Origin of the sequence: Paraeggerthella sp. LCP19S3_G8 (assembly GCF_052119225.1) — a bacterium.
Classification (GTDB): domain Bacteria; phylum Actinomycetota; class Coriobacteriia; order Coriobacteriales; family Eggerthellaceae; genus Paraeggerthella; species Paraeggerthella hominis.
Genome location: NZ_JBQKFQ010000009.1, coordinates 56,414 through 113,503, shown reverse-complemented (window position 1 = coordinate 113,503; position 57,090 = coordinate 56,414). Strand labels below are relative to the sequence as shown.

46 protein-coding genes (2 of these 46 only partly in view) are annotated in these 57,090 nt (G+C 64.0%); 33 read left to right on the top strand and 13 right to left on the bottom strand.

The genetic code is table 11. From position 1 onward, the window contains the following. Window positions 1-597, top strand: partial view of a bifunctional phosphoserine phosphatase/homoserine phosphotransferase ThrH gene (thrH, locus tag ACTQZK_RS10565; RefSeq protein ID WP_231088210.1) — the 3' portion only. 69 nt of this gene lie to the left of the window's left edge; the window shows 597 of its 666 coding nt (coding positions 70-666); its start codon lies off the left edge, out of view; the stop codon is at window positions 595-597. On the opposite strand, the gene ACTQZK_RS10560 is transcribed toward thrH, so the two are convergent. The 5 genes from ACTQZK_RS10560 to ACTQZK_RS10540 all read right to left on the bottom strand — a co-directional run bounded on the left by ACTQZK_RS10560 (window position 578) and on the right by ACTQZK_RS10540 (window position 6,107). Next, entirely contained in the window at window positions 578-2,527 is a 1,950-nt protein-coding gene (locus ACTQZK_RS10560) for a heavy metal translocating P-type ATPase (protein ID WP_441899627.1), read from the bottom strand. The two genes, thrH and ACTQZK_RS10560, sit on opposite strands and share 20 nt — an antisense overlap. 620 nt (window positions 2,528-3,147) lie before the next feature. After that, entirely contained in the window at window positions 3,148-3,423 is a 276-nt protein-coding gene (locus ACTQZK_RS10555; RefSeq protein ID WP_114566838.1) for a metal-sensing transcriptional repressor, read from the bottom strand. Further along, window positions 3,420-4,667, bottom strand: a complete 1,248-nt coding sequence (locus ACTQZK_RS10550) for an MFS transporter (RefSeq protein ID WP_441899623.1) — start codon at window positions 4,665-4,667, stop codon at window positions 3,420-3,422. Before ACTQZK_RS10550 ends, ACTQZK_RS10555 begins: the two co-directional genes overlap by 4 nt. 209 nt (window positions 4,668-4,876) lie before the next feature. Beyond that, complete coding sequence (locus tag ACTQZK_RS10545; protein WP_114566840.1) at window positions 4,877-5,299, bottom strand: flavodoxin; 423 nt, start codon at window positions 5,297-5,299, stop codon at window positions 4,877-4,879. 115 nt (window positions 5,300-5,414) lie between these two features. Beyond that, entirely contained in the window at window positions 5,415-6,107 is a 693-nt protein-coding gene (locus tag ACTQZK_RS10540; protein ID WP_114566841.1) for a DUF3793 family protein, read from the bottom strand. A 368-nt stretch (window positions 6,108-6,475) separates the two neighbouring features. Between ACTQZK_RS10540 and ACTQZK_RS10535 the strand changes: the two genes are divergently transcribed. Continuing rightward, entirely contained in the window at window positions 6,476-7,126 is a 651-nt protein-coding gene (locus tag ACTQZK_RS10535) for a hypothetical protein (protein ID WP_114566842.1), read from the top strand. Between the two features lie 28 nt (window positions 7,127-7,154). Beyond that, on the top strand, window positions 7,155-9,149 hold the full coding sequence (gene acs, locus ACTQZK_RS10530; RefSeq protein ID WP_114566843.1) for an acetate--CoA ligase: 1,995 nt from the start codon (window positions 7,155-7,157) through the stop codon (window positions 9,147-9,149). Between the two features lie 166 nt (window positions 9,150-9,315). Here the strand turns inward: acs and ACTQZK_RS10525 are convergent, their stop codons facing one another. After that, window positions 9,316-10,134, bottom strand: a complete 819-nt coding sequence (locus tag ACTQZK_RS10525; RefSeq protein ID WP_216529983.1) for a MerR family transcriptional regulator — start codon at window positions 10,132-10,134, stop codon at window positions 9,316-9,318. A 290-nt stretch (window positions 10,135-10,424) separates the two neighbouring features. On the opposite strand from ACTQZK_RS10525, the gene ACTQZK_RS10520 reads away from it, so the two are divergent. Both ACTQZK_RS10520 and ACTQZK_RS10515 read left to right on the top strand, forming a co-directional pair. Next, the gene (locus ACTQZK_RS10520) at window positions 10,425-11,168 is read left to right on the top strand and encodes a MarR family transcriptional regulator (protein WP_114566845.1); all 744 of its coding nucleotides are present in this window, start codon (window positions 10,425-10,427) and stop codon (window positions 11,166-11,168) included. Then, on the top strand, window positions 11,155-11,910 hold the full coding sequence (locus tag ACTQZK_RS10515) for a GNAT family N-acetyltransferase (protein WP_147269863.1): 756 nt from the start codon (window positions 11,155-11,157) through the stop codon (window positions 11,908-11,910). Before ACTQZK_RS10520 ends, ACTQZK_RS10515 begins: the two co-directional genes overlap by 14 nt. 21 nt (window positions 11,911-11,931) lie before the next feature. Here ACTQZK_RS10515 and ACTQZK_RS10510 read toward each other — a convergent pair whose 3' ends face one another. Beyond that, window positions 11,932-12,957 (bottom strand): LCP family protein, encoded by a 1,026-nt coding sequence (locus tag ACTQZK_RS10510; protein WP_225748840.1) that lies wholly within the window; start codon window positions 12,955-12,957, stop codon window positions 11,932-11,934. 382 nt (window positions 12,958-13,339) lie between these two features. Between ACTQZK_RS10510 and ACTQZK_RS10505 the strand changes: the two genes are divergently transcribed. The 5 genes from ACTQZK_RS10505 to ACTQZK_RS10485 all read left to right on the top strand — a co-directional run bounded on the left by ACTQZK_RS10505 (window position 13,340) and on the right by ACTQZK_RS10485 (window position 20,090). Next, window positions 13,340-14,722, top strand: a complete 1,383-nt coding sequence (locus tag ACTQZK_RS10505; protein ID WP_114566848.1) for a sodium-dependent transporter — start codon at window positions 13,340-13,342, stop codon at window positions 14,720-14,722. Between the two features lie 406 nt (window positions 14,723-15,128). Next, a complete protein-coding gene (gene ychF / locus ACTQZK_RS10500; RefSeq protein ID WP_441899622.1) occupies window positions 15,129-16,193 on the top strand; it encodes a redox-regulated ATPase YchF in 1,065 nt (354 codons plus the stop codon). An 87-nt stretch (window positions 16,194-16,280) separates the two neighbouring features. Continuing rightward, window positions 16,281-17,408: an aldo/keto reductase gene (locus ACTQZK_RS10495; RefSeq protein WP_441899621.1), complete on the top strand. Its 1,128-nt coding sequence runs from the start codon at window positions 16,281-16,283 to the stop codon at window positions 17,406-17,408. Window positions 17,409-17,417: 9 nt separating this feature from the next. Then, window positions 17,418-18,677 carry a GNAT family N-acetyltransferase gene (locus ACTQZK_RS10490; RefSeq protein WP_441899620.1) on the top strand — a complete coding sequence of 420 codons (1,260 nt, stop codon included), beginning with the start codon at window positions 17,418-17,420 and terminating at the stop codon, window positions 18,675-18,677. Window positions 18,678-18,776: 99 nt separating this feature from the next. After that, window positions 18,777-20,090, top strand: coding sequence for an amidohydrolase family protein (locus ACTQZK_RS10485; protein WP_441899619.1), 1,314 nt, complete (start codon window positions 18,777-18,779; stop codon window positions 20,088-20,090). Between the two features lie 48 nt (window positions 20,091-20,138). Here ACTQZK_RS10485 and ACTQZK_RS10480 read toward each other — a convergent pair whose 3' ends face one another. Next, entirely contained in the window at window positions 20,139-20,900 is a 762-nt protein-coding gene (locus ACTQZK_RS10480; RefSeq protein ID WP_441899618.1) for a hypothetical protein, read from the bottom strand. Then, complete coding sequence (locus ACTQZK_RS10475) at window positions 20,890-21,345, bottom strand: RNA polymerase sigma factor (protein WP_231088212.1); 456 nt, start codon at window positions 21,343-21,345, stop codon at window positions 20,890-20,892. Before ACTQZK_RS10475 ends, ACTQZK_RS10480 begins: the two co-directional genes overlap by 11 nt. A 290-nt stretch (window positions 21,346-21,635) precedes the next feature. Here ACTQZK_RS10475 and ACTQZK_RS10470 point away from each other — a divergent pair, with 290 nt between their 5' ends. The 3 genes from ACTQZK_RS10470 (at window position 21,636) to ACTQZK_RS10460 (ending at window position 28,005) form a co-directional block, all read left to right on the top strand. Beyond that, window positions 21,636-23,657, top strand: coding sequence for a RecQ family ATP-dependent DNA helicase (locus ACTQZK_RS10470; RefSeq protein WP_441899617.1), 2,022 nt, complete (start codon window positions 21,636-21,638; stop codon window positions 23,655-23,657). 198 nt (window positions 23,658-23,855) lie between these two features. Further along, a complete protein-coding gene (locus ACTQZK_RS10465; protein ID WP_441899616.1) occupies window positions 23,856-27,161 on the top strand; it encodes a hypothetical protein in 3,306 nt (1,101 codons plus the stop codon). 145 nt (window positions 27,162-27,306) lie between these two features. Further along, window positions 27,307-28,005 (top strand): pirin family protein, encoded by a 699-nt coding sequence (locus tag ACTQZK_RS10460; protein WP_216529772.1) that lies wholly within the window; start codon window positions 27,307-27,309, stop codon window positions 28,003-28,005. Between the two features lie 74 nt (window positions 28,006-28,079). Here ACTQZK_RS10460 and ACTQZK_RS10455 read toward each other — a convergent pair whose 3' ends face one another. From ACTQZK_RS10455 to ACTQZK_RS10445, 3 genes are read right to left on the bottom strand one after another with little or no spacing between them, the layout of a single operon-like run. After that, on the bottom strand, window positions 28,080-29,120 hold the full coding sequence (locus ACTQZK_RS10455) for a DUF4097 domain-containing protein (RefSeq protein ID WP_441899615.1): 1,041 nt from the start codon (window positions 29,118-29,120) through the stop codon (window positions 28,080-28,082). After that, a complete protein-coding gene (locus ACTQZK_RS10450; RefSeq protein WP_216529774.1) occupies window positions 29,107-29,745 on the bottom strand; it encodes a DUF1700 domain-containing protein in 639 nt (212 codons plus the stop codon). Before ACTQZK_RS10450 ends, ACTQZK_RS10455 begins: the two co-directional genes overlap by 14 nt. Continuing rightward, window positions 29,742-30,056: a PadR family transcriptional regulator gene (locus ACTQZK_RS10445; RefSeq protein WP_114566865.1), complete on the bottom strand. Its 315-nt coding sequence runs from the start codon at window positions 30,054-30,056 to the stop codon at window positions 29,742-29,744. The genes ACTQZK_RS10450 and ACTQZK_RS10445 overlap by 4 nt, the downstream gene beginning before the upstream one ends. Before the next feature lie 659 nt (window positions 30,057-30,715). Between ACTQZK_RS10445 and gatC the strand changes: the two genes are divergently transcribed. The 5 genes from gatC to ACTQZK_RS10420 all read left to right on the top strand — a co-directional run bounded on the left by gatC (window position 30,716) and on the right by ACTQZK_RS10420 (window position 36,138). Next, the gene (gene gatC, locus ACTQZK_RS10440) at window positions 30,716-31,027 is read left to right on the top strand and encodes an Asp-tRNA(Asn)/Glu-tRNA(Gln) amidotransferase subunit GatC (protein ID WP_114568032.1); all 312 of its coding nucleotides are present in this window, start codon (window positions 30,716-30,718) and stop codon (window positions 31,025-31,027) included. Then, window positions 31,027-32,652, top strand: coding sequence for an Asp-tRNA(Asn)/Glu-tRNA(Gln) amidotransferase subunit GatA (gene gatA, locus ACTQZK_RS10435; protein ID WP_216529775.1), 1,626 nt, complete (start codon window positions 31,027-31,029; stop codon window positions 32,650-32,652). The genes gatC and gatA overlap by 1 nt, the downstream gene beginning before the upstream one ends. 2 nt (window positions 32,653-32,654) lie before the next feature. Further along, window positions 32,655-34,229, top strand: a complete 1,575-nt coding sequence (gene gatB, locus ACTQZK_RS10430; RefSeq protein WP_216529776.1) for an Asp-tRNA(Asn)/Glu-tRNA(Gln) amidotransferase subunit GatB — start codon at window positions 32,655-32,657, stop codon at window positions 34,227-34,229. A 63-nt stretch (window positions 34,230-34,292) separates the two neighbouring features. Continuing rightward, window positions 34,293-35,807: an alanine/glycine:cation symporter family protein gene (locus ACTQZK_RS10425; protein WP_114568029.1), complete on the top strand. Its 1,515-nt coding sequence runs from the start codon at window positions 34,293-34,295 to the stop codon at window positions 35,805-35,807. A 55-nt stretch (window positions 35,808-35,862) separates the two neighbouring features. Continuing rightward, a complete protein-coding gene (locus ACTQZK_RS10420) occupies window positions 35,863-36,138 on the top strand; it encodes a holotricin-3 (RefSeq protein WP_114568028.1) in 276 nt (91 codons plus the stop codon). 100 nt (window positions 36,139-36,238) lie between these two features. Here ACTQZK_RS10420 and ACTQZK_RS10415 read toward each other — a convergent pair whose 3' ends face one another. Next, complete coding sequence (locus tag ACTQZK_RS10415; RefSeq protein WP_441899614.1) at window positions 36,239-39,685, bottom strand: hypothetical protein; 3,447 nt, start codon at window positions 39,683-39,685, stop codon at window positions 36,239-36,241. Between the two features lie 314 nt (window positions 39,686-39,999). Here ACTQZK_RS10415 and ACTQZK_RS10410 point away from each other — a divergent pair, with 314 nt between their 5' ends. From ACTQZK_RS10410 to ACTQZK_RS10340, 15 genes are all read left to right on the top strand, one after another. Beyond that, window positions 40,000-40,893 (top strand): DUF2797 domain-containing protein, encoded by an 894-nt coding sequence (locus tag ACTQZK_RS10410; protein WP_441899613.1) that lies wholly within the window; start codon window positions 40,000-40,002, stop codon window positions 40,891-40,893. 941 nt (window positions 40,894-41,834) lie between these two features. Continuing rightward, window positions 41,835-43,550, top strand: a complete 1,716-nt coding sequence (hisZ, locus tag ACTQZK_RS10405; protein ID WP_441899612.1) for an ATP phosphoribosyltransferase regulatory subunit — start codon at window positions 41,835-41,837, stop codon at window positions 43,548-43,550. Between the two features lie 4 nt (window positions 43,551-43,554). After that, a complete protein-coding gene (gene hisD / locus ACTQZK_RS10400) occupies window positions 43,555-44,883 on the top strand; it encodes a histidinol dehydrogenase (RefSeq protein ID WP_428422150.1) in 1,329 nt (442 codons plus the stop codon). After that, a complete protein-coding gene (gene hisC / locus ACTQZK_RS10395; protein WP_114567863.1) occupies window positions 44,876-45,946 on the top strand; it encodes a histidinol-phosphate transaminase in 1,071 nt (356 codons plus the stop codon). The genes hisD and hisC overlap by 8 nt, the downstream gene beginning before the upstream one ends. Before the next feature lie 2 nt (window positions 45,947-45,948). Continuing rightward, window positions 45,949-46,551 (top strand): imidazoleglycerol-phosphate dehydratase HisB, encoded by a 603-nt coding sequence (gene hisB, locus ACTQZK_RS10390; protein ID WP_441899611.1) that lies wholly within the window; start codon window positions 45,949-45,951, stop codon window positions 46,549-46,551. An 83-nt stretch (window positions 46,552-46,634) separates the two neighbouring features. Continuing rightward, on the top strand, window positions 46,635-47,294 hold the full coding sequence (hisH, locus tag ACTQZK_RS10385; RefSeq protein WP_441899610.1) for an imidazole glycerol phosphate synthase subunit HisH: 660 nt from the start codon (window positions 46,635-46,637) through the stop codon (window positions 47,292-47,294). Window position 47,295: 1 nt separating this feature from the next. Then, entirely contained in the window at window positions 47,296-48,132 is an 837-nt protein-coding gene (gene hisA, locus ACTQZK_RS10380; protein ID WP_441899609.1) for a 1-(5-phosphoribosyl)-5-[(5-phosphoribosylamino)methylideneamino]imidazole-4-carboxamide isomerase, read from the top strand. A 149-nt stretch (window positions 48,133-48,281) separates the two neighbouring features. After that, window positions 48,282-49,046 (top strand): imidazole glycerol phosphate synthase subunit HisF, encoded by a 765-nt coding sequence (gene hisF / locus ACTQZK_RS10375; RefSeq protein ID WP_114567866.1) that lies wholly within the window; start codon window positions 48,282-48,284, stop codon window positions 49,044-49,046. A 2-nt stretch (window positions 49,047-49,048) separates the two neighbouring features. Then, entirely contained in the window at window positions 49,049-49,366 is a 318-nt protein-coding gene (gene hisI / locus ACTQZK_RS10370) for a phosphoribosyl-AMP cyclohydrolase (RefSeq protein ID WP_114567891.1), read from the top strand. A gap of 247 nt (window positions 49,367-49,613) precedes the next feature. Beyond that, a complete protein-coding gene (fsa, locus tag ACTQZK_RS10365) occupies window positions 49,614-50,294 on the top strand; it encodes a fructose-6-phosphate aldolase (RefSeq protein ID WP_114567867.1) in 681 nt (226 codons plus the stop codon). After that, complete coding sequence (rho, locus tag ACTQZK_RS10360; RefSeq protein WP_216529784.1) at window positions 50,291-52,051, top strand: transcription termination factor Rho; 1,761 nt, start codon at window positions 50,291-50,293, stop codon at window positions 52,049-52,051. The genes fsa and rho overlap by 4 nt, the downstream gene beginning before the upstream one ends. A 137-nt stretch (window positions 52,052-52,188) precedes the next feature. After that, entirely contained in the window at window positions 52,189-53,271 is a 1,083-nt protein-coding gene (gene sppA, locus ACTQZK_RS10355; RefSeq protein ID WP_216529785.1) for a signal peptide peptidase SppA, read from the top strand. Then, window positions 53,252-55,279: a methionine--tRNA ligase gene (locus ACTQZK_RS10350; protein ID WP_216529786.1), complete on the top strand. Its 2,028-nt coding sequence runs from the start codon at window positions 53,252-53,254 to the stop codon at window positions 55,277-55,279. The genes sppA and ACTQZK_RS10350 overlap by 20 nt, the downstream gene beginning before the upstream one ends. A 77-nt stretch (window positions 55,280-55,356) precedes the next feature. Next, entirely contained in the window at window positions 55,357-55,833 is a 477-nt protein-coding gene (gene rnhA, locus ACTQZK_RS10345) for a ribonuclease HI (RefSeq protein ID WP_114567892.1), read from the top strand. A 144-nt stretch (window positions 55,834-55,977) separates the two neighbouring features. Beyond that, window positions 55,978-57,090, top strand: the 5' portion of a protein-coding gene (locus ACTQZK_RS10340; RefSeq protein ID WP_114567871.1) for a coiled-coil domain-containing protein. The gene runs 12 nt beyond the window's last position; the window shows 1,113 of its 1,125 coding nt (coding positions 1-1,113); the start codon lies at window positions 55,978-55,980; its stop codon lies off the right edge, out of view.

Genomic DNA, 57,090 nt, shown 5'->3' with positions numbered 1-57,090 from the left:
CTGGTTTGCTTGGATTTGGAAGGCGTGCTGGTCCCGGAAATTTGGATCGCGTTCGCAAAGGAGACCGGCATCCCGGAACTCGAGCGCACCACGCGCGATGAGCCCGATTACGACAAGCTGATGGCGTACCGCCTGAACATCCTGCGCGAGCACGGCTTGGGCCTCAAGGAGATCCAGGAGACCATCGCGCGCATCGATCCGCTTCCGGGCGCCAAGGAATTCCTGGACGAGCTGCGCGCCACAACGCAGGCTATCATCATCAGCGACACGTTTACGCAGTTCGCGATGCCTCTCATGGCGAAGCTGGGCTGGCCTACGCTGTTCTGCAACGAGCTCGAGGTTGCCGAAAGCGGCGAGATCACCGGCTTTCGCATGCGCTGCGAGCAGTCGAAGCTGACCACGGTGCGCGCGTTGCAATCGTGCGGGTTCGACACCATCGCCGCAGGCGACAGCTTCAACGACTTGGGCATGATCAAGGCCGGCAAAGCGGGCTTCCTGTTCAAGAGCCCCGATTCCATCAAGGCCGACAATCCCGAGCTGCCGGCCTTCGACGAATACGACGACCTGTTGGCGGCCATCAAGGCAGCGCTGGTTTAGCGTCGCCGTCTTCAAGCGGGCGGCGCGCTGTTCTCGGCGTACCGCCCGCCTTCCATGAGAGCAGCGTGGCCGAGTTCGCAATGACCACGATCGATCCTGCGTTGTGCACGAGCGCCCCCACAACGGGATCGAGCACGCCCGTCATGGCCAGGGCGATTGCGATGAAGTTGAGGGTCATCGAGAACGTCATGTTCAGCTTGATGGCGGTTATCATACGGCGAGAAATCGCAAGCAAGTGGGGAAGGGCTGCGATGTCGTCGTGCACGAGCGCTATGTCGGCGGCGTCCACGGCGATGTCGCTGCCCGTTCCCCCCATGGCAATGCCCACGGTTGCGCGCTTGAGCGCGGGCGCGTCGTTGATGCCGTCGCCCACCATGCATACGGGCTCGCCCGCTGCTTCAAGGCGCTCGATGGCGGCGGTTTTGCTTTCGGGCAGGCAGTTGGCGCTCACGTTCTCGATGCCGACCTGCGCTGCTATGCGCCGTGCCGCTCGGTCGTGGTCTCCCGTCAGAAGGATGGGCTCGATGCCGAGCGCCTTGATGCCCTCAATGGTTTTGCGCGCCGTGTCCCGCACGGTGTCGGACAGGGCGACGAATCCCGCTGCGCGCCCGTTCACGGCGGCGAGCACCAAGGTGCATCCTTGGTCGGCGTGCGGCAGCGAGGACGCTTCGATCCCTTCGACGCCGAGAACTCCCTGTTCCAGCAAAAGCCCCCGGTTGCCGGCAAGCACATCGTTTTCTTGAACGGAAGCTCGAACGCCGCGCCCGGGGATCATCTGGAAGGTTGCGGGGGGCAGGGGGTCGGCTGCGCTCGCTTTGGTTGTCGCGTGCTCGCGCCACCCGCGTACCACCGCCTTGCCCAGGGGATGCTCGCTCATGCTTTCCGCTGAGGCAACCAAGGAGTACAGGCGATCGCCCCCGCTTACGGCGGTTACCTGCGGCTGTCCGTGAGTGAGCGTTCCCGTTTTGTCGAACGCCACTTTGCGCACCGTTGCCAGGCGTTCGAGCGCATCGCCTTCGCGCACAAGAATCCCGTGCTTGGTCACGTTGCCGATGGCCGCCATAATGGCGGTCGGCGTAGCCAGAACCAGAGCGCAAGGGCAGAATACGACCAGGATAGTGACCGCTCGGATGATCTCGCCCGTGACCATCCAGGTGCCGCCAGCGGCCGCCAACGCCACGACGACGATCCACGTAGCCCAGCGGTCGGCCAGCCGAACGATCTTGGCTTTGCCCGCGTCGGCAGATTCCACCAGGCTGATCATGCGGGCGAGCGAGCTGTCCTCGCCAACGCGCTCGGCGCGCATCTCGAACGCTCCGAATTGGTTCACCGTACCGCTTTTCACCTGGTCGCCCGGTGCTTTGTCCACGGGAAGCGGCTCGCCGGTCATCACCGATTCGTCAATGGAAGTGCAGCCGCTGATCACGGTGCCGTCGACCGCTACCGTTTCTCCTGGAAGCACGCGCACAACGTCTCCAGCCTGCACGTCTTGGGCGGGGACGGTGCGCACGTCGTCTCCGTGCACGATACGCGCCGTTCGCGGGGACAGTTTGACCAGGCCCTCGATGCCTGCCCGTGCTTTCGCTACCGTCAGCTCCTCCAAAAGCGCGCCAAGCTGCATGATGAGGGCGACTTCGCCCGCGGCGAAATTCTCGCCGATGGCCACCGCGGCGATGAGCGCCATGGAAACAAGGACGTCGGCTTTGACATCGAACTCGGTGACCAGGCCTATGACCGCGCCGATCACGATGGGCGCGCCGCATAAGACGATGGCGATCCATGCCGGATCGAAGGGGAGCAGTCCGGGCGCGAAGAAGCTGACGGCAAGCGCCAAGGCCGAAACCGCCAGCAAGACGATGTCTTTGCGGGTGCCGCCCGCATCCATGAGCTCTTCTACCTTTTCCAACGTCGGTATGCGCACCGCGACCATCTCCTTATACATATACCTATAGGGGTATATGTATAATAGCGCGCCGATAAAAATTATCCAAGGAAAACTTTTATGGTATGAAGCATGTTTCGCTGTCATATAGGGGAGCAGCGGGGACCTTGCGCGCGAAAAACCGCCTTCGCTGGCAGGTTTTTGCGTTTAGGGGTCGTCGCATCCGTCCGGGTAGGCACCTATGAACGCGCACCGTAGAAGCCCAAAGCTATGACCAGGCAAAACGGAAAGCACGCTGTGCTTCAGCGAAGGGAAGGCTCGACCCGACGACCTCAAACCGTCAAAACCTGCCAGCGAAGGCGGTTTTTCGCGCGCAAGGTCCCCGCTGCGAGGTATGCGGCGGCCGAACCCTGGTCGGCGACCCTGTCGTGCGGCCGCTGAACCCGGATCGGCGACTCTGTCGTGCGGCCGCTCTCGGGTCGGCAACTCTGTCGTGCAGCCGAGCCCCGGCTTCAGCCGCGCGGCAAGGCGAAGCGCGGCGGTCGGAAGCAACGGGGCGGGGCGTCGAAGCGACTCGCGCGGTTTTTCGCGCGCGTAAAACGCCGAACGCTGCGAGCAGGTTGTGATCGCAGCGTTCGGCGTTGAGGCGCGGTGGCTCTTGCGCGCCGTCACTTCATGTTCGAAAAGCGCTCCACCGCTTTCGTGAAGCTTTCTATGGTCTTGTCGGCGTCGCCGTGCTCGATGCCGTCGCGTACGCAATGCTGGATGTGCCCCTCAAGAACCACCTGCCCGCACTTGTGAAGCGCCGATTTTGCGGCGTTGATCTGCGAAAGCACGTCTTCGCAAGGCACGTCTTGGTCCACCATGCGGTCGATGGCCTGCACCTGCCCGATGATTTTCTTCAGCCTGCGATGCAGGTTGTCGGCGTCCATGCACTGCTTCATGACGTTCCTTTCGACGGCGCCGCATGTCCCGTCGTTTGCGGCGCATGCTCGTATTGTACTGGAAAAGCGCAGCCGGCACGTTCGGGCGCGACGCGGTAGCGCTTCTCGAACCGCAGGAAGAACGCCACCAGCAAACCGGCCGCCATAAGCGAGAACGGCACTCCCGCAAGGCTCGGCCACGCGTATCCGGCTCCTGCGTTGAGCACGGCCTGCCCGATCATCGCCCCGAACGCGTTGCCCAGGTTGTACGCCACCTGCACGCACGCCGACCCGATCATCTCGCCGCCGCCGCGCCCGACGTTCACCATGAGCAGCTGTTGGGGGCTGGATACGAAGAACATGCCGAACGCGCACGCGAACATGAGCGCGGCGGACGATGCCTGCGTTCCCGAGAACAGGAAGATAAGCGCGAGTGTCGCGCACCCCACGGTCTGCCCGATTGCCGACGTCTTTCCCGGCGTGGTTCGGTCCGATACGCGCCCGCCCGCCAGCGACCCGATCACCATGCCCAGGCCCGCCAGCACCAAAAGCGCGGGAACCTGGGATGCGGAAAACCCTCCTACGTCGGTCAGCCAGGGCGAGACGTAGCTCCACCAGCAGAACACGCCCGTGTTTCCCAGCAGCACCGCGCCGATGACCAGCCAGGGGCCGGGTTTTTTCAGGAAACGGAACTGGCCGGCAAGGCCCGCGTCGGGAATGGGATCGATGCGCGGGACGAAGCGCAGCACGAGCAGCAGCGACCCGACGGCCCAAACCGCGACGAAAAGAAACGCCGCGCGCCATGACAGCATGCCCGCCAAAAGCGTGCCGCCGGGCACGCCGAGCATGTTCGCCATCGTCTGGCCGAGCACCATGATGGAGACGGCCTGGCCTTCGTGCCCCGGGTCGGCCAGCTTTTTGGCCGCGATGGTGGCGGTGCCGAAGAACGCGCCGTGGGGAAGTCCCGAAACGAAACGGGCCGTCGTGAGCGCTTCTGCACTGGGAGCTGCCGCGGCGGCGGCGTTGCCGACGATCATCAGCGCCACGAACAGGAGCAAGAGCCTTTTCGGGGGCACGCGCCTTCCGAACACCAGAAACAGCGTTCCTGCGCATACGCCCAGCGCGTACGAGGATATGAAGGTTCCGGCGTCCGGGACGCTGACGCCCAGGCCGGCCGCGGCGATGGGGAGGATGCCCATCATGACGAACTCGGAAAATCCCAAGGCGAACGATCCGGTGGCAAGGGCTATGAGGCTTCGTTTCATGGGTCGGTGCGGTCCTTTCGAGATCGAGCCGACCCAGTATGCCACCGCTGCTGCGGGCAGCGCGGCGATTTTACCAGGATTGAACGCGGGTTCACAAAATGTGCGGACGTCGGGCGGGCGGCAGCCTCGGCCGCGCACGCGGCAGCCGCAACCGTGCACGCGGGCTAGGGCTGCAACCGCCTCAGCCGCCCGCCCGACGACTCAAATCCCTATTCGCCCAACACGTTGCCCACGCGCACGCATTCGGCGCTGGCTTCGTCGTCGGGGTAGTCCTTGGCGATGACGGAGTCCGCTACGATCAAGCCGGCTTCCTCGGCGCGATGCTCCCAAAGCTCCATCCATTCGCCGTCGTTCCAATCGTACGAGCCGAACAGCACCACCGTGCGACCGGCCAGCTTAGGCTCCACTTCCTCGTACATGGGAAGAAACTCGCCGTCCTCCAGCTCCTCGTCGCCCATAGCGGGGCATCCCAGGGCGAAGGCGTCGTAATCGGCCACATGGGATGCGTGAAAGTCGGACGCTTGGAAGATGTCCGCCGTGCTTCCCTTCGCGCGCACGCCCTGCGCTATAAGGTCGGCCATGGCCTCGGTGTTTCCCGTTCCGCTCCAGAAAACGATTGCGATCTTGCTCATGTCATGCTCCTATCGGGTTGGTGTTCCTTCGCTGGTCGAGCGACGCGGACGCGTTGCCGAAACAAGCTGCGCGCCCGTGTCGCCCGACGCCTGCGTCGGGGTTCGGCACGTGGTTCTAGCCGGCGGCGCGAAACGCCTCTGCGGCGGGGAAGTCCTCGTCAAGCGAGGCGAGGCATTCCAGGGGAACCCCCTCGTCGAACAAGCACTCGTACACGGTGGTGCAGTTTTTGTAGCAGCAGAAGCATGCTTGGGCGTCGCGCTCCTGCGCGTACACCTTCCAGCAGCCGCTGCACAGGAAGTTCTCGCCGCGGTTCTCGATGAATCCCACCACGTCTTCGTAGGGGTAGCCCAAAAAGAACCCGATCTCGTGGGGAAACGAGCAGCAGCCGGTCAGCTGGCTTTTCACGTCCGTTCCGCAGATGCGGCGGTGCAGGCGCTCTATGCATGTGGAAAGGCAGGAGGGGTCGTAGCCTTCCTTGCGCAGGTATGCCGCTACGTTTTCCTGCTGGATGCTCAGCTTGAGAAGATGGGGCCGGTACACGTATACAAGGGGGCCGGCCGGTCGTCGCGCCAGCACCTCGATGCGCACGCCGCACGGTGCCAGCTTGACGCGCGCGGTGCGAAGCGCCTTCGAGAAGCTGTCCTGGTACTCGTGCGGGTCCACCGGGTTCGGTCCGTTTCCGCGAATTCCCGGCACCGATTCGTCGCGGCAGGTGAACAGGTTGGCCGGCTTGAGCGCTGCCAGCACGGGGGTGCAATGGTGGATGAGCTTTCGCTCGAAGTCCAACCGGTAGTGCATGTCGTCCATAATATCCGTTCTACTCGGAAAAGTTAGGTTAGGGTAACTTATAACGAACGAAGCGGTACGCGTCAAGGGATGCGTGCGAAAAAAGCTGCAAGATGCACTCGATTGCGCTGCGGCGGAGGGGGCCGCGCGCCAGCGACGCGGCGCGAAGGGGGCTTTTCGGCGTCGGCATCGTTTCGCATGCCCGTTCGCGGCAGGGAAGGAACCGGTCGCAGGCGGGTATCGGGGATGCCGGTTGACCTTGTAATTGTTGCAACCCCCAGGATGGACCCACGCCCGAAAGCGATGAACGCCCGTTTTGGTTTTCATCCGCTTCGTTTCCGTTACGAACCTGTCCAAGCAAGAGCAGCGAAGAAGAAGGAGGCAGAACCATGAAGGCAACCAATAAGAAGACAGCAGCGAAGAATGCTTCGGTCCGCTCGGCGGCGTCGGCATCGTATCCTGGCGCAGACGAGCTTGTGGCTCGGATCGGCCAGCTCCATGGGCAAGAGCTCCGCTGCGCCGTGCGAGGGCTTGACGAAGCCGAGCTTCTGGCGTTCGCGGCATCCGATCGGGTCAGCCGCGCCGCGCGCATCGCCGCCACGGCCGCGCTCGACGACGTCGACCTTTTGATCTCGCTTGCATGCGCCGACGTGGCGACGTTCGTCCGGCGCGACGCCTTGCGCCGCATCGAGGAAGTGCTCGACGGGGGTCCTGTCGCAGCTGAGAAGATCGAGCGCCTGCTGCCGTGCCTTGGCGATCCCGACCTGATCGCGTTCGCCGTGGCCCTGATGGACGAGAGCGGCTTCGACTGGTGCGCGCGCTGCGATCGCGGCGTTGGGCACGTGCTGTGCGCAGCCATGAGCGGATGCCGCTCCATCAACGAGTCCGTTCTGCTGGAAGACGCGTTCGCCCAGCTGGCGCACTGCCGACCCGACTTGCGCGCCGATCTGCAGGCATGCACCCCGGAAAGCTTCATTCCCCGCACCGTGTACACCCCCATGATCGCGAGCGGACCGCTGCTCGTCGACAACGTGGCGTAATCGACGAAAGAAAAGATAGGAGCCCGCTATGAGAAAGACGAACACGCGCAACGCCTTCATCAGGCAGATGCTCGAAAACGAGCGCCTTATCGAGGCATCCCCCGAGTTCAGTTACAAGGCCCTTGTCAAGAGCCGCCAGGATTACGACGAGCTGTACCGCCGATCCATCGAAGAGCCGGAGGCGTTCTGGGGCCAGATGGCGTCCGAGAACCTTGATTGGTACCGCGGCTGGGACGCGGTGGAGGAGTACGACTTCAGCTCGGACGAGCCTTTCGTCCGCTACTTCCGCGGCGGACAGATCAACGTGTCGTACAACTGCCTGGACCGCCACCTGGACGGCCCGCGCCGCAACAAGGCCGCGCTCATCTGGCAGGGGGAACCTTCGGAGGAAGTGGACGTCTACACCTACCAGCGCCTCCACCGCGAGGTTTGCAAGGCGGCCAACATGCTGTCCAGTTTGGGCGTGAAGCGCGGCGACCGCGTGGTGCTGTACCTGCCCATGGTGCCGCAGCTGGTCATCTCCATGCTGGCGTGCGCGCGCATCGGCGCCGTGCACTGCGTGGTGTTCAGCGGGCTTTCCGCCGAAGCGCTCAAAGACCGCATCGAAGACTCGGGCGCTACCGTGGTGATCACCGCGAACTACGGGTACCGTTCCGGCAAGATCCTGCACCTCAAGGACATCTGCGACAAGGCTGTGGAAGCATGCCCGCAGGTCAAGCACTGCGTGGTGGTGCGGCGCATCGAGAAGCGCACGGAAATGGCGGCCGATCGCGACGTGTGGTGGGACGACATCATGGCCGGCGAGGCTCCGTCGTTCGAGCCCGAGCGCATGGAGTCGAACGATCCGCTGTTCATCCTGTACACAAGCGGCAGCACGGCGAAGCCCAAGGGCATCGTCCACGGCAGCGGCGGGTACCTTCTGTACGCGACGCTCACCACGAAGTACTCGTTCGACCTGAAGGAGAACGACATCTTCTGGTGCACTGCCGACGCGGGCTGGATCACGGGCCATTCCTACCTGGTGTACGGGCCTTTGGCCAACGGCGCCACGGCGCTCATGTTCGAGGGCGTTCCCAACTATCCCAAGCCCGACCGGTACTGGGAAGTGGTCGAGAAGTTCGGCGTGAACGTTTTGTACACGGCTCCGACCGCCATTCGCTCCATGATGAAGGACGGCGAGCGCTGGGTGAACGAGCACGACATCAGCAGCTTGCGCTTGCTGGGGTCGGTGGGCGAGCCTATCACGTCGAAAGCGTGGCTGTGGTACTACTCGGCCATCGGCCAGGGCCGATGCCCCATCGCCGACACCTGGTGGCAGACCGAGACCGGCGGCGTCATGATCACCACGCTGCCCGGCGCCGTGGACATGAAGCCCGGATCCGCTGCGCTGCCGTTCTTCGGCATCGTGCCCAAGGTGGTGGGTGCCGACGGCGAGGAAACCGCGGCGGGAGAGTCGGGAAGCCTTATGATCGCGCGCCCGTGGCCTGGCATGATGCTGGGAGTGCACGGGAATCGCGATACGTTCAAGAACGTGTACTTCCCGGTGCCGGGCGCGTACTTGACCGGCGACGGAGCCTATCGCGACGAGGATGGGTACTTCTGGATCACGGGCCGCATCGACGACGTCATCAACGTGTCGGGCCATCGCATCGGCTCGGCCGAGATCGAAAGCGCGCTCGTGTCCTGCCTGCAGGTTGCCGAAGCCGCGGTGGTGGGATACCCCCATCCGGTCAAGGGCGAGGGCATCTACGCGTACGTGACGGTCAAGGAGGGCGCGGTCATCAACGACGACTTGCGTGACGAACTGCGCAATCAGGTGCGCGAGGTCATCGGGCCTATCGCCACGCCCGACGTGATCCACTTCGCGAAGGCGCTGCCCAAGACCCGAAGCGGCAAGATCATGCGTCGTATCCTGCGCAAGATCGCCGCCAAGGAAACCGACAACCTGGGCGAGATATCGACGCTTTCCGAGCCGTCCGTCGTGGCGCAGCTCATCAAGGAAACCGGCCGCATGAGCGCCTAACCGGTCGATGGAATGGAAGAAGGGCCGCATCGAGGAAAGATGCGGCCCTTCTTTTGCGTTGCACCCGAATTTCAAGCTGCCCTTTGGTTCAAGGCTGCCGTGCGGGCGGGAGCCTCGCCGACCGGGGGCGCCGTTCGTTTCGCCCGCACGGCGCGCATGCGCGCCGTTACTCTTCTATCAAGGTGGATATGTGCAGAAGGTAGTCCTCGGGGGAATCCGAGGTCAGATACGAGTTCACGTCCATCTCGAAAATGGGCCCCGCCTGGGTGAACCCCTCTTCTTCGATGTAGGTCAGCAGGTCGGCGTAGGATTGCGCGACCGTACGAGGGCCTCCCTGATGCAGGATGACCGCATACGTCCCCTTGGGCTTGCGCAAGATGCGCCCGTCGAGCTTCTCGGGGTTTTTCGGCGGATCGATCCAGGTGATCAGCTTGGTGTAGCGAAACGCTTCAGCGTGCTCGGCGTCCGGGACGTCCACGATCCTTCCCAGGGGAAACGTGGCAACGCTCGCGGCGGTCCTGCAGAACCGCGCGTGCTCGCTGATGGCCTGGGCGTAGGTGTGCTCCGTGTGCGAGCACGCGATGTCGGTGGTGATGAAGCAAAGCTCGTCCCAGTTGGCAAGCGAGGGCTTGCTTTTGGGGAAGCGAAGCGCGCGCTGGGTGATGTAGCGCATCTTCTCCATCATGCCGATGCGCGCGTTCAGCACGTCGCGCTGGCGCTGCAGGCAATCGATGCGTTCTTGAATGCTTCCCAAGAACAGCTCGGTGGTGCGATGGTCCAGGTAATCGCGGATCTCCTTCGTCGACATGCCGGCGTCCATGAAGAAGCGGATGGCGTCGTAGAGGTACAGCTGCTCAAGCGAGTAGTACCGATAGCCGTTGTCGGCTATGATCTTGGGTTTTAGCAGGTCGATGCGGTCGTAGTGGATCAACAGCTCCCTGCTGATGTTGCACATGCGAGAGAATTCTCCCGACGAGAGCAGCATGGGCTGCCTCCTTTCGCGGGCGCGGCGCGGCGCCGGACGATCCTTGGTGCGGCACGGCGCGAGCGACCCGGCTCGAATCCGACCGTTGGTAAAAGGAAATATTAGCACGCGCGCGTACGCAATCGGTCGCGGAAACGGGCAGCGAGGGGAACGCGCCCGCAAGCGACCGTCAATCTTGCGTAAAAAGAGCCGGTACCTGTCAGAAAGTTCTTGATTTCCGACAGGTACCGGATTATTATGTGCTCCTGCATTATGAAAGGTACCTGTCAAACCTTCTGGGGGAGCGCGATATGGACGAGAATTCGAAGTGCTCCAATCACGGGGGCGAAGGCATCGAGGCGGCGGCGAATCGGATCGTCGACGAGCCTGCGCTCGACGCTAACGTGCTGCTCTACGAAAAGCTCGTCGCGCTTCAGCACCTGCTTATACGAAGACGGTTCTCGGTCGAAGGCGGAAGTCCTTTGGCCGATCCGACGCGCGGGCAGGGCAGGATCTTGGCGCTCCTGAAGGTGAAAGACGGCGTGAGTACGAAAGACATGTCCAACGTGCTCGACATCAGGACCTCGTCGCTCAACGAGCTTCTGGGAAAGCTCGAAGGCAAGGGCTACGTTTCCCGCGAGCAGTCGGAAGAAGACGGGCGCGTGATGGTGGTCAAGCTTACGGACAAGGGCCGGGCCGTCAAGCAGCCTTCCGCCAAGGAAGGCCCTGCGGATATGTTCGACTGCCTCGAGGAGTTCGAGAAGGAGCTGTTCGGCTCATACCTCGATCGCGTCGTGGCTGTGCTTGAAGACGAGATAGACGAATGCGAAGAAGGCGGCTTGGAAGCGGTTCGCCGTCAACGCGAAGAGGCGTTTCGAAGGTTGTTCGGCGAGGATGACCGATTCGATGCGGAAGAGGGGCTTCCCCACTTTGCGGCGTTCGGGGCGTTGGCTCATTTTGAAGGATTCGATTCGTTCGGCGGCAAACGGCGCGATGGTCGCGACGGCACCCGGCGCGGCGGTAGGCGAGGAGGCAGCATACATGAGGGAGCATAATAAAACGAACGTCCCGGACTCGAGGAGGAGCGTCGTGGTGGGCGCGTCCTCCGTTGCTCCGGCGAACGTGATCGATCCGTTTGCCGAAGGCGCCTTCTCCGGCGGCTTTTCCGAGGAGATGCGGGCCATGGCGTTCGGGCTGGTCTTGCAGCTTGGCGAGGACGACTCGGATCTGCGCGCCGCGAACGAAGACGGCGAGATCGTTGGGTCTGCGGCTACGTTTCGCCTCGCGCACCAAGAAGATATAGCCACCATCTGCGATTTCCGCTGCGCGCAGTCGGTCGAGTACTGGGGGCTCGCCCCGTCGGGCGATGCGTGCAGGCTGTTCCATGCCGAGACCGAGGCGTTCCTGCGCCGCACGCTCAACACCAGCGTGTTCTTCGCGCTGGTGGAGCAGGGCGGCGAGGTTGTCTCGATGTCCGGCCTGGAAGCTGCCGACCGCATTCCCACCATCAGCGCCCACGGCGGCGCCCAGCGCAGCGCTACCGTGGTTGCGTGCTACACGCCGCCGCAGCATCGCGGCAGGGGGTTCATGCGCCGCATGCTGTCGGCATGGACGTCCATGGCCCCTATGCTGGGCATCGACACCATCTACATGGAAACGCACAACGATTCGATGCGGCACCTGGCGCAATCGGCCGGCTACGAGCATGTGTCCGACAAGTACCGTCTGACCCTGCCCGTGGGCGAGCCGCTTGGCACCGACGCCGATTCTCAGGTGCGGTTGGTCGCCGCCTGCTAGCTTGGCGGGGCTTGCGCTCCGTTAGTTCAGCGCTATCGTGGCGGACGTGCTGACGGGGGCTCGGGGCGACTCCGATGCTGAGGCGTACGCCGCCGTTGCCTGCGCGGGGCCCTGCCCTGCATCGACGGCGGTCATGAGCGCTTTCCAGTTCTCGGGATCGGGTGTGACCAGCCACAACTGCGTTTCCTCGTCGATGCCTCCGGTGTACGGACCGCTGGTGGCGTGCACGGTGATCTGCGACCCGTCGACAAGCTCGTCGGCCCACAGCGACTGCGTTTCAAGCGTCACGTTCGTGGTGACGAACCCCTGCAGGGCTCCAAGCAGGGTCTTGGTTTGCGAAGGGTCGGCGAACGCCAGTTGGATGAGGTTCACCATCATCTGCCGATCCACCACCTGGCGCATCATGTCCTGCTCCAGGTTGTAGTCGCCGTAGCTTGTGCGGGTGCGCGAAAGCGCCATCGCGCGCCATGGCGTCAGAGTCTGCTCACCCTCGGCGAACTGCTCGTTGGGGTAGTCCTTCGTGTAGAAGCTGTAGTCCAGGGCGTACGGCAGGTTCACGTTCAGGCCGCCGAAGTGCTCCACGATGCCTTGGAGCCCCTCGAACCCGATCACAACGTACTGCGTCACGTCCACGCCCGCGACGCTCGAAACCGCAGCGCACTGGGCTTCGGGGCCTTGGTTGCAGTACACCTGGTTGAGCTTCGACACGCCGCCGTCCGGCGCTACGTACTTGGTGTCGCGCGGAACGGTGACCAGCGATATCTGGTTGCGCTCGAAATCCAGGCGCATGAGCATCATGAGGTCCGCGCGCCCCGGGGTGTAGGCGCCCCAGGAGTCGTCGCCTATGACGAGCACGTACTGGGCGTCGGGGTGCTCCGGCTGGGCAAGCGGCGCATCGCGCACCGTTTGCGCGTCGAGCGCGTCGGTTGCGGTCTTGCTGTCGGGTTGCTGCGCGGCGGAGCACGAGCAGAGCAGCGCCGCCAAAAGCGCTCCCGCCAGCACGAGGACCGCCTTCCCGACAAGGTTCGCCTTTCCCGTTTTCGTCATGTCCACCCTCCCTTTGATGGTGCTGCTGCATTGTCGCGTCTGCGCGCTCTATGGTAGCGCACGGCGGGTCTTGCGGGAAAGCGCTCTCTGGCCGAGCGGAAAAAACCGCCCTGATCGAGCCGCGTCGCCATCTGCGGAAAGCCGTTGGGGCGCTTAAACCGCTCGCTCGCGGGGCATAGCCGTGCAATTTCGCAAAAAATCCTTTTCCCAGGTGGTTCTTGCGGCAAAACATGACCAGACGAAGGTCGTTTGCCGCTATAATTATGCACCTGGATCGCCGTGCTGGTAGGGAGAGACCGCAGGTGACGGCGTCCGAGTTCCCGCGAGCGAGATCGGTTGGCGGGAACCCCTGTCAATATTTGATCGACAATGGAGGAATCGAATGGCATCTACCGACGCGCCCGCGCGCTCTGCGTGGTCGGGCAAATGGGCGTTCATCCTGGCTGCGGCCGCTTCGGCCGTGGGCTTGGGAAACATGTGGCGCTTCCCGTACTTGGCCGCCCAATACGGAGGCGGCACCTTTTTGATCACGTACCTGGTGCTGGTGTTCACGTTCGGCGTATCGCTGCTGCTGCTTGAGACGGCGCTTGGCCGCAAGACCGGCCAATCCGCCATCGGCGCGTTCAAGAGCTTCGGCAAGAAGTACGCGTTCATCGGCATTTTGGCATCGGTGGTGCCGTTCATCATCACGCCGTACTACTGCATCATCGGCGGCTGGGTGACGAAGTACACTGCTGCGTACCTGATCAACGGCCCCGAGGCGCTTGCCGACGGCGGCGACTTCTTCACCGGGTTCATCACCAGCAACACCGAGAGCTTCCTGTGGATGCTGCTGTTCATGGCCGTCGTGTTCATCGTGGTGTCCCTGGGCGTGAAGGGCGGCATCGAGAAGGCCAACCTGGTCATGATGCCGGCGCTCATCATCATGGCCGTGGGCATTTCCATCTACACGCTCACCATGCCCGGCGCTCTTGAAGGCGCTCTGTACTACCTGGTGCCCGACTTCAGCAAGTTCTCTCCCGAACTGGTGATCGGCGCGCTCGGCCAGATGTTCTACAGTTTGTCGCTCGCCATGGGCATTATGATCACCTACGGCTCTTACCTGGACAAGAAGTCCAGCCTGACCTCGAGCGTCACGCGTATCGGCGGCTTCGATATCGGCGTGTCGTTCCTGGCCGGCCTCATGATCGTGCCCGCCGCGTTCGTGGCCATGGGCTCGGGCGAGGCCGTTGCGGAGAACTCCGGCCCGTCGCTTATGTTCGTCATCTTGCCCACCGTGTTCGCGGACATGGGCGGTGCTGCTACCATCATGGGCTTTCTGTTCTTCCTGCTGGTGCTGTTCGCGGCGCTGACCAGCGCTATTTCCCTTACCGAAACCTGCGTCTCCATCGTGCAGGACGGTGCCGGCTGGTCGCGCAAGAAGGCACTCATCACCGTTATCGGCGTGGTGGTCGCAGCGGGAATCTTCGTCAACTTGGGGTACAACGGCCTGTCGTTCATCGAGCCGTTGGGTCCGGGATCGAGCCTGCTCGACTTCTTCGACTTCATCTCCAACTCGGTGATCATGCCTATCGTGGCGCTTCTTACCTGCGTCTTCGTTGGCTGGATCATCAAGCCGAAGACCATCATCGACGAAGTGGAGCTGACCGGTCCGTTCAAGATCAAGAACGCCTGGGCGTTCATGATCAAGTACGTCGCGCCGGTGCTGGTGGTCGTCATCCTGGTGGCGTTCGTCGCTCAAACGTTCGGGCTGATCAAGTTCTAGCGTCGCTTTGCGTTCGCCTGTCGCATGTTTTCGAAGCGCCCCGCATCGTCGGGGCGCTTCGTGCGTTGAGGTGCGGCCTACCCGATCCGGCGGAGCGCCGGATCGGGTAGGCCGCACGAGGCGGCGGGCTGCCAGCCCGCACGGGCGCGCGCCGGAAAACATTGTCGCCCCAAACGGACGTTTTGGCGCCGAAAACCGTACGTTTGGGGCGACAATGCGGTCTGGCGGTGGCGTCCGGCGCGATCCGGCGCGGTCCGGCGCGGTCCGGCGCGGTCCGGTGCGCGAAGTTGCATGCGCTGATGGGTTTGCTGATAGGTTGCGTGGGGTCTGTACGCGCAGGCGCACGGACCCTTTTCATTTGCTATCATGGTTCGATACGTTTCAAACGCTTGAGAAGGATTACTCCATGTCATTGTCCATCGGTATCGTCGGCCTGCCGAACGTCGGCAAGTCCACGTTGTTCACCGCTCTTACCAACAAGGGCGGCCTTGCTGCTAACTATCCCTTCGCCACCATCGAGCCCAACGTGGGCGTGGTGCCCGTGCCCGACGCGCGCCTGGACGCGCTGGCCAATATCGACCATCCTACGCGCATCGTGCCCGCCACCATCGAGTTCGTGGACATCGCGGGCCTGGTGGCCGGCGCCAGCCAAGGCGAGGGCCTTGGCAACCAGTTCCTTGCGAACATCCGCGAAACGGACGCCATCTGCGAGGTCGTGCGCTTCTTCGGCGACCCCGACGTGGTGCACGTTGCGGGCAAGGTGGATCCGCACAGCGACGTGGATACCATCAAGACCGAGCTCATGCTGGCCGACATGGCCACCATCGAGAAAGTGCTGCCGCGCCTGGAGAAGGAAGCGAAGCGCGACAAGGACGGCGCCAAGAAGGTCGAAGTGGCCAAGAAGGTGCTCGCGGGCCTGGACGAGGGGCATCGCGCGCGCACGCTGGGGCTTGACGAGGACGAGCAGGCCGCCATTTACGATCTGCACCTACTGACCATGAAGCCCATGCTCTACATCGCCAACGTGGACGAGGATCAGCTGGACGCCGAACTGCCCGAGATCGACGGGTGCCGCCCCGTGCCGATCAGCGCGAAGGTGGAGGCGGACCTGGCCGAGCTGGATCCGGAGGAGGCGAAGGAGTACCTGGAGGCCATGGGCCTTGAGGAAAGCGGCCTGGCCCGTTTGGTGCGCGAAGCGTACAAGCTGCTGGGTTTGCAGTCGTACTTCACCACGGGCGTGCAGGAAACGCGCGCTTGGACTATCCCCATCGGCGCGAAGGCTCCGCAGGCCGCGGGCGTCATCCATACCGATTTCGAGCGCGGCTTCATCAAGGCCGAAACGGCCTCGTACGAGGACTACGTGGGCCTGGGCGGCGAAAAGGGCTGTCGCGACGCCGGCAAGCTGCGCCAAGAAGGCAAGGAGTACGTCGTCCAGGACGGCGACGTCATGCACTTCAAGTTCAACGTGTAAGCAGCGCGATGATGCGATAAGCTGCATAACAGCCTTTCGTCAGGCGTTATGCAGCTTTTTTATTGGGGGAACGTGCGGAGGACGAACATGCAGACGAGCGAAAAGTTGGCACCGCTGGGCTTCGGGTTCATGCGGCTGCCGGAAACGGAACTTTCGGACGGGTCGAAGGAGATCGACATCGAGCAGGTCAAGGAGATGGTCGACCTGTTCATGGATGCGGGCTTCACGTACTTCGATACGGCGCGCGGCTACCATGGCGGCAGATCCGAGGCTGCGTTGCGCGCGGCGCTCGTCGAGCGCTATCCGCGCGAATCGTTCCAGATCGCCACGAAGCTGCCGGCGTGGCTGGCGAAGGATGCCGATCATGCGCGCGCCATGTTCGACAAGTCCTTGCGCGAAACCGGCGCGGGCTACTTCGATTACTTTCTGCTGCACAACCTGGGGGAGGATCGCACCGCCCAGTTCGACGAGTACGGTCTGTGGGACTTTCTTGCGCGGAAGAAGGAAGAGGGCCTGATTCGCAATCTGGGCTTCTCCATTCATGACAAAGCCGACGTGCTCGAAGAGGTTCTGGCCGCTCATCCGAACATGGATTTCGTGCAGGTGCAGATCAACTACGCCGATTGGGAAAGCCCGACCATCGAATCGCGCAAGTGCTACGAGGTTGCGCGCGCCCATGGCCTGCCCGTGGTGGTGATGGAGCCCATCAAGGGCGGATCGCTCGTGAAGCTTCCCGATGCGGCGGCAAACCTGCTGAGCGCGGCGCAGCCCGACGCGTCCCTGGCCTCGTGGGCATTGCGCTTCGCCGCGTCGCTGCCGGGCGTGGTTTCCGTTCTGTCCGGCATGTCCACTCCCGATCAGGTGCGGGAGAACGTGCGGATCATGCGCGACGCCCGGCCGATGGCCAGCGAGGAGCGCGCGCTGCTCGATCAGGTGCGGGCTATTCTGGACGGCATCTCCACGGTGCCCTGCACGGATTGCCGGTACTGCCTGAAGAACTGCCCGCAGGACGTGCGCATTCCGGCGGCGCTCGCGTCGCTCAACATCCTGGCGCTTTACCATGACGAGTTCCGCGCCCAGGAAAACTACGATTGGAACGTGTCGGACGGCCTCGCGTCGTCGTGCATTGCGTGCGGCGCGTGCGAAGACGTGTGCCCGCAGCATATCCCCATCGTCGAGGAACTGGCGCGCGCGGCAGAGCTGTTCGAGCGCTAAAGGAGGAGCATGGCAGCGTACGACAACGAAAGCGCGTACGATAACGAGAGCGCTCGCCGCGACGGACCCGTTGTCGTCGGGCCCGGGCAGCAGGCGGGCGTCGAGCCTTTGGAGGATTTTTTCGCGCGCACGCCGCGCGTAGCGGTGGCGTTTTCGGGCGGGTGCGATTCCTCGTATTTGCTTGCCGCCGCATTGCGGGCCGGGTGCCAGGTGAAAGCGTACGGCGTGCGCACGGCGTTTCAGCCTGCGTTCGAGGTCGAGGACGCGCTTCGCTTGGCAGGCCAGCTCGGAGCCGATTTCGAGCTGATAGACGCCGACGTCCTGTCGCACGCCGACATCTGCGAAAACGCGCCTGATCGCTGCTATCGATGCAAGACGTTCATCTTCTCGACCATTCTCGAGCGCATGGCGCGCGACGGGTACGAGGTGCTGGTCGACGGCACGAACACCACCGATGATCCGGCGAACCGCCCCGGCTTCCGGGCGCTTGCGGAGCTGGGCGTGATCTCGCCCCTGCGTCGCGGCGGGTTGTCGAAAGACGACGTGCGCGCCGCCTCGCGGGAGCTTGGCCTGTTCACCGCCGACAAGCCGAGCTTTTCGTGCCTGGCCGTGCACGTGCCGAAAGGCGAGGCGTTGACGGCGGATTCCCTGCTGCGGGCTGCCGAGACGTCGGGTGCCGCCCGAATCATGGCCGACCGCCGCTCCGGGGCGAGCATGGAACGCATTTTGGAGACCGAGCGCTTGACCTTGCGAAAAATGGGCGAAGGCGATTTGGACGCGCTTCGGATCATCTTGCAGGACCCCGATGTCATGTATGCCTACGAAGGCCCCTTCGATGAGACTGGCGTGCGGGAGTGGCTCGATCGGCAGACGGCGCGCTATCGTACCGATGGTTTCGGGCTTTGGGCCGTGGTGCTCAAGGAGACGGATCGCATGATCGGACAGTGCGGGGTCACGTTGCAGGAATATCGAGACGCCCAGTTCATGGAGGTGGGCTACCTGTTCATGAAAGCGTTCTGGCATCGGGGGTACGCGACCGAGGCAGCCATTGCTTGTCGCGACTACGCCTTCGACGCCTTGGGTGCTCGCGAGGTGTATTCTTTGATTCGCGACACGAATGAACCGTCGCAGGCGGTTGCTCGCCGAAACGGCATGACCCCGCGTGCAACGGTGGTGAAGCACTACCGCGGGGTGCGCATGCCCCATGTGGCGTTTTCCATCACGAGGGAAGAGCGCGATGCTTTGGCCGACCGCCGTGCCTCGCAGTAGCTGCGGCGCTTTCTCCGGCGTTGCTCCAGGCGTATACTGAGCGGATCGATTCAAACAGACGAGGATGCGGCGCATGCGCGCCGTGGGAGGCGGCGCGCTATGGCATACGTGTTCACGCACGCAACGGTGCTCGACGGCACGGAGGGTATGGCTCCCTTGCCGAACATGACAGTGGTCGTGGACGACGCCGGGTGCATCGACAAGGTGGGACCCGCAGCCAGCACGGTGCCGCCTGCGGGCGCGGAGGAAATCGACCTGGCCGGCGCGTACCTCATGCCCGGCCTGATCAACGCGCATGTGCATCTGTGCGGGTCGGGCAAGCCGCTGAGCGCGGGCGGCGCGGGTCGCCTCATAGACGGCGTGGTGGGAAACCCGGTGGGCAGGTGGGCGCTTCGCCACGTCCTGCGAAGCCACGCGCAGCAGCAGCTGGCAAGCGGCGTGACCACGGTGCGCTCGGTGGGCGATCCGGGGTTCGCCGACGTGGAGGTGCGCGACGCCATCAACGCAGGCGCGTTCCCGGGGCCGCGGCTGCTTGCGTCCGGCGTGGGCGTTACCGTGCCGGGCGGTCACGGCGCGGGCTTGTTCGCCCACGTGGCGAGCACGCCCGAGCAGGCGCGCGAGATCGTTCGCACGTGCTTCGCGCACGCGTGCGACCACGTGAAGCTGTTCATCACGGGCGGCGTGTTCGACGCGGAGGTCGAAGGGGAGCCGGGCGTGCTGCGCATGCCGCCCGACATCGCCCGCGCGGCTGTGGACGAGGCTCACAAGCTGGGCATGCGCACCGCCGCGCACATCGAGAGCGCCGAAGGCGTGCGCGTGGGCCTGGAGGCGGGGGTGGACACCATCGAGCATGGCGCCGAGCTGGATGACGAGCTGATCGCCCTGTTCAAGCGCAACGGCGCTGGACGCGCATCTTCGCTTACCTGCACCGTATCTCCGGCGCTGCCGTTCGTGAAACTCTCGCCCGAAAAGACGAAATCGACCGAGGTCCAAAAGGTGAACGGCCGCATCGTTTACGAGGGTATCGTGCGCGCCGCCCAGCAGGCATTGGAGGCCGGCATCCCCGTGGGTTTGGGGACCGATTCGTCGTGCCCGTACATCACGCACTACGACATGTGGCGCGAGGTGGTGTACTTCGAGCGCATCGTAGGCGCTTCGCGGCAGACGGCGTTGCACGTTGCCACGCTGGGAAACGCGCGCATTCTGGGCCTGGGCGACGAGACCGGCTCGATCGAGCTCGGCAAGTCGGCCGACCTTATCGTGCTCGACCGCAATCCTCTTGAAAACCTGGAGGCGCTGCGGGATGTGCGCATGGTCATGGTTCGCGGCGCGCTCGACCGCCATCCGCGCGTGAAGCGCCTTTCGCAGCTGGATGCGGAACTGGACGGCTTTCTGCCGAAGGCGCAGGCGTAGCTTCCCGCACGTCGCCCTGCATGTGCGGGACGGCGTGCAGGGCTTCGCTCAGACGGCGCTGGCTACATAGAAGGATTCGTCTCCGTCGTAGCGCACGGCGTAGGGGTGGACGCCGTCGTCGTAGGCGAACACCGTGCAGCCCACGCGTTCCTGCGAATCGGTCCAGGCGCTGGCAACCTCGATCTGATCGCCGACCAGCGCAGGGTCTGCGGCCAGGGGAAGGCCGTCTTCGCCGGAGGCTATGCGCAGCTGCAATCCGTCGGACAGGACGACGTTCAGGTGGGGAGCGGCGTTCGCTGCAGGTCCGGCGCCGGTTTCGGGGGTCGGGACCGCATCGGCGCTGCGGGCGGCTTCGGCGCTCGACATGCTCGTTGCGCCGCCCTCGTTCGGCGCGGCGGCCTGCATGCCTTGCTGAGCCGTGCCGCTTACGCCCAGGGCGATTCCGCCGATTCCCACGGCAAGCACCAGGCAGGCCGCCGCAGGAACCGACACGTTCCAGACGCGCCTTGCCTTGCGGTACGATTCGGTGTTCGCTCCGTTTTTGCCGAGCACCACCGTTGCGGGGACGAATGCTCTGCCTGACGCGTCGCAGTCTTCCAGGTCGGAATGGGGCTCGCCGTCCACGTATTCGTGTTCGCGTTCGCTCTCGTCTTCGTCTTCGGGTGCTTCGCGGGCTGAGACGATGACTTCCAGCATGCGCTCTTCGACTTCGGCGCTCGGGGCCATCCGATCGAATGCGCGGAACAGGGCATCGTCCAACGCGGCATCGGGCTTGTCGGTTGACTCGTCAAGGCGCTCGTCATCGTTCATTCCGCTCACCTCCCAACAGGGTCTTGAGCAGCGCGCGGGCTTCGCTCAAGTGGCTGCGCACCGTGGAAGCCGGCGTGCCGGTGATCTCGGCGATCTCGGCAGTGCGGTATCCTTCGTAATAATGTAAGTACACGCAGGTCTTGTACTTTTCCGGCAGATCGAGCACCACGCGAAGCGTTTCGTCGCTTTCGGCATGGGCGCGGTCGTCCGGCATGTCTTCGGGAAGCTCTGCCAAGCGCTTTCGCGCCGCGCTTTTCAATATGTCGCGGCAGTGGTTCTGGGCGCACACGATGAGCCAAGCTTTCTCGTGCTCGTCGTCGTTGAACGTGCGGGGCTTGTCGAGCAGCTTGAGGAACACGGTTTGCGTCGCGTCTTCGGCGTCGGCGGAGCTGCCCAGGTACGAATAGCACAGGCGGTAGACCGTCTTCGCATGGCGGTGAAACACCGCGGCTATGTCGAGCTCGTTCGTCAGAGCTGTTTCCTTTCTGAATCTAACACGACGGGAACAAGGATTATGTCGGGATGGGATGCGATGTATCCAGTATAGCGGCAACCATGCGGTTTTCGACGATCGCCGTGCACCTGTTCTGCGGTCGGCGGAACCTGTAGAAACGATTCCGAGAACCGTCCGAAGGGGAGCGCCTTGCGGTAAGATTCTCCAAGGGCCGCATTCTTCGATGCTCTTGTTGCAGCTGCGCGCCCGTCCGCTTGCCGTCCAAGGAGGATGTTTCGAACATGATGCACGCAGCCGCCGCGCAAACGGCGCTCAAAAGCCATTTTGGGTACGAGTCGTTTCGGCCGGGGCAGCAGGGCGTCGTGGACGCCGTCCTATCCGGGCGCGACGCGCTTGCGGTCATGCCGACGGGCGCGGGAAAATCGGTGTGCTACCAGGTGCCGGGCATCGTGCTGGGCGGATTGACCCTGGTGGTAAGCCCGCTCGTGTCGCTCATGGGCGATCAGGTGCGCGCCCTTGTCGAGGCGGGAGTTCGGGGCGCGTACCTCAACTCCACGCTTACGCCGGGCCAGCAGGCAACCGTGCTGCGCCGCGCGCTCGAGGGCGCGTACCAAATCATGTACGTCGCGCCCGAGCGCTTGTCCGATCCCCGTTTCGTCGAGTTCGCGCGCGAGGCCCACATCCCGCTCGTTGCGGTGGACGAGGCTCACTGCGTGTCGCAATGGGGGCAGGACTTCCGCCCGTCGTATCTGACCGTGGGCGATTTCATCGCCCAGCTGCCGCAGCGGCCCGTTGTGGCGGCGTTCACCGCTACGGCTACGGCGCGCGTTCGCGCCGACATCGCGCGGCTGCTCGATCTACGCGATCCGTACGAGGAGGTAACCGGGTTCGATCGACCGAACCTTTCGTTTGGCGTGGAACGTTTGGAGCCGAAGCGCAAGCTTGCGCGCATCGCGGCGTACGTGCTCGATCACCCCTTGGACAGCGGCATCGTGTACTGCTCCACGCGCAAGGACGTGGACAAGGTGCATGCGGCCCTTCTTGAAGCCGGCGTGCGCGCCGTTCGCTATCACGCGGGGATGCCCGCGGCGGCCCGTGCCGAAAGCCAGCGCGCGTTCATCGTCGACGACGCGCCCGTGATGGTGGCCACCAACGCCTTCGGCATGGGCATCGACAAGTCGAACGTGCGCTACGTTATTCACCACAACATGCCCGGCAGCATCGAAGCGTACTATCAGGAAGCCGGCCGCGCCGGTCGCGACGGGGAGCCTTCCGAATGCCTGTTGTTCTGGAGCGACGGCGACGTGTCCACGTGCCGCTTTTTCATCGAGCAGGAATCGGGAAACAAGGAGCTTGCCCCGGAGGAGGCGGAAGCCGTGCGCGCCAGTCGACGCCGCTTGCTCGAGGCCATGTGCGGGTACTGCCATACCACCGACTGCCTGCGCGCGTACATCCTGCGCTATTTCGGGGAGCAATCGTCGCAGGTTGTTCGTAACGTCAGCGAGGAGGGTCCTGGTGCTGAAGATTGCGGGGAAAGCCCGACGAAGCGGCCTTCGGGCCGTGAGGAGGGCTTGGAGCCGCAAGATTCGGCGCCAGAGCCCTCCGTAGCGTCGAGTTCTTCCGACTGCCGGCAGGCAGTCGGAGCCTGCTGCTCGAATTGCGCCGGCGCTTTCGAAGCCGTGGACGTGACCGCCACCGCGCGGGCCGTCATGCGTTGCGTGCAAGAGCTGCGCGGGCGTTTCGGCAAGGGTATGGTCGTTGACGTTCTGCGCGGATCGAAGGTGGCGAAAGTGCTCGAGATGCACCTGGACGAGGCTGCCAGCTACGGCACCGTGGATGCATCGGTTGCCCAGGTCAAAGAGATCATCGAGCTGTTGGCGGCGGGAGGGTACCTGTCCATCACCGAAGGTTCCTATCCCACGGTCGGCTTGGGGCCGCGAGCGCGCGAGGCGGCGGAGGACGGCTTCTCGCTGACCATGAAGCGCGTATCCTGCAAGTCCGAGCGAAGCCAAGGTCGAAGCGCGGCCGGCCGTGCGTTCGGATCGTCGGGCTCGTCGGCGCTCGGCGAGGTCGATTCGAGCTTGTTCGAACGTTTGCGCGCGTTGCGCAAGCGCTTGGCCGACGAAGCTGGCAAGCCTCCGTACATCGTGTTCTCCGATGCCGCGCTGCGCGACATGTGCGTCAAGAAGCCTGCGAACGACGAGGAGTTCCTTGAGGTCAGCGGCGTGGGCGCCACGAAGCTTGCCCGCTATGGCCAGGCGTTTCTGGCCGAGATCGCCGCTTGGGAGCGCGGAGAAGAGTAGGCTCTTTTCGGGCGGGGAGGAAAGCGGCTTGACGTTGCTCGGTCGGGCTCGCTTGCCAAGATGCGCGCGCCGCCGATCGGGCGCGTTCTCAGCGAAACAGGGTCATATTTCTGCGAATTAGGAAGCAAGCTCGACAAGCCTGCGCTTTTATAATAAAAGCGAGGTCCGCCCTGTCCGATTCGTTGAAACGAGACCGCCATGCGATACGCGCCCGCCCCGTTTTTGGATGCCGTGCACGACCCGCTTTCTTCAGGGGAGGTGAAGCGGCTTGCAAGACAGCGCTCGTTCGCGGCGCTTGCAGCGTTTTTCGCGGCATGGTGCTTGATGCTCGCCCTTGCCCTGCTTCCGTCGCCTGCGTATGCGGAAAACGTCGGTGCTGATCAAGATTCGGGAGCATCCCCGCGCGTCGAAGGGTCGTTCGATGCTCAGTCCTACGCTTCGGGGGAGCGCGCTCGGGTTACGTTCAAGGCGGAAAACTCCACGCATGCTACATGGTCTGACGTTCGTTTGGAGGCCAGCCTGCCCAGCAACGTGCGCTTGGCGGATGCGACTGCTTCCCTTGCGGCCTCGAAGCAGAGCGTGGCTCCAGGAGAATCGATCGACATGTCGTTTGACGTGGTATTTCGCTCGATGACGGGTACGCGCCTGGTCTCGACGGGCGATAGCGGAGCCGCCTCGCTTGCACTGGCGGCGTGCGTGGTTGCATTCGCGGTGCTGGCGTGCGCGACGTTTTCTCGCAAGGGCGGACGACGCTCCCGAGCTCGTGGCGGCATGTCGATTCTGGTCGTCGTCGCCTTGACGGCGGGGCTCGCGCCGCAGGTGCCCGGCATCGCGCACGCTGACGAAGCGTCTTCGCTTCAGGTAAGCGGATCCGCGGTATGCGCATCTTTGCAAACGACGATTCCCGCCACGCTGACCGTCGGGTCGGCTGCGGTTCCCGCCAGCGCGAAGATAGCGACGGTGCAGGTTGCCGACAGCCAGGCCGTTTCCGCCAACGCGCGTTTCACGCAGGTGGACGTGGTTTCCGACACGCCGTTTTCCGAAGCGCTTTCCGCCAGCGCGCTTTCCTTGTCCGACGCGTTCGAGGGATCGTCGGTTTCTGCCGTGACCCTGACCGGTCCTAACGCGGCTACCGTGCGCATCGACGGCGATCCCGGCTCCCCTGGGACCGATGGCGTCATCGCCTTCTCCCGCGAAGCGTTTGCGGACGCATCCTCGGTGTCTGCGGCGTACGTGTCGATTGAAAGCCCGCGCGTTGCCTTGGACATGGCATCCGCTTCGTACGAACGCGAGGTGTTCGGAATTTCCCTGTTCGTGGAAAACGGGAAGCTTGATTCCGGTGCAACGAAGGACATGATCCGGTTCGACGACGACCGCATACGGGTCGAAGGCTTCTCGGTCGATGCGGCTGACGCGCATAAGGGCTTGCTCGAGATCTCCGTGCAGGCTGGCTCGCCGGAAGAGCAGTTCGAGGTTCTGACGGCGGCGCTCGACGCTTTCGAACCGGCTGCGTTTCGTATGGACCCCCGCCTGTTGGTGGGCGAGCCCGACCTGGCTCGCGCGTATGCGCCGGCCGACGATCGACTGGTTGGTGCGGCCGATGCCGTCGACGCCGTGCCGTACGGCACCGTGGACGTGACGGGCGTGGCTATTGGCGACGTCGGTCCGGCTGAAGTGGCTGCAACCGTGCAGCTGGGTGCCGTCGGCGGCTCGCTGGCCCTGTCGGATGCAAGCCAGATTCTGCTCCCCGAAGGCCTGGGGCTGTCCGTGGAAAGCAAGCTGGGAAGCGACTGGTTCTCGCTGAAGATGTCCATCGACGCGGAAACGGCCCAAGGGTGGCTGAACGGCTATCGCGAGCTTCTGTCCCCGCAGGTCGAAGGGCAGCCGGCCGAAGCTGATCTCGCTGCGCCGGTCGATCCTGCGGTCGAAGACGAGGCTCGCCAGCTGTTCATGGACGACGTGGAATCCGTTTTGGCCTCCCTGCAATTCGAGCTTGCCGAGGGCGTCGTGCTCAACAAACTCGGCATAGCGCAGGGGCCCCATACGGTGTCGTGCGTCCCCGTCGCGGCGGAAGGCGAGGTCGGGTCTGCCGCGGGCGATGCCAAAACGGCGTTCGAAACGCTCGAGGCCATCGCGAACGCCATCGGAAGCTTCTGCCAGCAGGACAAGGCGTCCATCGGCAACGGCATAGCGTCTTTGCTGGGCATGATCGCCAACTTGATCGACGGCAACCCCGGCCCCAGCTTGCAGGACATCTACGACGAGTTGCAGCTGATGAAGGGACAGCTTACGCGCTTGGAGACAAGCGTGGATACTCTTGCCGTGAAACTGAACGCCGTGGACAAGCGCGCGGGCTACTTGTCGAAATGGCACGTGGTGAAGGGTCATCTGGACTCCTTGAAAAGCTACGAAGATCTCTATTCCAGGCTGATGGACAAGCTTGAGAAGTCTGATGCCGGCGCGACCTACGACGACCTGAGCGCAGCGAACAAGAAAATGCTCAAGTCGTTTGCGAATGCGGTCGACAAGAAGGATCGCCTGATGAGCACGACGGTCGTGGCCGAAACGCTGGCTTTGGGCAGCATGCTCGAGGGCTTGGGCTCCGATGCGGTGGGCGAGTACAACTCGTGGATCGAGACGTACTACAACTGGGACCCCGAGACGTTCGTTTCGAAATCGGAGTACATGGAAAGCCTGTTCACGGCCTACGTGTACGGCTACGGCGTGTCCATGGCCTACTTGAACACCATGGATGCCATCGACGACGACGACTTTTTCGGTCCCGGTGAAGGAAGCATATACCAGGACTCCATCAAGCAGCTGAAGAGCCAGGCGGACACGGTGGTCAAGAAGCTGTATGGCACCGTGGCTTACGACACCTTCAACGAAAAGACGTACCTGAGGGAGAAATCAGCGTATCGTCTGGCTACGGAGCCGCGGTCTGACGGACGCATTCGCTGCTTGCTCAACGATACCGCCTACGGAACCGATCTGTTGATGAAGACCATCTACCAGGGTGCGCCTTCCAACTTCTCCGACAGCGTCGAGAAGGACGACATCCACCTGTACAAGCATTCGGGCAGCATCACGCTCGCCCAGTGGCAGCAGATGTGGAAGAACCTGCCGCAGGTGCGCGGTGCTCGGAACTTCGAGAAGGTCCAGAGCGTTTACGACGAGCTGCGTGCTCTTGGGTTCGACGACGGCACTCGATTGATTCGCGGGGACTACCAGTACGGGGAATTCGGAGAATGGCATAGTGCGGAAACCACCTGGTACTGGTCGCAGTACAAACCTTATCTGGTTGCCGTAAACGACGCTGCCTATAACAAGATTTACGACCAAGCCGGCGCGGAGCATAATCGTACGACCACGCTCGATGCCTTCAACCTGATGACGGGCAGGGTGGAGACCCATCAGGCAAGCTGGCATCATGAGGTGTACCTGGTGTTCCCGGTTTGGTGGGGCTACCGTCATCATCTGTACCCCATCGTCGCCGTTCCGTAAGCGCAGCGGCAACGCGGTTCGCTTTCGGCGCTCGATCGGCTGTGTCGGTCGAGCGCCGACTGTTGCCGCCCCGTCATGCATCCGCCATGCTGCGGCGATGTTCGCGCGCTATGATGAGCGAAACCCTCGACTGAAGGAGTTCGCCATGGTCAACGTCGTCAAGAGCGCGAGCATGGGCTCGGGCGAGCACGGATGGTTGCACAGCAGGTTCCACTTCTCGTTTGCCGAGTACTACAATCCCGACAACATGCGGTTCGGGGCGCTGCGCGTGCTCAACGACGACGTGTTCGACGCGTACGGCGGCTTCGACACCCACCCTCACGACAACATGGAGATACTCAGCTACGTGGTGCGGGGCGAGCTCACGCACCGGGACAGCCTGGGCAACGGGAACCGCTTGGGTCGTGGCGACGTGCAGTACATGAGCGCCGGCACGGGAATCCTGCACAGCGAATTCAACAAGACCGAGCACCCTTTGCGGTTCTTGCAGATATGGATTACGCCCGATGAGCAGAACCTCGATCCCGATTACGGGGATCGTCGCTTCGCCTGGGAGGATCGCGTGGGCACGTGGCTTCTTGTGGCGTCGGGGTCGCAGGACGGTCCCATTCGAGTGCACCAGGACGTGCGCATTTCGGTTTCCGCAATAGGCGAGGGCGAGGAGCTGCGCTACGACCTCGAGCCCGGTCGCCAGGCGTACCTCGTGCAGATCGAAGGCGAGGGCACGGTGAACGGATTCTCGCTTGAAGAGGGCGATGCCGCCGAGATCACCGCGGAGCGCGAGGTGGTCGTGCGGGCCATCGAGCCGTCGCATTACATCCTGCTCGATCTTGCAGCCGAGTAGGGGCGCCTGCTTGCTGTGCGGAGGAGGCCCGCAGCGGTTGCCGCGGGCCTCCTCCATGCTTTCGCGCAGGGGTTTTAGAGGGTCGGAGCCGCAGGCGCTTCGGGAGCCTTCGGTGCTTCGGGCGCTTCCGGGAAGGATGGCGGGTTCGAGGCGCTGCTTTCGCTGCCGCTCGCGCCGCCGCCGGAGAACGTGAGCGTCACGTCGCCGCTCGTCGTGTGGGCGCTCACGTGGCGCGAAGCCGTGGCGCTGCCCGCCGGAGCGTGCACGCTGCCGCTCGCCGACGAGGCTTCGATGGCGTACTCGCGATCCGATCCGACGAACGAGGCGCTTACGCTGCCGCTCACGGCATCGAACTTCGCGTCGACGGCGGACACGTTCGTTGCCAGGATGTCGCCGCTGCCTATATGCGCGTCGAGGGCGAGGGTGCTCACGCCCCGCAGCAGTTGGCTGCCGCTCGTGGTGTCGAGCTTCACGATTTCGGACGCCTCGATGTCGGAGAGATCCACGTTGCCGCTCATCGTGGTGGCGTTCAGCTGCGAGCACCGAGCGTTCGATATCAGCACGTTGCCGCTGGCCGTGCTCGTCGTGATGTCGTTGGCGACGAGGCGGGCGAGCTTGACGTCGCCGCTCGCGGTCTTCGCTGTGACGGAATCCAAGCCGTCCAGGCTCGTCATGTCCATGCTGCCGCTCATAAGGTCGACGTCGAGCGTGCCGACGTAGCTGCGCGGAACCTTTACGACGGTGGTATGGTCCTCGAACGATCCGATCATCATGATGCCGATGTACGATTCTCGCGACCCCTTGACGGTGATGGTGACGCCGTCGTCCGTCACGTCGAAGCGCTTCTGTTCGTTCGTCCAGCACGTCACCTCGATGGCGTCGCCGTCGGTCGGCTCGATGCGCACGTTTTCACCCGCGTCGCGCAGGACGATGGCGGTATGGGGGTTTTCCGTTTCGGGGTCGAACGTCTTCGTGGCGGGGGTCCAGTCGCGGGACTCGGTCGAGAGGTTTACCGGGTCGAACCCGGCTGCCGCGAACGCGCCGAAGGAGATGGCGCAGCCGCTGACGACGAGGGTCGTTGCCACGATGAGCAACGTCTTCTTACCTTTGGACATGGGTTGCTCCTTCCGGTGCGGTCGGGTTGGCGTCGTTGTGCTGCAGCTTGATGAACAGGCTCTTTACCCAGCGGGCGAACGTGTGGGTGAGCCTGATGAGGCCCTTGCTGGCAGCGAGGACGCCGAACCAGGAGAACAGCCCTATGCCGGTGCCGGCAAGCCCGCAGCCGAAGATCCAGGCGCCCGAGATCGGGTATCCGGTGGTCGCGCACCAGGCGAGGCCGAACGCACCGATGGGCGCGCACAGCAGCAGTGCGATCACGGCGGCCCATAGCGCCACGACGACGCTCCAAATGGCCAGGTAGATGGAGAGCACCGTGATAGCGAACGCCAGCGCCAGCGTCACCCAGATGGGGGAGAACACGGCCAGCAGCACGATGTTGAGCGTGCGGCTGCCGGTGTTCGCCTTGGCGATGGCCTTCGGAATGGGCGGCGTTTCGGCGATGATCTGCGCTGCGATCGCGTCGACGGAGCCAAGCGCGGCTACGGCTTCGTGTTCGGTCATGCCGTCTTCGATCCTATCCTCGATGGCCTCCGTGTAAAAGTTGATCGACTGCTCCACTTCGTATGACGGCAGTTTGCCCAATGCTCGCCGCAGCTCGCGTGCGAATTCTGATTTGTTCATCGGTTTGCACCTCGTTTTACGTAGTCGTAGACGTTCATGACGTCATCCCATTCGTCCAGGAAGGTGTTCAGGTAGGCGGTGCCCTCCGGCGTGATCCGGTAGTACTTGCGCAAGCGCCCGTTGTGCTCGACTGCGTACACGGTCAGATATCCCGCTGCTTCCAATCGTTTGAGCAGGGGATACAGCGTCGATTCCGTGAGGTGTAGGCTTTCGGGAACGTCTTTGACTATCTGGTACCCGTAGGAATCCTGCCGATTGATCGACGCGAGCACGCAAACGTCGAGGAAGCCTCGCTTCAGTTGTGCATCCATTCGTATACCTCCTTTCGCCTTATACTATATGATACATAGTATAAGGCGTCAAGTGGTATGGAGGGCGTGTCGGAGCCGCTTTGTCCGGTGTCGGGGAGCGCGCTCGCCGGTATCGAGTCCCGTCCTTCGCCTTATCGGCGTCTTTTTCGCTGTCAATCGCCGCGGGAGCCGCGTCTCGGCGTGGGCGGGCGGGGCTTCCGCGGCGATTGGGTCTACGGATTTCATCCTCAAGCGAAGATGGTTCTTGAGAGCCTGGGCGCGAATCAAGCTTGCGATGCGCACTTTTGCCCTCAATGTTGCGCTCGGCTTGGTACGCCCCGATCCCGCCCCTGTGCGACCAGGTAAAATGTCCGCGGGGGTGCACGCTTCCAAGGGAGGGCGCGTCCAATGCGCGAACCATGCGCAACATTGAGGGCAAAACCGTGCAGAAAGCGTGACCATGGGCAGCGTCTGCACCCGCGCCCTTCACGCACGTCCCTTGCGCCCGCGCGTCTCCGCATGCCCCGCGCAGCCAAGAAATATCCAAGCGCATAGGGCGTATTTCGCCGCAGGGGCTGCGGGTTTGCTATTATGGTTCGGTTATGGTTTCACCTCTTCCACCCCCGTTGCCGCAAAGCGCGCGACGCGGGTGAAAACGAGAGAAGGAAAGAGCAAGCCCTATGACCCAGCATTTGACCGAACGCGACGTCCGCGACATCGCGGAGTACGCGCGCATCGGGCTTTCCGGCGACGAGGTGGCGCAGATGACCGTCGACCTCAACGCCATCGTGGACAGCCTGAAGCCCATCACCGAATACGACCTTTCCGGGGTCGAGCCCACCTTCCATCCCATCGGCGGCTTGTCCAACGTCATGCGCGAGGATGCCGAAGAGCCCGGCTTCTCGCAAGAGGTCGCGCTTGAGAACGCGCCCAAGCAGCAGGACGGCAGCTTCCTCATCCCGTCCATTTTGGGCGAAGGAGGCGATCGCTGATGACGCAAGCAAGCAACGTGTTCACCTGCATGAGCGTGCGCGCCATTCGGGAAGGTCTTGCCGCGAAGGAGTTCTCGGCGCGCGAGATCGCCGAGGCGTCGCTCGCTCGCGTGCGCGCGCTCGACGGCGCCACGCATGCGTACCTTGAAACCACGCAGCAGCTGGCCTTCGAGCAAGCCTCGAAAGTGGACGCCGCCGTGGCGGCCGGCAATCTGGCTGCGGCCGGCCCCCTCGCGGGCGTGCCGGTGGCGTTCAAGGACAACATGAACCTGGCGGGCACGCACACCACGTGCTCCTCGCGCATGCTGGCCAACTACGTGTCCCCGTACACCGCCACGTGCGCCGCGCGCACCATCGAAGCCGGCGGCATCCCGCTTGGCAAGCTCAACATGGACGAGTTCGCGTTCGGCTCCTCCACGGAGACCAGCGCATTCGGCGCCACCAAGAACCCCTGGGACCTCTCCCGCGTGCCGGGCGGCTCTTCGGGCGGAAGCGCGTCGGCCGTGGCTGCGGGCCTGGCCACCATCTCGCTCGGCAGCGACACGGGCGGCTCCATCCGCCAGCCCGGCAGCTTCTGCGGCATCGTGGCCGTCAAGCCCACGTACGGCGTGGTCTCGCGCTACGGCGTGGTGGCGTTCGGCAGCTCGCTCGACCAGGTAGGGCCGTTCGCGCGCTCGGTCGAGGACGCGGCGTACGCGCTGAACGCCATTTCCGGCCGCGACGCGCTCGACTGCACCAGCCAGGACGTGCGCACGGACTTCACCGCGAATCTGGCGGAGGGCGTGCGCGGCATGAAGATCGGCATCGTGCCGGCGTTCATGGACGCGCAGGGCTTGACGTCGGAAGTGAAGGCGAAGGTCGAGGAAGCGGCCGATCATCTGCGCGCGCTGGGCGCCGAGCTGATCGAGGTGGACCTGCCCAACGCGCAGGCCGCCATGAGCGCGTACTACGTGCTGGGCCCGTGCGAGGCGTTCAGCAACCTGGCGCGTTTCGATTCGGTGCGCTATGGCTACTGCGACCCGGACCATAAAGACCTGGGTGGCCAGTACGAGGCCAGCCGCGCGAAGGGCTTCGGTCCGGAAGCGCGCCGCCGCATCATGCTGGGCAGCTACTTGCTGTCCGCGGGCGTGTACGAGCAGTACTACTACCCGGCGCAGCAGGTCCGCACGCTCATCACGCAGGATTACGCACGCGCCTACGAGCAGGTCGATTGCATTCTCTCGCCTGTTGCCCCGCGCACGGCGTTCACGTTCGGCGAGGTGTCGGACCCCACGGAGATGTACCTGTCCGACATGTTCACCATCTCCATCAACATCGCCGGCAACGGCGGCATGAGCCTGCCGGTGGGGCTGGGCGCCGAAACGGGCCTGCCCGTCGGCGTGCAGTTGATCGCGCCGCCGTTCAAGGACGAGAACATGCTGCGCGTGGCCGCCGCGCTCGAAACGGTGTACGGGCCGGCTCCCGTGGCGCCGGACTTTACGGGCGAGGCTCCGGCTATCAAGACCGCTCCCGCGACCATCCCCGACGCCGCCGATGCGGTTCCGGGCGTCGATCTGCCGGGTTTGCTAACGGAGAAGGGCGCTGCCGACGGCGCTCCCTCGCAGGTGGAAAGGGCAGGTGAGTAGCCATGCGCAAGCTTGAAGAGGTCCTGCAGGATTGGGAGGCCGTCATCGGCCTTGAGATCCATGCCGAGCTCACCACGCTCGACACCAAGATGTTCTGCGGCTGCAAGCTGGAGTTCGGCGCCGAGCCGAACACCCACACGTGTCCCGTGTGCCTGGGGCTTCCCGGGGCGTTGCCGGTTCCCAACCGCTCCGCCATCGAGTCCATCGTGCTGGCGGGCCTGGCTACGAACTGCGACATCGAGAAGCACTCGATGTTCTACCGCAAGACGTACATGTACCCCGACATGTCCAAGAACTTCCAGACCACGCAGGGCCCCGTGGCCTTCTGCATGCGCGGGCATTTGGATTTGGACGTGGACGGCCCGGCTGCGAAGGAGCGCATCGACCTGGACGGGCTCGAGGTGGGCGAGAGCCGCGGCAACGTGACGCGCACGGCCGACGGTTACACCGCGCACGTGGGCATCACGCGCATCCACATGGAAGAGGACGCGGGCAAGATGGTGCACGTGGGCGGCGGCGAGGGCCGCATCGCCGGCGCTACGCATTCGCTGGTGGACTACAACCGCGCCGGCACGCCGCTGACCGAGCTGGTGACCGAGCCCGACCTGCGCACGCCCGAAGAGGCGCGCCTGTTCATGCAGAAGCTGCGCCAGATCTACCTGGCGCTCGGCATCTCGGACTGCTCGATGGAAGAGGGCAGCATGCGCTGTGACGGCAACGTGTCGCTGCGCCGTCGGGGCGCGAAGGAGTTCGGCGTGAAGACCGAGCTCAAGAACATGAACAGCTTCAAGAACCTCCACGACGGCTTGGCCTACGAAATCTGCCGCCAGGCCGAGGTGCTTGAAGAAGGCGGCCAGATCTACCAGGAGACGCGTCACTGGGATCCGTCCCAGAAGCGCACTATCGTCATGCGCGTGAAGGAGACGGCCGACGACTATCGTCTGTTCCCCGATCCCGATCTGGCTCCCTACGATCTGTCCGACGAGTGGATCGAGTCGGTGCGGGCGAAGCTGCCCGAGCTGCCCGCTCAGAAGGCAGCCCGTTTCGAGGACGCGTTCGGGCTCTCGGCCTACGATGCGCGCCATTTGGTGGATCACCGCGTCACAGCGAACTTCTTCGAGGAGTGCATGGAGGCGGCGGGCGCGGACGCAGGTAAGCTGGCGAAGCCCGTGGCGAACCTGGTCATCAACGATGTGACGGCGTATCTGAACGCGCACGAAGACGTTGATTTGGCATCCTCGCCGCTCACGCCCGCGCGCGCGATCGAGCTTGTGGGCTTGCAGGCTCAGGACGTCATCTCGTCCAAGCAGGCCAAGGAAGTGTTCGCAGCCGTGCTCGACGAGGACAAGGATCCGTTGGCCATCGTGGACGAGCGCGGCATGAAGCAGGTGTCGGACACGGGCGCCATCGAGGCTGTGGTGGACGCGGTTCTGGCTGCGAACCCCGACAAGGTGGAGCAGTATCGCGGCGGCAAGACCGGCCTCATCGGATTTTTCGTGGGCCAGTGCATGAAGGAGATGCGCGGCCAGGGCAATCCCAAGGTTATCAACGAACTGCTTGCAAGCAAGCTGGGCTAACGTGACGGGCCGTCGTTCTTCGGGGAGGAGCGACGGCCCGCGGACTTTTGAGAAAGGGGATGCATGGACATCAACGAAATGCTGGTGAATTTCACCGGCGAGGTAAGCGGGTACCTGTACACGTACATCCTGCTGATACTGCTCGTGTTCGTGGGCGTGTACTTCACCATTCGCACGAAGGGCGTGCAGATCCGTTACATCAAGGATATGTTCACGCAGTTGACGGAGAAGAAGCACGTTCAAGGGGAACGCTCCATCTCGTCGTTCCAGGCGCTGATGGTTTCCACTGCCAGCCGCGTGGGCACGGGCAACATCGCAGGCGTGGCCACGGCCATTGCCACGGGAGGCCCGGGCGCGGTGTTCTGGATGGGCTTGATGGCGATCATCGGCGCGGCTTCGGCGTTCGTCGAGTCGACGCTCGCGCAGATCTGGAAGGTGCGCGGCAAGGACGGCGAGTTCCGCGGCGGTCCGGCGTACTACATTGAAAAGGCGCTCGGCGCGCGCTGGTTGGGCATCGTGTTCGCCATTCTGCTCATCCTGTGCTTCGCCTTCGGGTTCAACGGGCTGCAGGCGTTCAACGCGACGTCGGCGCTCGAGTACTACATTCCCGATTACGCCACGAACGGTGCGGCGGTGGCCTGCGGCATCGTGCTGGCCGTCATGACCGCGTTCGTGATCTTCGGCGGTGCGAAGCGCATCAGCATCATCACTTCCATCATCGTGCCCATCATGGCGCTCGGCTATATCGCCATCGCGCTGTGGACCACTATCGTCAACATCGGCGAGCTGCCGGCCGTGTTCTCGCTCGTGTTCGCCTCGGCGTTCGATTTCCAGTCCATCTTCGGCGGATTCGCCGGATCGGTGGTCATGCTGGGCATCAAGCGCGGCCTGTACTCCAACGAGGCCGGCATGGGCTCCGCTCCGAACGCCGCCGCTACGGCCAGTGTGTCGCATCCGGTCAAGCAGGGCCTCGTGCAAAGCCTCTCGGTGTACATCGACACGCTGCTCATCTGCACGTGCTCGGCTATGATGGTGCTCGTGTTCTACGTGCAGGACCCCGAGGCTGCCGCGTCGCTCAACGGCATGCCGCTTGTGCAGATGGCCGTGAACAACTCGGTGGGCGAGATCGGCATTCATTTCATCACGTTCGCCATCTTCGCGTTCGCGTTCTCCAGCTTGATCGGCAACTATTTCTACGCCGAAAGCAACCTGCGCTTCATCAAGGGCAACAGCAAAGTGCTGTTGACGGTGTTTCGCCTGGTGTGCCTGGGCGTGGTGTTCTACGGTGCCGTCAACAGCTTCGACTTGGCGTGGAACCTGGCCGACATCTTCATGGGCTTCATGGCGCTGGTGAACCTGATCGCCATCTTGCTTTTGGGCAAATGGGCGCTGGCTGCGCTCGACGACTACACGCGCCAGCGCAAGCAGGGCGTCGACCCGGTGTTCGTGGCCGACAGCATTCCCGGTTTGCCGAAGACCGATTGCTGGCACGTGTCGGAGGTCGAAGATTACGGTAAGCCTCCGGTGCAGGAGTATTTGGACGAGGCGCTTGATGCGGAGTACGCAGGATTGAAATAGCGAAGAGTCGGGCGGCTCGGTCGCCCGAGAACATGCACGGGAAGGGAAGCGACTCATGGCAGGCAACGAAAGGCGTCCGGGAGACTGGCAGCGCAAGGATCTGCGACAGAACGCGAACGACCTGGTAGAAGACGATAATCCTAAGAAGTGGTACGACCAGACGTTTTGGATCATCTTCTTCTTGGTGATATTCTGGCCGGTGGGTATCGTGCTGGTGTGGCGCAGCGATTGGCATATCGTGGTGAAGCTGCTCTGCACGGTGTTCGTAGCCGTAACCGTGTACTTCGCGTGGACCATGTCGCAAGCCGTGCAGGCGATGCAGGTTGGCTAAGCGATTCGCGTGCCGCCATCGTTGAAACGGGCTTTGCGCAAAAAAGGGGCGGGATCCTGATTCGGGTCCCGCCCCTTTTCGTTGTTCGTTCCAATGCGTCCTATACCATTCCTCTATTTTCGTATTTCGTCTCCGAGGTGCACCAGGGCCATACGTCGTGGAGGTAGCCCCAGCCGTAGCCCACCCAGTACACGCTTTCGTGCCGCGCGGCCGTAACGCCGCGCATTACCCGGGATGTCTTGATGTCGTACACGTCTACCGAAACGGTGCGCACGTGGCGAACAGCTAGCTGGTCGCTCACCTTGTTGTAGCTCGCATCGCTTACCACCACATGGGCGGGCGGCGCTTCCTTGCTCTTCCACTGCACGAGCGGTTTCGGACGCCCCTTGGGGTAGTCGCCGGTATGGGTGTTGCTGGTGCGGGTCGCGAGCATAGTGAAGCCTAGCGCGCGCAGTTCGCTGAAGATGTTGCTTGCGTCGCTCATGTTCAGCCCGTAGTCGTGAAGGGGCTTTTGGCTGTACTTGATCTTTCGGATCTGGGGCAGGTTTGCTTCCATCTGCTGCCATTGAGCCAGATTGAGATCGCCGGTGAACGAGTACATCAGGACGTCTTCGCGATCTACGCTCTTCCCGAACGAAGCGTTTCCGAAGTATGCATCGTCGTACATGCGCCCGGAAAGCGGGCCTGTGTGGTTGTCGAGCGAATACACATGCTCGTTGATCAAGCAGCGTATTTTTTTGTTCGCAAGCGGCTCGGTTGCTTGGCGCAGCGGGGACTTCTGGAACTTTTCCTTATAGGTCATAGATTCTTGGTCCCACACGCGCTCTCGTTGCCCAACAAGCTTCTTCAACACCTGATCGGCCTGTTCTTTGAGGCGTTCTTTGGAGTCAGCGGCGGCGTCTTTCTCGGGCTCGGTGCCGGTGCCTTCCATCGTTGATAGGTAGGCCATGGACGACATGTAGCCGTACAGGTACGAGGTGATCATGCAGCCCAGGTACACGTCTTTGATCTCGAAGGTTTCCGGATCCCAGTTGTAATACGTTTCGATCCAGTTGTAGTAGTCGCTCACCACGTCTTTGGTACCGGTTCCTGTGATCATGCTGCCCAGGTTCACCGTGTCGGCGTACACGGTGGTGTTGAGCAGCCCGTTTTTGGCGTCGATGGCTTGCTTGAAGTTCGTCAGCGTCTCCTGGTTCTCTTTCGTCAATTCTTCGAAGACCTTCGCGTCCGTGCCTCCGTTCGCCAGCTCTTCCGGCGACATGGCGCCGATGGTTGCCGTGTACAGGGTTCCGTAGCTGTTCAGATGGTCCATGAGCCACTTCACCTGGTACCAGTCCGACTCGAAGCCGCCGCGCTTGTCGATGGCGCGCAGCTGGATAGCCAGGTTGTCAACGCTGGTTTCCATACGCGTGAGCTGGCCCTTCATCTGATTCAGTTCGTCAAGCACGTCCTTGATGTCGTATTGGGGGCCGGTTTCCAGCAGCGCGGCGATGATGCCCAGGATCTGCGAGATGCCCTGGCCGATGTTGGATGGGTCGGACGAGCAGAAGTAGCTGATAGCCGAAACCAGCTTCTCCAGCACCTCGAACACCATTTTCGCGGTGCGCATGTCGTCCTCTTGGCTGTAAAGCGCCGTTCCACCCACGATGTTGGCCAGCGATTCGTCGGAGAGGTTGATGGCGCAGGGTCCCTGGGCGATGCCCAGCTTGTTGAGGACCACGCCGTCGGCCAGGTCGACCTCGTGGCCGCACATGAGCTGCGTCATCTCGTTGAGGAACTGCTCGTTGGCCTGCTCTTCGGTAAGGCCGCTTTCGGCGTACGCACCGTACCAGCTTTTCACCGTGTCGGCGTCGATGCTGAAATCGAAATCGAAGCCGTTCTTGCGCATCTCGGTGAACTTCACGGCTCCTGGGTTCTTTTCCAGGATTCCCTCGTCTCCCGATTCGCTGGTGTCGTAGCCGGGGGGGAGGGTGGGGGCTTGACCCGGTAGGGTGATCTGGGAGTTGTTGGTCAGGCTGGAATCGGTGATATTCACGCTGCCGTCCAGTGCGCTGAACTCAACCGTGCTGTGCACGGTCAGGGAGCCGCCCTCGTTTTCCGTGACGTCTTCCGCTTTTACCGTGCCGTACGGAACGGCTGCTGCGGCATCGGCGGTGGAGACGGCGTCTTCGGTAGCATCGTCTCCATCATAGTAATAGGGGTGCGCGATGGCGACGGGGGCTTCTCCGTCAAGGGCGGCTGGATCGACGGTAAGCTGGTCGTCGGCATCGAGGGCGGCGGCCAACGCCTTGAACTGGTTGAGCGGCGTGTCGGCGGTTGCCGTCACGGCAAGGGTGCCGCGCGTCGCGTCGTTCGCGTCGACGGTGAACGACGCAGCGGATAGGGCTCGATCGCTGAAGGCGAAATGCGCAGCCTGCGCGCCTGCAGAGAACCGCCCGTTCTCGAGCGAAACGGGGAAGGTGAACGTGCTGTTCTTGTAGGAACCCTCGGCAACATCGAACGTGATGAGGGCCTCTTCGACGGCCAGCGTGGCTTCGCCGCTTGCGTCGGCGTCGGCGAACGATCCCGGGCCGAAGATCATGACCCCTCGCGCGCCTGGTGCCCCAAGGTCGCCTTCGAGGGTGACGGCGAGGGCCGATCCCTCGGTGCCGTCGAGCATCGTTGCGGTTCCGGCATGTTCGACGGCGGTGACGGACAGGTTTTTGAAATCGCCGTCGAGCGAGATGGCGTCGATGGACGGCTTGTCGGCGAAGGGCAGGCTGGACACCAGATTGATCCGGGCGCGCTTCGCGTTTGCCGAGGCGGCTGCTCCGTCGACCACTTCCACGTTCGCTTGGGAGAACGCGGCTTCCTGGTCGGTGGACCCCACCGTGAGCGTGGCGGCTACGGTGGCGCCCGGCGCGGTGCAGGTTGCGGAGCCTTCGAGGGCGAACGAGGTCACCGCGCCCTGTTCGCTCGTTTCGTCAGCGTGGGCTTCGCGCGGCACCAGGGGCGCCAAGCCCGCTACGAGCACGACGCTCATGAGCGCCCCCATGGTTCCCTGCGCCCGGCGGCTGCGCGCCTGCTTGCGCGAGAACGTGGCGGCCGCCAGCGCGATGAAGCCCGCAGCTGCGGCGGCCGCCAGCGCGATGCCGGCGGCGCTTCCGTTATCGCCCGTGGGCGCAAGCCGCTTGAACAGGGAGGATTCGAACAAGACGTTCAGCTTCAGCTCGATCGTTTCGCCAGCTGCCAGCGTGTCGGCCTCACGAGCCGTGGCTTCGCCGTCGCGAGCCAGCTTCACGCCCTGCGGCAGTTGGGCTTCCAACCGCACCTTGTTCCAGGTGACAGGCGTGTTGTTCGCAACGGAGAACGTGACGACGGCCTGATCGCCGGGTTCGTACGCGTCCTTGTCGAACGAGCCGACGATCTTCGGGATGGGCGGGTCGTCGGCTCCTGCTTCCTCGGCGTACGCATGTGCGGGAAGGGTGCAGGCGACGGCGATCAGGAGCGCCGTGATCATCGCGAAAGCAAGCGGCATGGATGCGGAGGCTGGTGTGGGGCGCGTCATGGTGCCTCGATTCTATGACAGGGCGGACCGTTTTACTGGTAAACGCATCAGCGATAGTATAAAACACCAGATGCGTACAGAAGGCGCCGGATCCGCAGAAGATCGTCTCCGGCGCGAGGATTTGTCTTCTTTCGGGTCGCTTGCCGGTTGCGTTTGGTCGCGATCGCGCGCGGCGTCCCGCAAGCGCCTCGTGTTTGGGATGCGTGGGATTTTTGACGTTTGCCCGATTACCCTCGCATCGAATGCTTCTTGTGCGCTATCATTTCGGGCGAAAAAGGTGATCTGGTCCGTACGAGTTGCACAAGGATGCTGATATGACGAATTTTCTTCACGGCCGCACGGCTGTTCTGGCGGGGCACGGGTTCGATGAGAACGGCCCCTATCTGCTGATCAACGATATCGACCGAGCGGAGCAGCTGCGCTTTTCGGTTCTGGGCAAGACTTTCTCGCTCAAGCGACTGCCGCGACGTCGCTGCGTAGGGCGTTTCGACTTGGAAACGCAGGTGAAAAGCACGTGCCCGCTCAACGTGGAGCTGCTGCCCGATGCGAAGGAAACCATGTGCCCCGCGTGTATCGAAGCCACGGGCTTCAATCCTTCGTTCTACTATGCCGACTTTATTTCCGCCCAGCAGCGCGCTTACAATCTGACGCCGCATTTCACGTACCTGGCCTATTTCTCGCCCCAGCACGTGAAGGCCGGCATCTCGTCTGAAACGCGCGGCATCGAGCGCTTGCTCGAGCAGGGCGCTCGTGCGGCTCGCATTGTGGGGCGGTTCGGCTGTGCGGACGATGCGCGCGAACTGGAAGCCGCGCTGTGCTCGCAGCAGGGCATTCTGGAAACCATGCGCGCTTCCGTGAAGACGAAGCTGCTCGTCGAGGCGCGGTTCGACTTTTCCGAGGCGAAGCGCGTGCTTGACGCTACAACGGAGCGCTTGGGTCTTGAGGATGCCGAGCCGGCGCAGGATCTTTCGCCCTACTACTTCGGCGGTCCGTCGCCTGACGTGCACGACCTGCAGATTCCCGATGGGCACGAAGGCGAGTGCGGCGGCCGCTGCATCGGCATGGTGGGCGGCGCGCTCGTTTTTGAGCAGAGCGGCACCAACTACGTGGTGGCGGTGAAGGATTGGGAGTCCCATGAGGTCGAGCTTCTAAAGGATGAGGTCATCTGCGAATACGCCTTCGAGCCTCAGCAGTTCTCGCTGTTCTAGGTTGTTCGCGGGCCGCTGTGCGGGCGGCGGCGCACGCGCTGGTAGGAGAGCGGTGGCCGTTTGGGCGGCTGACCCACCTCCTGCTTGTGCCGCTGGCAGACGAAGCGAGGCGCAGGGGTGCGCCGTTGGTTCGTTTTTGGCTTCGAAGGGGTGTGCGTCCCTTTTGCGCATGTTCGCGTGCTTGCGATTGCCGCGCGGAGGCATTGCTTTGGTGCTGCCGGGGTGGAAGAAGGCCTTACGTGTGCTTGCGACCCCTACGCGTGCTTGCGACCCCTACGCGTGCTTGCGACTCCCGCGCGGAGGCCTTGCGCACGAAAAATCCCGTTTGCTGGCAGGTTTCGACGTTTAGGGGTCGTCAGGGCGAGCGTCCTGTCCGCTGCCGTGCGGCTTGCTTTGCGTTTCGCCTGTTCATGGCGCTGGTTTGACGCATCGTGCGTTCGCGGGCGTTCGTCCTGCTGCTTTCGACGACCTCAAACCGTCAAAACCTGCCAGCGAAGGCGGTTTTTCGTGCGTGCCCCCTTGCTTCGAGTTGCAAATGCCGTGCCGGTCCTTCTTGCTGCTGTTCGTGAATAGCGAGCAGGCTCCGCCGCCGCGCGCCCGCGTTGAAGCGGGCGCTTCCGGCGACATGCCTTGTCGCCGCTTGCACGCAGCGCATCGCTGCTTTTGCCGGTAAACCGCTCTCGATGTGCCGTTCGCGTCGTAAAATGCAGGCAACCCCCATATTCTTCTTGCTTTACTACTCTACTGTGATAAAGTACGATGCACGGGGCGGGTTCGCGACCGCAGTGTGGAGACGCACAGGGCAACGCAAGCCGCGCCGCAACGCAAGCCGCGCCGCTGCAACGCAAGCCGCGCCGCCACGCAGCGCGCCCGCGGCCACAACGCCGCAGCGCGCCATAACGAACAGGTGCAATGCCAAGACGAGCAGGGAAGAGGAGCCGATGAATTTCGCAACGCCGGCAGGTTTCAGAGACGTGCTGTCAGAAGAAGCGCAGCAGCGCGAGCTCATCGCGCGCGCCGTGCAGGATCGGTTCGCTTCGTGCGGATACGCGCTCATCGAAACGCCCACGCTCGAAGCGATGGACGTCATGCGGGCGAGCGGCCGTCTGCCCGGATCCCCCTTCAAGTTCTTCGACTCGCAAGGCGACCTGCTGGCCATGCGCCCCGACGTAACGTTGCAAGTGGCGCGCATGGTGGCCACGCGGCTGCCGGGCCAGCCCGGGCCGTTCCGGTTCCGCTACATGCAACGCGTGTTCCGCGAGGCCGAAGTGGAGCTGCAAGCCGCCGCGCGCGAGCTTACGCAGATGGGCGTCGAGTGCATCGGCGTGTCGGGCCCCGAGGCCGATGCCGAGGTGGTGGGGCTTCTCGCCGAGGCGCTTTCCCTGGCGGGCGTACGCGATTGCACCATGGCGCTTGCCACGGTGGGCGTCCTGCGCGCGCTTCTGGAGGCAAGTGGCGCGCCCGCTTGGTGGAAGGAGCAGGTGCTCGATGCGTACCACGCCTCGAACTTCGTGGAGCTCGATCGCCTGACAAGCCCCGAGGGGGCGATTCCGCCGGTCGATCCCGTCTCGAATCCCGATCGCTTCACGGGTCGCGTCACGGTCCCTCCGGTGTTCGCCGCCGCCATCCGCGCGCTGCCGCGCGTCCGCGGCGGCCGCGAGGCGATTGACGAGGTACGTGCGCTCGTGGCGCCGTTGGGTTGCGAAGACGGCCTGGACGACTTCGCTCGCACGTACGACCTGCTTGCGCAAGCGGGGCTCGGCGCGCGCATCCTGGTCGATTTCTCGGTCATGAGCTCGTTCGATTATTACACGGGCATCGTGTTCGAGGCGTACGCGCCGGGCGTGGGCGCGCCTTTGGGCAGCGGCGGTCGCTACGACAACATGATCGCCGCGTACGGCCAAAGCCGTCCCGCCGCCGGCTTCGCGTTCTTCCTGGAGCAGGCGATGGCCGCTGCCGCCCGCGAACGGGCGGCGGTGCCCGAGGACGAGCGTCCCCTGCGCGTTGCGGTCCCCAAGGGTTCCCTGAACCCGGGCACCATCAAGGCGCTGGCCGATGCGGGCCTGGACGTGTCGGGCCTTGCCGATTCGGGGCGCCAGCTCATCATCAGCAACCCCGGCGTGGATTACGTCATCGTGCGGCCCACTGACGCGCCCGTGTTCGTGGCGCTGGGCGCTGCCGACTGCGGCGTCTGCGGAAAGGACTCGCTTCTGGAGGCGTCCCCCGACGTCGTGGAGCTGGTGGACCTGCGGTTCGGGGCGTGCCGCTTCGTGGTGGCCGAGCCTGCCGGCGCGGCCGAGGCCACGGCGGCGCACCATCGCGAGCTGGGATCCATCCGCGTGGCTACGAAGTACCCGCGCATCACGCAGGCCCACTACGCGAAAACGGGCACGCAGGTGGAGATCGTGAAGCTGCACGGCAACATCGAGCTCGCCCCCTTGACGGGCATGGCCGAGCGCATCGTGGACATCACGGCCACCGGCACCACGCTCAAGGAGAACGACCTCGTGGTGGTCGAAGAGGTGCTGTCGTCGACCGCTCGGTTCTTCGCGAACGCCTGCGCGTTTCGCACGGACGCTCGTATCGTACAATTGGCCCAGGCATTGCAGCAGGGCGCGGACGCGCCCGCGTCGCAGCAGAATGCAGAACAGGAGTAAGCCCATGCGTCGTGTTACCCTTGCACCCGGCGAAGTATTCTCGAACGCCCACCTCAAGCGCACCGGCGCTTTCAACGCCGAGGCCCTTGCGGCGGCTACCGACATCATCGCGGATGTGCGCGAGCGCGGCGACGCGGCCTTGCGCGACTACACCGAGCGCTTCGACGGCGTGCGCGTGGAAGATTTCCGCGTGCCCTATGCCGACATTGCCGAAGCGGTGACCCGCGTCGACGACCGCACGGTCAAGGCGCTGCGCCAGGCAGCCGACCAGATCCGCGACTTCCACGAGCGCCAGCGCCAGCAAAGCTGGTTCACCGTGCGCGAGGACGGCGCGCTCGTGGGCAGCAAGGTGGAGCCTTTGGAGTCGGTGGGCATCTACGTGCCGGGCGGCCGCGCGCTCTATCCGTCCACCGTGCTCATGAACGCCCTGCCCGCCGCCGTGGCCGGCGTGCCGCGCATCGTGTGCGTTACGCCTCCCGCTCCCGGCGGGGGCGTGGACGCGGCCATTCTGGAGGCATGCCGCATTTCGGGCGTGACCGAGATCTACACGGTGGGCGGCGCGCAGGCCGTGGGGGCGCTGGCGTACGGAACCGAATCCATCGAGCCGGTGGCGAAGATCACGGGTCCCGGCAACGCCTATGTGGCGGCTGCGAAGAAGATCGTCTCGGGCGATGTCGGCATCGATATGATCGCGGGCCCGTCAGAAGTGTGCGTGGTGGCCGACGCCACGGCCGATCCGGCGCTCGTGGCCATCGACCTCATGGCCCAGGCCGAGCACGACCCCTTGGCGGCGTGCTACCTGGTCACGTTCGACGAAGCGTACGCCGACGAGGTGGAGCGCATGGTCGAGCGGCACCTGGAGTCCTCCACGCGCGCCGAGATCACGGCCGCGTCCCTTGCCGACCAGGGGCTCGTGGTGGTGTGCGACAGCATGGACCAAGCGCTCGAAGCCGTGAACGTCATCGCGCCCGAGCACCTGGAGCTGCACGTTGACCACGCCTTCGATCTTTTGGGCGCCATTCGCAACGCGGGCGCCATCTTCCTGGGCGCTTGGACGCCCGAGGCTGTGGGCGATTACGTGGCCGGACCGAACCACACGCTTCCCACGGGCGGCACGGCGCGCTACGCAAGCCCGCTTTCGGTCGACGAGTTCGTGAAGAAGTCGAGCGTCATCCAGTACTCGTCGGCTGCGCTCGCTCGCGATGCGGAAGCCGTCATGACCATCGCGAGCCATGAAGGCCTGTGGGCGCATGCGAAGAGCGTCGAGATGCGCAAGAACCTGCTGGAATGCGGAAACGTGTTCGGGGCCGGGGACGGCGGTGCCGATGCGTAGCGTACGCCTTCCCGCCCCGCAGCTGGCGAGTCTTTCGCCGTACGATCCGAAGTACCTGCCGGCCGAGGCGTTTTTGTCGGCGAACGAGAATCCGCACGACGTGGACCAGGACATACGGCATGAGATCATGCGCGAAGTGAAGCGCCTGCCGCTCAATCGCTACCCGGATCCGCTGGCCAACGACCTGCGCGACATGATCGCCGAGGCGAACGGCCTGGATCGCGATCAGGTGCTCGTGGGCAACGGCGGCGACGAGCTGCTGTTCAACATGGCGCTGGCGTGGGGCGGCCCCGGACGCACGTTTTTGAACCTGCCGCCCACGTTCTCGGTCTACGACAACAACGCGCGCCTGACGGGCACGACGGTGGTCGACGTGCCGCGCCGGGCCGACTACTCCATCGACGAAGAGGCCGTGTTGGCGCGCGTGGCGCAGGGCGACATCGATTACCTGGTGGTGACCAGCCCGAACAACCCCACGGGACAGCTGGCCGGCGAGACGTTCATGTTGGAGCTGCTCGACGCGACGGACGCGCTCGTCATGGTGGACGAGGCGTACTTCGAGTTTTCGCGGCAAACCATGCGCCCGTATCTCGACCGCCACAAGAACCTGGTGATCCTGCGCACGTTCTCGAAGGCGTTTTCCCTGGCGGGCGTGCGCATGGGCTATCTTCTGGGCGACGCGGACGTGGTTCGGGAGTTCGCCAAGGTGCGCCAGCCGTATTCGGTAGACGCGGTTTCGCAGGCGGTGGCTCGGGTGGTGTACGCGAACCGCGCGAAGTTCGAGCCCGGCATCCGGCGCATCATCGAGGAGCGGGCTCGCGTGATCGAGGGCTTGCGCAAGATTCCCGGCGTCAAGCCGTTTCCGTCGGATGCGAACTACGTGCTGTTTCGCATGGAGTCGGCGGCGCAGACCTGGCAGGCGCTGTACGATCGCGGCATCTTGGTGCGCGATCTGTCCCGGGCTGCGCATTTGGAGGATTGTCTGCGCGTGAGCATTGGAACGCCGCAGGAGAACGACCGGTTTTTGCGCGCGCTGCGCGACATCGTCATGGAGAAGAGGTAACTATGGCCGAGCGGGGCATGCGACGTGCGCGGGTCGAGCGCGCGACGAACGAAACGGACATCAAGCTGTCTGTCGACCTGGACGGAACGGGGCGCGCCGACGTGGAGACCGGCATCGGGTTTTTCGACCACATGCTGTGCGCGTTCGGGCGGCATGGGCTGTTCGATCTGGAGGTACGCGTCAAGGGCGACCTGGAAGTGGACGGGCACCATACGGTGGAGGATGCCGGCATCGTGCTGGGGCAGGCGTTCGCCCGCGCGCTTGGCGACAAGCGCGGCATCCGTCGCTTCGGGTCGCTCATGCTTCCCATGGACGAGGCGCTGGTGCTGGCGGCGTGCGACCTTTCGGGGCGCGGGCAACTGCACTGGGACGTGGACGTTCCTCCCGTTATGCTGGGAACGTTCGACGCAACGCTGGCAAAGGAGTTCTTCATCGCGTTCGCCGCGAACGCCGGCGTGACCTTGCACGTGCGCAAGCTGGCGGGAGAAAACGTCCACCACGTGCTGGAGGCGGCGTTCAAGGCCGTCGCGCGGGCGCTGCGCGAAGCCGTCGAAGCCGACCCGCGCGCTGCGGGCGCGCTGCCCACCACGAAGGGCGCCCTGTAGAGCGTCCCGACCGGCGAGCGGGCACCATACGCCCGCTTTCCGGCCGACCCGTATTGGCAAGCAGAGATTGGAATGCTTGAAACATGATAGCCGTTGTCGATTACCATAAAGGGAACCTGAAGAGCGTGGCGCGCGGCCTGGCTGCGGCCGGCGGCGATGCGGTCGTCACCGACGATGCGAGCGTGATAGCCCGCGCCGACGCCGTGGTGCTTCCGGGGGTGGGCGCGTTCGCCGATGCATCGGCCTCCATGCGCGCGCTGGGGCAGGCCGACGTCGTGCGGGCCCGCATCGCCGCGGGCGTTCCCTTTTTGGGCATTTGCCTGGGACAGCACCTCATGTTCGAAGAGGGCGTCGAAGGCGCGTCCGAGGCCGATGACGAAGCGTCGTCGAACAATGCGCCCGGCCTTGCCGTTCTTCCCGGCGTGGTGGCCAAGATGCCCTCCGTCGATGCGTCGGGCCGGCTTCACAAGGTGCCCCATGTGGGCTGGAACACGGTGGAGGTGACGGATCCGGCCTGCCCTTTGCTCAAAGGCGTCTCATCGGGCACTTATTTCTACTTCACGCACAGCTACGTTGCGCCTTCTGGACCCTTCGTTGCGGCTGAGACCACGCACAGCGTGCCGTTTCCCAGCGTGGTGCAGTACGGGCAGGCGGCGTTCGGCGTGCAGTTCCATCCCGAGAAAAGCTCGGACGCGGGCGCAGCGCTGCTGCGCAATTTCGTCGACATCGTGAAAGGGGCGTAGCATGCATTTGCTTCCCGCTATCGACATCCTGGGCGGCAAGGCCGTCCGCCTGGCAAAGGGCGACTACAGCCAGGTGACCGTGTACAACGACGACCCCGCCGCGCAGGCGCAGCTGTTCGAGGAAGAGGGCGCGTCCTGGCTGCATGTGGTGGACCTTGACGGCGCGAAGTCGGGAGCGCCCGAGAATATTGCCATCATCGAGCGGATTCTCAAAAAGACCCTGCTCAAAGTGGAAGTGGGCGGCGGCGTTCGGTCGCTCGACACCATTGCGCGCTTGGCGGACGCGGGCGTGTCGCGCATCGTGCTGGGCACATCGCTCGTGGCCGATCCGTCGTTTGCGGAGGCCGCGATCGACGCGTACGGCAAGCTTTTGGCTGCTGGCGTAGACGCGAAGGGCGGGGAAGTGGCCGTTTCCGGTTGGCGCGAAGGCTCGGGCGTTGCCGTCGAGGAGCTGGCCCGCCACGTTTCCCAGCTGGGATTTCGTCATCTCATCTACACCGACATCGCGCGCGACGGCATGCAGACCGGCATCGAGGCGCAGGCGTACGTGCGCATGGCGCAGGCGTTCGGGCACCCCGTGGTCGCGTCGGGCGGCGTTGCGGGCGTAGCCGACATCGAGCGCTTGGCTCCCGTTGCTGCGAGCATCGAGGGCGTGATCGCGGGCCGCGCCATCTACGAAGGCGCGCTTTCGGTTGCCGAAGGGGTGCGCGCCTGCGAGGCTGCAACGCGCGCTGCCGAAGCGGCGGCCGTGCAGGCGAACCCGTGCGGCGTCGCCCTGCCGACGAAGCCGGCCATCGGCCCGGATGAGCCGCATCCGGCGCCCGTCATGCCCTGTTGATCCATGGCCACCGCCGCAGGTGCGGCGTACGATGCAGTCAAAAAGGGGATCGACAAGCTGTTCAAGGGCAAGCAAAGGTAGGACGGACGAAGAAGGATCGCCGGGCGCTTCTTGCCGACGGCGCGAACGACGGGTAGGAAAGGACAGGCATGCTAGCAAAACGGGTCATTCCCTGCATGGACGTCAAGAACGGGCGCGTGGTGAAGGGCGTCAACTTTGTGAACCTGCGCGACGCGGGCGACCCCATCGAGCTTGCCCAGCGCTACGATCAGCAGAAGGCCGACGAAGTCATCTTCTTGGACATCACCGCCACCAGCGACGACCGGGCCACTACGGTGGAACTGGCCAGCCGCGCGAGCGAGGAGCTGCACCTGCCGTACTGCGTGGGAGGCGGGTTTCGCAGTGTGGCCGACATGCGCACCATGATCGCGGCCGGTGCCGACAAGGTGTCGGTGAACTCGGCCGCCGTGGCTGATCCCGACCTGATATCCCAGGCTGCAGCGGCGTTCGGGTCGCAAGCTATCCTGTGCGCCATCGACGCGAAGAGCGTGGCGGGCAATCCGAACAAGTGGGAGGTGTACGTGGCTGGCGGCCGTAAGGCAACCGGCATCGACGCGGTGGAGTGGGCGCAGGAGGCGGTTCGGCGCGGAGCAGGGGAGATCCTGCTCACCAGCATGGATCGCGACGGCAGTCGCGACGGGTTCGACTGCGCCCTCACGCGCGCCGTGGCGCGGGCGGTGAACGTGCCCGTCATCGCAAGCGGCGGCGTGGGCAAGCTGGAGCATTTCGCCCAGGGGATCATCGAGGGAGAGGCCGACGCCGTGCTGGCCGCGAGCGTGTTCCATTTCGGCGAGCTGACGGTGCGCCAGGTGAAAGAGCACATGCGCGCGCAGGGAATCCCGGTAAGGTTGTGATCATGGACGTTTCCGCTCTTTCGTACAACGAGGCCGGCCTTGTGCCGTGCATCGTCCAAGACGCCGACACGCTTGAAGTGCTCATGATGGCGTGGATGAGCGAAGAATCCCTGCGCCTGACGCTCGAGCGCGGCGAAACCGTGTTCTGGAGCCGCAGCCGCCAAGAGCTGTGGCACAAGGGCGCCACCTCGGGAAACGTCCAGAAGCTGGTCGAACTGCGCTACGATTGCGACGCCGACACGCTGCTCGCTCTGGTGAACCCGGCCGGCCCCGCTTGCCACACCGGCGCGCGCAGCTGCTTTTACCGGGTTGTGGAATAGGGCTGCGGCGACGGCCTTTCGTCTGCGCCCTTCGCCCGGCCGCGCGCTGATCCGTAGCCGTACCTCCATCGCAAATACACGCATCGACCTCGTTTTTGCTTGAACGATATGATGACATGCGCTACCATAAAGCCAGTTCTTTTGCCTTTCAAGGAAGAAAACCCATCACATTGCATCTCATTCACGGGACTCATGCGCGCCTTCGCGCGCGTTTCACACTGATACGTCACAACATAAGGAGGACTGGGTGAAGTTTTTTCTGGACACCGCTGACCTGACCGAAATCGAGGAAGCGGCTAGTTGGGGAGCGCTCGCAGGCGTGACCACGAACCCCACGCTGTACGCGCGCACGGGCGGCAAGCTGTCCGATTTCCACAACCACATCAAGCGCATCTGCGACATCGTGGACGGACCGGTTTCCGCCGAGAGCGTAGCCATGACGCGCGACGAGATCGTGCGCGACGGCCGCGAGCTGGCCGCCATCGCCCCGAACGTGGTCGTGAAGGTTCCCACCATGGTCGAGGGCCTGGCCGCCACGCGCACGTTGGCCGACGAGGGCATTCCCGTCAACATGACGCTGTGCTTCAGCGTGCCCCAGGCCATCCTGGCCGCGCGCGCCGGCGCTCGCTACATCAGCCCGTTCGTAGGTCGCTTCGACGACATCTCCGACGACGGCCTGGACCAGCTGAGCAAGGTTGTTGCGGCTATCGGCAACTACGATTACTCCGACAACACGGTCAACCACGAGCAGGTGGAGATCATCGCCGCTTCCATCCGCAGCGCGAACCACGTGACGCAGGCGGCCCTCATGGGCGCCGACATCGCCACCGTTCCGTTCGGCGTGCTCAAGAAGATGGTTCAGCACCCGCTGACCGATCGCGGCCTGGATTCCTTCATGAAGGACTGGGAGAAAGTGCAGAACGCATGAGCGAAAACGAAGCATCGACTGCGGAGGGCGCACCCGAGGCGCCCTCCGCTCCCACTCCGCGTCGCCGCCGTTCCACAAGCGTGAGGACGAAGTCCGCGGCCAGCAAGGCGGAGAAGTCGGCGGAGCCCGCGAAGGCGGATGCGGGCGAAAAGCCCGGCAAGGAAGCTCCGGCGGCCCAAAGCGACAAGGCCGATTCGTCCGCGTCCGAGCGTCCCGCTCAGGCAAGCAAGACGCCTCGCAAGTCGACGAGGGCGAACGGCAAGGACGCGGCTTCGCAGCCTTCCGGCTCGACGAACAGGCGCCCGAACCAAGGGCAAAGCCAAAGCAACAAGGGCGGCTCCAACCAGAACAACCGCCAGCGGCAGAACAACAACAATCGCCAGAAGCAAGGCGGGCAGCAGAACGGCGGCAACCAGAACTTCCGCCGCCAGCGCCGTCCTCACAGCAATCAGGGCGGTCGTGAAATGCAGCCCAGCGTGTCGCGCGACGATCTGAACAAGCTCAAGGTTGCCGAGCTGCGCGAAAAGGCAGCGGAGCTGCAGATCGACGTGACGGGCCTCAAGAAGGCCGAGCTGGTCGAAGCCGTGTTCGAGGCAAGCGTCAAGGCCGAGGGCTTCATCGAGGTGTCCGGCATCCTGGACATCCTGGCCGACGGCTACGGCTTCCTGCGCACCCAGGGCTACCTTCCTAGCGAGTCGGACTGCTACGTGGGATTGTCCACCATTCGCCGCAACGGCCTGCGCAAAGGCGATCTGGTAAGCGGCCAGACGCGCCCCGCGCGCGAGAACGAGAAGTACGCGGCCATCCAGAAGGTCACGTCCGTCAACGGCACGCCCATCGAAGAGCTGGGCAGCCGCGTGCGCTTCGGCGACCTCACGCCGGTTTATCCGGACGAGTGCCTCAGCATGGAGCACGGCAAGAACACCGTCACGGCGCGCGTCATCGACCTGGTCAGCCCCATCGGCAAGGGTCAGCGCGGCCTGATCGTCAGCCCCCCGAAGGCGGGCAAGACCACCATCCTCAAAGACATCGCGGCGGCCATCAGCGCGAACAACCCCGAAGTGCACCTCATGTGCCTGCTGGTGGACGAACGCCCCGAAGAAGTCACCGACATGGAGCGCTCCATCAAGGGCGAGGTCATCTCCTCGACCTTCGACATGCCCACCGAAAACCACATCGCCGTGTCCGAGCTGGTCATCGAGCGCGCGAAGCGCCTGGTGGAATGCGGCAAGGACGTCGTCGTGCTGCTGGACTCGCTCACGCGTCTGGCGCGCGCCTACAACCTGGCGCAGCCGGCGTCGGGCCGCATCCTGTCCGGCGGCGTGGACTCGACGGCGCTCTATCCGCCCAAGCGCTTCCTGGGCGCCGCGCGCAACATCGAGCACGGCGGAAGCCTGACCATCCTGGCGTCGGCCTTGGTGGACACGGGCTCGAAGATGGACGAGGTCATCTTCGAGGAATTCAAGGGCACGGGCAACATGGAGCTCAAGCTTGACCGCAATCTGGCCGATCGCCGCATCTTCCCGGCCATCGATCCGGTGGCGTCGGGCACGCGCAAGGAAGACCTGCTGCTCGATCCGCAGGAGGCGCCGCTCATCTGGGCCGTTCGCCGCATCCTGGCCAACACGAACAGCACCGAGCGCGCCATGGACATGCTCATCAAGTCGCTCAAGCAGACCGAAACCAACCAGGAGTTCTTGGTTCGCACCGCCAAGAAGGCGCAGCATACCAAGGCCGACGGCACGGTGGAGTTCTAAGCGAGTTGTCATGCGTTCGCTACCGAAGCGAAGCTTCGCCGTTCTATAATGAGCGCATGATGAGGAACCGCGTCCCTTGGGCGCGGTTCCGTGATGCTTTCGCTTGATCGACCCTGCAATTCGTACCAGGAGGGCCCATGTCCCAGGAAAACAACAATTGGCAGCAGCAGGTGTGGCAGCAGCCTGCTGCGCCTCAGCCGTCCCCGCAGCCTGCCGGCGGCTATGCGCCGCAGCCTTACGCGCCGCAGCCGCAGCCCAAGAAACGCGGATGGATCGTGGCGCTCGTCGCCGTCGTGCTCGTTTTCGTGCTCATAGCCATGAGCATGTGGTCGTGCACGTCCATCATGTCGTCGTCCATGGGCTCGCTTGGAGCCGTCGGGTCTCTCGGCGAAACCTCAATGTCCGAGGCTGACTTCCTGACCTCGGATGCGGTGGGGGTCATCGACATCGACGGTACCATCCAGTACGACGGCACCACCTCGTCGCCCGAAGGGTTGAAGGCCCAGCTCGATCGCGCTGCGCAGAACACCTACATCAAGGCGGTCGTGCTGCGCGTGAACTCCGGCGGCGGCACGGCTACTGCCGGCGAGGAGATGGCGGCGTACGTCAAGAAGTTCTCGGAAGATACCGGCAAGCCCGTGGTGGTGTCGAGCGCTTCCGTGAACGCGAGCGCGGCCTACGAGATTTCCAGCCAGGCCGACTACATCTTCACGGCCAAGACCACGGCCATCGGCGCCATCGGCACGGCGCTGCAGGTGACCGACCTTTCGGGGCTGCTGGAGAAGCTGGGCATCAACGTGGACAACATCACGTCGTCTGAAAGCAAGGATTCCAGCTACGGCACGCGCCCGCTTTCCGAAGAGGAGCGCGCTTACTACCAGAACATGGTCGAGCGCATCAACGAAACGTTCGTCCAGACCGTTGCCGAGGGCCGCGGCATGAGCGAAAGCGACGTGCGTGCGCTGGCCACCGGCATGACGTTCACCGGCATGGACGCCGTGGAGAACGGGCTGGCCGACGAAATCGGCACCAAGGAGGACGCGCTGGCGAAGGCGGCCGAGCTGGCCGGCGTCTCGCGCTATTCCGCGGTTGAACTGAAAACGACGAAGAGCACCCTGTCGAGCCTGCTCGACCTTATGTCCGAAAGCAAGAGCCTGTCCGCCGGCGACCTTGCCGCCGCTTTGAAGGAGTTTGAGAACGATGGCAACATCGCCCAGTAACATCGAGCGTCCCTCCTGGCCGAAGAGGGCCGTCGTCACGGCCGGCATGCCGTACGGCAACAAGCCGCTGCACTTCGGCCACATCGCGGGCGTGTTCGTCCCGGCCGACGCGTTCGCCCGCTTCCTGCGCGATCGCATCGGCGCCGCCAACGTCCGCTTCATCAGCGGAACGGACTGCTTCGGCTCTCCCATCAACGAGGGCTACCGCAAGCTGGTGGAGGCCGGGGAGTTCGACGGCACCATCGAGGAGTACGTTCGCAAGAACCACGAGGCGCAGAAGGCAACGCTCGATTCCTACAACGTCAGCCTTTCCATCTACGAGGGGTCGGGGCTGGGCTACGCGAAGTGCGTGCATCAGCTGATCAGCGAGAAGTTCATCGAGAAGCTGCACGAGAACGGCCATCTTCGCAAACGCGCCACGCTGCAGTTCTACGATGCGGAAGCCGGCACGTTCCTGAACGGGCGCCAGGTGGTGGGCCGTTGCCCCGTGCAAGGCTGCAAGTCCGAGCACGGCTACGCCGACGAATGCGACCTGGGGCACAGCTACGCGCCCGAGGACCTGATCGCGCCGAAATCGTCGTTGACGGGAACCACGCCCGAAATGCGGCCGGTGGAAAACTGGTACTTCGACCTGCCCGCGTTCGGCGGCTTCCTTCGCGACCACGTGGCTCGCCTCGAGGCCGATCCCGAGGTGCGCGCCATTGTGCCGAAAACCATCAAGGAGTTCCTGGTTCCGCCCGTGGTCTACATCAAGAACGACGAGCGCGCGGCGTACGAGCAGATCGCGAGCGATCTTCCCGCACACGAGCTGCGCGAACCCGAAAAGGGAAAGCAGAGCTTCGAGATCGAGTTCGCCGACATCGAAGCGCGCGATACGGCGCGCGAAGTCTTGACGCGCGCGGGAATCCGCTTCCGCACGGGCAAGACCTTGGTGCCGTTCCGCATCACGGGCAATATCGAATGGGGGGTCAAGGCCCCGGTCATCGAAGGTTTGGAAGGCTTGACCGTGTGGTGCTGGCCCGAAAGCCTGTGGGCTCCCATGTCGTTCACCATGGCCGTGAACGACCAGATGGGCTTGCCCAGGGGCAGCTGGCGCGATTGGTGGTGCTCGGAGGATTCCGAGGTTTACCAGTTCATCGGGCAGGACAACCTGTACTTCTACGGCGTTGCCCAGCCGGCGCTCATCGAGGCGCTGCGTCCCGGTGACATCTTGGCGCCGGGCGAGACCGACCATCCCATTCGCCAGACGAACCTCGTGGCCAACTACCATATCCTGTTCGGCGACAAGAAGGCATCGTCGTCGGGCGCGGTCAAGCCGCCTACCGCCGATGCGCTGCTCGAGCACTACACCGTCGAGCAGCTGCGCGCGCATTTCCTGGCGCTCGGCCTTGACCAGAAGTCGGTCGGCTTCAAGCCGAAGCCGTACCTGGCCACGGAAGAGGAGCTGGCCGATTCGCGCGTGGCGGACCCCGTGCTCAAGGAAGGCGCGCTTCTGACCAACGTGTTCAACCGCCTTGCCCGCAGCTGCTTCTACGAAGCTCAGAAGAACTTCGAAGGCTATCTGCCGCTCGGCGCCGTGTCGCCGGCCGTGCTGGACAAGGTGAACGAGGTGCTGCGCGTCTACGACGCCACCATGCATCGCGTCGAGCTGCATACCATCATGTCGATCATGGACGAGTTCATTCGCTGGGCGAACAAGTACTGGTCCGACGGAATCCGCGCGGTCGAGAAGGGCGGCGACGACGCGATGCGCCGCCAGGTGCTCGTGGACTCGTTCTTCTTGCTGCGCGTCGCCACGCTGCTCATGCATCCCGTGGTGCCGGCAGGGGCCGAGAAGATCTGCGACTACCTGAGCTTCGAGTTCGACGACTTCTTTAGCTGGAACTACGATTTCGAGAGCTTCGACGAGCTGTGCAGCGCTGGCGAGATCACCGAAGGCCGCCACCGCATCCGCGAGCTGCCTCCGCGCTTCGACTTCTTCGAGAAGCATCCGTCCCAGTACAAGTAGCGCGCCATGTTCCGCCGGTCCTCGAACCGGCGGAACGTTTCTTTGCCGAGTCCCTCCGTTTGAAAGGATGTTTCTTGTTGAAGGTCGATGCATTTACCGACGGGTCCGCGCGCGGGAATCCGGGGCCGGGCGGCTACGGCGCCGTGCTGCGGTTCGTGGATCGCAACGGGCGCACGCACGAAAAGGAGCTCTCGCAAGGTTACGAGCGCACCACGAACAACCGCATGGAGCTTCTGGGCGCTATCGTGGCGCTCGAGACGCTTAAAAGTCCCTGCGAGGTCACGCTCTACACCGATTCGCAGTACGTTGCCAACGCGTTCAACCAGCACTGGGTTGACGGCTGGCTCAAGCGCGGTTGGAAGAACGCCAAGAAAGAGCCGGTGAAAAACGTGGACTTGTGGCAGCGCCTGCTGAAGGCGAAGGAGCCGCATCGCGTGGAGTTCGTGTGGGTCAAGGGGCATGCGGGGCACGCGGAAAACGAGCGGTGCGACCAGCTTGCCACGGCGGCCGCCGACGGGGCGGGGCGCATCGCCGACACGGGTTTCACGGGATAGGCCGGGATTGACGGGCGGCCGCAGCATGGTGCGTGCTGTGGCCTTTCTGTAACGATCGATCGAACGCCCGGCCGTCATGCGCTCGATTTGCTACACTGGTTCGCATTGCATGCACGTTTTCGGATGGCAGGTGGAGGTACCCACATGCAGCAGAAAGCACGGGGCGGTCGCGCGAGGGGCGCGCTCGTCGGATTCATGGCAACGGTGCTTGCCGTATCCCTTATGGTTCCGGGCATCGCCCTGGCAGATCCTTCCGCAGCCGAGAAGCAGGCGGAGGCTCAGGCGGCTTTGGCTTCGCTCAATTCCATGCAGGAAAAGCTCAGCAAGGCGGCGGACGCGTACGACGACGCGCTGGCCGCTCAAAAGGACGCCGAGGCGAAGCGCGATGACGCGCAGGCTCGCATCGACGAGGCTTCGGCTCAGATCGCCGATTTGCAGGATCGCTTGGGATCGCGCGCTCGCAGCATGTATCGTTCGGGCGGCAGCTCGGCGCTCGACCTGCTTTTGGGGGCCACGTCGTTCAGGTCCTTCGCGACCAACTGGGACCTGCTCAATTCCATCAACGAAAGCGATGCCGAGCTGGTGCAGCAGACGAAGGATCTGCGTGCCGAGGTTCAGGAGCAGGAAGCCGTGCTTGCCGAGCAGGAGCGCATAGCTGCGCAGAAGGCGAGCGAGGCTCTGCGCACGAAAGACGAAACCGCTTCCACCATGGCGGCCATGCAGTCGACCTACGATAACTTGAGCGCCGAAGCTGCGGCGCTCGTCGAGCAGGAGCGCGCGGCGCAGTTGGCGGCCTACGAGGCGCAGGCCCAGGCCACGGTAGACGCGTCCGCCGATCAGGCGCAGCAGGGCTCCAATAACGGCAACGGCGGCAACAACGGCGGCGAATCCTCTGGCGGAGGCAGCGTCAACCCGCCTGCTCCCGACTACGACGAGCCTATCGCGGGCTCGGTGGTGGGCCGCGCGTACAGCCAGCTTGGCAAGCCGTACGGCTACACCGATCCCAGTTACGGCGCAGGTCCGTCGTCGTACGACTGCTCGGGCTTCGTGTCGTTTTGCCTGAGCGGCAGCTACAGCCGCATGGGAAGCACGCTCACGTTCATGAACTGGCCCCAGGTAAGCGATCCTCAGCCGGGCGACGTGGCCGTGAACGCCGGGCATTGCGGCATCTACATCGGCGGCGGCCAGATGATCCACGCGGCCACGTACGGCGTGGGCGTGGTGCAGGGTCCCGTGCAGCCCGGCATGATCATCGTG

What these genes read in the sequence shown, in the direction of transcription:
- ACTQZK_RS10560 (WP_441899627.1), bottom strand. Translation starts at nt 2,527, where the DNA reads ATGGTCGCGGTGCGCATACCGACGTTGGAAAAGGTAGAAGAGCTCATG.
- ACTQZK_RS10555 (WP_114566838.1), bottom strand. Translation starts at nt 3,423, where the DNA reads ATGAAGCAGTGCATGGACGCCGACAACCTGCATCGCAGGCTGAAGAAA.
- ACTQZK_RS10550 (WP_441899623.1), bottom strand. Translation starts at nt 4,667, where the DNA reads ATGAAACGAAGCCTCATAGCCCTTGCCACCGGATCGTTCGCCTTGGGA.
- ACTQZK_RS10545 (WP_114566840.1), bottom strand. Translation starts at nt 5,299, where the DNA reads ATGAGCAAGATCGCAATCGTTTTCTGGAGCGGAACGGGAAACACCGAG.
- ACTQZK_RS10540 (WP_114566841.1), bottom strand. Translation starts at nt 6,107, where the DNA reads ATGGACGACATGCACTACCGGTTGGACTTCGAGCGAAAGCTCATCCAC.
- ACTQZK_RS10535 (WP_114566842.1), top strand. Translation starts at nt 6,476, where the DNA reads ATGAAGGCAACCAATAAGAAGACAGCAGCGAAGAATGCTTCGGTCCGC.
- acs (WP_114566843.1), top strand. Translation starts at nt 7,155, where the DNA reads ATGAGAAAGACGAACACGCGCAACGCCTTCATCAGGCAGATGCTCGAA.
- ACTQZK_RS10525 (WP_216529983.1), bottom strand. Translation starts at nt 10,134, where the DNA reads ATGCTGCTCTCGTCGGGAGAATTCTCTCGCATGTGCAACATCAGCAGG.
- ACTQZK_RS10520 (WP_114566845.1), top strand. Translation starts at nt 10,425, where the DNA reads ATGGACGAGAATTCGAAGTGCTCCAATCACGGGGGCGAAGGCATCGAG.
- ACTQZK_RS10515 (WP_147269863.1), top strand. Translation starts at nt 11,155, where the DNA reads ATGAGGGAGCATAATAAAACGAACGTCCCGGACTCGAGGAGGAGCGTC.
- ACTQZK_RS10510 (WP_225748840.1), bottom strand. Translation starts at nt 12,957, where the DNA reads ATGACGAAAACGGGAAAGGCGAACCTTGTCGGGAAGGCGGTCCTCGTG.
- ACTQZK_RS10505 (WP_114566848.1), top strand. Translation starts at nt 13,340, where the DNA reads ATGGCATCTACCGACGCGCCCGCGCGCTCTGCGTGGTCGGGCAAATGG.
- ychF (WP_441899622.1), top strand. Translation starts at nt 15,129, where the DNA reads ATGTCATTGTCCATCGGTATCGTCGGCCTGCCGAACGTCGGCAAGTCC.
- ACTQZK_RS10495 (WP_441899621.1), top strand. Translation starts at nt 16,281, where the DNA reads ATGCAGACGAGCGAAAAGTTGGCACCGCTGGGCTTCGGGTTCATGCGG.
- ACTQZK_RS10490 (WP_441899620.1), top strand. Translation starts at nt 17,418, where the DNA reads ATGGCAGCGTACGACAACGAAAGCGCGTACGATAACGAGAGCGCTCGC.
- ACTQZK_RS10485 (WP_441899619.1), top strand. Translation starts at nt 18,777, where the DNA reads ATGGCATACGTGTTCACGCACGCAACGGTGCTCGACGGCACGGAGGGT.
- ACTQZK_RS10480 (WP_441899618.1), bottom strand. Translation starts at nt 20,900, where the DNA reads ATGAACGATGACGAGCGCCTTGACGAGTCAACCGACAAGCCCGATGCC.
- ACTQZK_RS10470 (WP_441899617.1), top strand. Translation starts at nt 21,636, where the DNA reads ATGATGCACGCAGCCGCCGCGCAAACGGCGCTCAAAAGCCATTTTGGG.
- ACTQZK_RS10465 (WP_441899616.1), top strand. Translation starts at nt 23,856, where the DNA reads ATGCGATACGCGCCCGCCCCGTTTTTGGATGCCGTGCACGACCCGCTT.
- ACTQZK_RS10460 (WP_216529772.1), top strand. Translation starts at nt 27,307, where the DNA reads ATGGTCAACGTCGTCAAGAGCGCGAGCATGGGCTCGGGCGAGCACGGA.
- ACTQZK_RS10455 (WP_441899615.1), bottom strand. Translation starts at nt 29,120, where the DNA reads ATGTCCAAAGGTAAGAAGACGTTGCTCATCGTGGCAACGACCCTCGTC.
- ACTQZK_RS10450 (WP_216529774.1), bottom strand. Translation starts at nt 29,745, where the DNA reads ATGAACAAATCAGAATTCGCACGCGAGCTGCGGCGAGCATTGGGCAAA.
- ACTQZK_RS10445 (WP_114566865.1), bottom strand. Translation starts at nt 30,056, where the DNA reads ATGGATGCACAACTGAAGCGAGGCTTCCTCGACGTTTGCGTGCTCGCG.
- gatC (WP_114568032.1), top strand. Translation starts at nt 30,716, where the DNA reads ATGACCCAGCATTTGACCGAACGCGACGTCCGCGACATCGCGGAGTAC.
- gatA (WP_216529775.1), top strand. Translation starts at nt 31,027, where the DNA reads ATGACGCAAGCAAGCAACGTGTTCACCTGCATGAGCGTGCGCGCCATT.
- gatB (WP_216529776.1), top strand. Translation starts at nt 32,655, where the DNA reads ATGCGCAAGCTTGAAGAGGTCCTGCAGGATTGGGAGGCCGTCATCGGC.
- ACTQZK_RS10425 (WP_114568029.1), top strand. Translation starts at nt 34,293, where the DNA reads ATGGACATCAACGAAATGCTGGTGAATTTCACCGGCGAGGTAAGCGGG.
- ACTQZK_RS10420 (WP_114568028.1), top strand. Translation starts at nt 35,863, where the DNA reads ATGGCAGGCAACGAAAGGCGTCCGGGAGACTGGCAGCGCAAGGATCTG.
- ACTQZK_RS10415 (WP_441899614.1), bottom strand. Translation starts at nt 39,685, where the DNA reads ATGACGCGCCCCACACCAGCCTCCGCATCCATGCCGCTTGCTTTCGCG.
- ACTQZK_RS10410 (WP_441899613.1), top strand. Translation starts at nt 40,000, where the DNA reads ATGACGAATTTTCTTCACGGCCGCACGGCTGTTCTGGCGGGGCACGGG.
- hisZ (WP_441899612.1), top strand. Translation starts at nt 41,835, where the DNA reads ATGAATTTCGCAACGCCGGCAGGTTTCAGAGACGTGCTGTCAGAAGAA.
- hisD (WP_428422150.1), top strand. Translation starts at nt 43,555, where the DNA reads ATGCGTCGTGTTACCCTTGCACCCGGCGAAGTATTCTCGAACGCCCAC.
- hisC (WP_114567863.1), top strand. Translation starts at nt 44,876, where the DNA reads ATGCGTAGCGTACGCCTTCCCGCCCCGCAGCTGGCGAGTCTTTCGCCG.
- hisB (WP_441899611.1), top strand. Translation starts at nt 45,949, where the DNA reads ATGGCCGAGCGGGGCATGCGACGTGCGCGGGTCGAGCGCGCGACGAAC.
- hisH (WP_441899610.1), top strand. Translation starts at nt 46,635, where the DNA reads ATGATAGCCGTTGTCGATTACCATAAAGGGAACCTGAAGAGCGTGGCG.
- hisA (WP_441899609.1), top strand. Translation starts at nt 47,296, where the DNA reads ATGCATTTGCTTCCCGCTATCGACATCCTGGGCGGCAAGGCCGTCCGC.
- hisF (WP_114567866.1), top strand. Translation starts at nt 48,282, where the DNA reads ATGCTAGCAAAACGGGTCATTCCCTGCATGGACGTCAAGAACGGGCGC.
- hisI (WP_114567891.1), top strand. Translation starts at nt 49,049, where the DNA reads ATGGACGTTTCCGCTCTTTCGTACAACGAGGCCGGCCTTGTGCCGTGC.
- rho (WP_216529784.1), top strand. Translation starts at nt 50,291, where the DNA reads ATGAGCGAAAACGAAGCATCGACTGCGGAGGGCGCACCCGAGGCGCCC.
- sppA (WP_216529785.1), top strand. Translation starts at nt 52,189, where the DNA reads ATGTCCCAGGAAAACAACAATTGGCAGCAGCAGGTGTGGCAGCAGCCT.
- ACTQZK_RS10350 (WP_216529786.1), top strand. Translation starts at nt 53,252, where the DNA reads ATGGCAACATCGCCCAGTAACATCGAGCGTCCCTCCTGGCCGAAGAGG.